This window comes from Pradoshia sp. (assembly GCF_051873915.1).
GTDB lineage: Bacteria > Bacillota > Bacilli > Bacillales > Pradoshiaceae > Pradoshia.
The window spans coordinates 1-44,256 of the sequence record NZ_JBJEFJ010000112.1; the positions used below are offsets into that span (position 1 = coordinate 1).

Here is a 44,256-nt window from a genome sequence, read left to right on the forward strand (position 1 = left end):
TCTTCTTATTATGGAAAGTTGTGTTGGAAATGTCAACAGGTTTGAAGGAATTTTTATGGGAGATTTACCATGTATAAAAATCATTATGTACAGGTAATTTTTTCATACTCTCGCACACTATATGGACATTAAAGCTATTTTCGGCAGAACGGACTCAGCGAACCGTGGGGGAGCTGCTTTCGCCAGCTCGCCTTCGGCAAGAGCTGTCATCAGCCTGCCTCCTTCTCCGTACCGAGAGTCTCGCCCATTCTGCCGAAAATAGGAGAGAGAAAACTGAAATATCCTCATTTGGTATAATAGGGTTGCCGATTCTTATCCAAGGTGATGATGACATGTTAACCATATATCCCTAAAAACCGAACAATTAGAAATGATTACATTAGATAAACTCGTACCTGAGAACCATTTGGTTCGGAAAGTCGAAGCCGCCATTGATTTCTCCTTCATTTACTCATTATTCGAGGATGCTTATTCGGCTGAACGAGATCGCCCCAGTATTGATCCTGTTGTCCTCAATAAAATGACCTTCATCCAATACATGTTCGGTATTCATTCTATGCGTAAAACGAAACCAATCTGGTCTATCGCTAGTTTCTTAGATTTAGTTTTCATGATAAGGTGCAAAATTTCTCTACCCTCGATAAAAATTATGAACCCGTTTCAAAAAGATGAATCTTATTAAACAGATTATCTTTCAGAACCTGAAACAATACCTTTTCAGGGGTATTAATCAATCATGCAAGTGAATATTAATTTCCTGAGTAGTTCATAAAGATTAGTGTATTACCAAATTTTATCAAGTATGGTAATATTAAATCAGGACAAAAGATTCACAAAAAGAGGAGGGGTGTGATATTCCAACCATTGTCGTCGTCTTCTAGCATTCTAGATTGGTTAAGCTTTTGGCTCTATTAAACTACATCACAGATAGATTGATATGCATTTAAGTAAATAACCTTTTCATTTTATTATAGAAAGGAATATGAATGATGAAAAAATTCTCTGCAATCTTATTATCCTCTACCATTATTTTAGGTTTTTCATTTAGTACAGTAGAAGTCGCTGAAGCAAAGGCTAAAACATATAAAAACTGTACAGAATTAAATAAAGTTTATAAGGGCGGCGTGGCCAAGTCTTCAAAAGTAAAAAATAAGGGTGGAAAAACAAAATATAAGCCGAAAGTTTCAGCAGAATTATATAAAGCAAATAAAAGTAAGGACCGTGATAAAGACGGCATAGCCTGTGAACGTTAAAAAGAAGGTAGCTGCTTTTCCCTAAGTTAAGGGTGGCAGCCACCTTCTTTTTTCGTAAATGTATTTTTATCATTTAAACATGCAGCTTACTATTTCGCAGGTTAATCTAACCCTTTCACTTCAGGCAAATCTCCCTTTAACAGCTCCTCTTCCAAATTAACTCTAGGGGCTGCTACCGCATTCTTGCCAGCAAAGCTTTCCAGTAATTCCTTTACATCAATACCAGAGGAGGCTTTCAAAGATTCTTGGAGGGTAGCCATTAAATTCGTGGCATAGCCAGTGACCTTATTAGCACCGCTTGTTGCTCCGCTGCCGCTGCCTGTGTCAACAATGGTAATCTTGTCAATACTGCTGAGCGGTTTTGCCACTTCCTTCGCATATTCAGGAAGCATTTTCAAAATCATGTCCATGACGGCTGCCTGACCGAATTGTTCAAAGGCCTCGGCAATTTTCTGTTTCGCTTCCGCCTCGGCAACCCCTTTAAGTCGGATAATTTCAGCTTCACTGACACCTTGTGCTCTTTGGGCTTCGGCCTTCGCCAATCCATCCAAACGAATGCGTTCAGCGTCTGCTTTCGCCATCGCCTCAATCCGGTATTGATTTGCGTCCGCTTCAGTCAGCTGCTTCGTTTTTTCTGCGGAGGCTGCCTGCTCAACAGCATAACGGTCCGCATCCGCTTTCTTCTTCACTTCGGAATCATATTGCTTTTCACGACGCAGGATTTCCTTTTCCTCAAGCTCAATCTGCTTTTGACGTTCAACGATTTTGATTTGCATTTGCTGCTCTGTGACCTCTTGCTTGGAGCGAGCTGTTTCTAGATCATACGCCTGATCGGCTTTTGCCTTCGCGCTGTCCTGCTCGCGGCGGAACTCCGCAATCTTCAATTGATTGACCTTTTCTGCTTCCGCAATTTCTGTTGCTCTTTCTAGTTCGGCCTTTGTTGCTTCCTTCGCCGCTTCTGCTCGTTTAATCCGTGTTTCTTTGTCCGCTTCAGCTGTGGCAATATCTGCATCTCTCTTTACTTGCGCGATACGCGGTTTACCAAGTGATTCTAAGTAGCCATTCTTATCCCGTACATCCTTAATCGTAAAGGAAACAATCACAAGTCCCATTTTCGCCAAGTCTTGTGAGGCGACACGCTGAACCTCCTGAGAAAATTTCTCTCGGTTCTTGTAAATCTCCTCTACTGTCATTGAACCAAGGATAGAGCGCAGATGCCCTTCAAGTACTTCCCTTGCCTCGAGCTCCCTGTCCTCTTTCGTCTTGCCGAGGAATTGCTCAGCCGCTGTGGCAATCTCTGAGATGGTATTGCCGATTTTGATAATCGAGACACCATCAGCCATAACCGGCACGCCTTGTTCGGTATATACTTCCGGAGTGGAAACCTCAAGCTTGCTTGATAATAGGCTGAGCGGCTCAGATTGCTGGAATACAGGCAGCACGAATGTTCCGCCGCCGCGTACAATCTTGATTCGGTTCCCTGACTCATCAATATGTACATTTTTACTGCCGAGGAAGCTGCCTGTTACAATCAGCGCTTCATCGGGCCCTGCCGTCTTATATTTTGTAACGAAAACGCCAAGAAAACTTAAAAGTAATACAGCAATAATTCCTATACCGATATAGATTAATGTCATATTCAATCCCCTATCCTAAATTAGAATTTTCATAAGGGCTCACATATAAAACCCCATTTTGTATATCAATGATCAGCACCTCAGCATCAGCTGGAATGGGTTCCTTCTCAAAGCTTACAGCCGGCTTCGAAAAGGATCCGCTATTACTCGTGATGAGCACTTCTCCGAATCCATCCTCTGGAACGGAGATGATAACTTTCCCAAGCCGTCCCTTCAAAGCCTCCTCCGTGATTACCAAGGATTCTTGTGCAGTCGAGACTGGAACTAGAATAAACACATGAATAAACGCAACAATCATAAATGAGATAATGGCAGAAAAAATTGTGGCAAGAAGAGGTGACATAGAAGTAAAGGCAATAAACAAGTAACCGATGCCACAAAATATGGAAAAGAATGCGAGAACCAGAACAGGATTCAAAAATGGAGGTAATAAAAGTCCATCAAATAAATCATTAAAAAGGACTAATATGAAGGTCAAAGCCGTACTGATGATAACGCCATATAAGAAAAAATCCTGCAAAGTGTTAACCATGGACTACACCTCTCTATTTCCCGTAAAATCCTTTTAATGAAAAATCTTAATTCAGCGTATCGCGCAAAGCCTTCAATTCTGCTTCTATCAACCTGTCAGATTCCATTTTTTTAAATTCACGGTCAATATCAGCTTGGGTATTTCTCAGTTCCTCACTTACCTCTGCAAGAGCCTCGTATTCTAGAACCTTTTCTTCCATTCGCAAGAAGCCTTCCTTTGAAGAGGACTTTGTGTCAGTCTGTAGTGAACGATTGATCGCGGTTTGCGCTTTTGCAGCTAGTGCCCTTGTTTTCAAGGAATCTCGCTTAATCAGCAGTTCACGGTAATCAGCCGACATTTCCCGAAGCTTTTCTTGAAGCAATTGGACATTTTGGGTTGCTTGGTTTTGGAGATTCTGCATGGAAGCAAGCTCTGCCCCAAGATCAAGCTTATGCTGAATAGCCTGCTTAGCAAGCTCTTCTTTCCCCTCCTTCAGTGCTTCTAATGCTTGGGTATTTCGTTTCTCAATCAATGTCTTAAGATCCTCGACCTTTCTCTTAGCCAATTTCTCTTCAGCCATGACTTTAGCGGTTGTCCGTTCCGCCTCATCAATCTCTGCCTTCATTTCCCTTAAATATTGGTCGGCCATTTTGATTGGATCTTCAGCCTTCTCAATCAAGGCATACAGCTCTGAATTAACAATCGTCTTCATTCGCTTAAAAAATTCAAACATCTCATCATCCTCCCTCTTTATAATCTTACCTTATTTTACGGATGAATTTTTAAAAAGTTTCAAATTTTAGAAATTAATCCTACATCAAAAGGCCCACTCTTAAGAAAGAGAAATAGATAAACTCGTTTCCTGTGAAAATAGGCATATAAAAACGCTCATTTACTTCTTCATGCCTATCCTTTTCTGCTTTACCAATTCAAGAATTAGAAAGTTTACCCACGTAATAATAGGGATAGAAAAAATAAGTTCCAACAGATTTGTTTGACCGATACCAAACAATCTCGCTTCATCATTATAAATAAATAAAATCCACGTTATAGCTGTTAATAATACTGTATTTACTCCTAATGCAATCAATAATGCCCGCCATTTTTTATGGTTTCTCTTCAGCATTAAAACAGACACATATACAGAAACGACAAGAGAAAAGAAGATGATGAATATATTCATATCTCACTGCCTTTACAATATTTTTCAAAATAAAGAGCTAAATCTCATAGAGATTTAGCCCCTTATTACTCACTGCAATGTCCCCTACTTTGTTTTCTTCACCTTTAAGGTGTATGGAGTGATGGAGGCAGCTCCATAGGCATCTGTGACTTTAATATAATAGGTGCCTTTTTTCAGTTTGATTGGCAGGGTTTCCGTATCATTTTGGCCATAGCGATCAGAGCCCGCCACCTTTTTGCCCTTTTGATAGACTTCAATCTTACCATCAAGCTCCTTACCGCCCTCTAAAAGAATCTGTCCTTCGAAATTCTTGTTGAAATTAATCTTATACCAATCCTCATCTGCCTTTTTCTGGTTGTAAATATTGATTCGTCCTGATTTTTCCCATCTGCCGGAGGATGTGTTTTTCATGCTTATTGGCTTGGATGGAACATTCTTTTTGATCACAGAACCAGCATCCTCATCCTTATGATTTAACAGCTTCATCTCAAATGTATATTGGATTAAGCTAAACGGCACGTAGTAGTAGTCAGCTGCAATATGGATGAAATACGTCTTGTTCTTATCAAGGTATTGAGACCCCATTCCAAATGGAATGATATTCGGGGATTCCTGTTCTTTATAGTCCAGTTTTTTGTTCTTATTTTTATCTTCGTAAATCAAAATATAGGCATCGACAGGACTTTTAATTTGTTTTGGGAGTCCCTTTGTTTTCGGACTTGATTGGTCAAGTGTCATCGTATAAGCACCTGATGTTTTCGGCTGGTAATAGAAGAATTCTTCATCAAAATTTTTGCCGAAATCGCCTTGGAATTTCAGAGCCGGCAGCTTCTTGATTTTAGAAATGTCATTATTATTCTCATATTTATCGGAAGGAGCCGCTAGGAACTTGGATGTAAAGGAGTACGGCTTTTCGCTGTATCGTCCGTTCCAATCATCCATTGTGAGATTTAAATAATACGTCTCACCTTTCTCTAGTGATAAATACATCTTGTTGGAGAGATTACTAGATAGGAAATCAATGTTAAATCCAATCATATCAAGATATCTCAGTTTCTTACCTGTATCTTGATCCTGATATTTACCGATTTGATAAGCCTGTGCCAAATGATTAGCCTTGCCAAAATCAAAGGCATAGACCCCTGTCTTTGTTGCAGTGAAACGATACCAATCAGTATCACCCCTCGATTGGAGATAGCCTGATTGCTTGTTTGTCAGTTTATATGGCTTTGCCATCTCATCAAGCACATCAATTATGAGACCATCATCAGGAGAAGTCTCATATTCTTCCTCCGAAATGAACTCAAAGATATTCGTGATTCCATCTTCATCAGCCGGCATAGAAATCTTTGTCACCTTAAACTCATATGGATCGGCATTTTGCGGAACAGTGCCTTGAATTAAAGAAGAGGATCCTTCATACTCCCCAGAATCTGAGAACATAATGAAAAAGAAATCAAAACTCATTGATTCATAACGATTGGATACCTGAATTGTGTAGGTTGTATTCGGGTCTGCTTCCAGTACATCTGATTCGCTTTCGCCAATGCCTCCGTTATTGATTTCAAGAATGAGCTCGCTCCCATCCTCCCCATCAAACTCGCCTTCCTCTTCATCCATTTCCGTTCCGTTTTCTGTCTCTGCTCCGTCCTCGTATTCCTCTTCTTCATCTTTATAATCTGCAAACACTTGAATACTGACATCGCTTCCTGGCTGAGCAGCCAGCTCGAGCTTAATCATCTCAGGCTTATTCCCCGTTGTGAATTGGTAGAAATCATCATCTCCGTTTTTACCGAGGAGATACATACCTTTATTTTTGGTGCTGTATGGTAAGCTGCCAATTGCGATAGGTGTGTCTATTGTTGATTCATCCGCTTTAGGGCTTGTTTTCTTAACGGATAATTCATACTCAGACAGCTTGCTGCCTTTTACATCATAGTTGCCCGAGATATCCTTGACCCCAATAGCCAGTGTCCCGTCATACGGAGCAGTGAAATAATAGCCTTCTGTCTTTCCTTCCTTTACATCGTTAATTAGCTTTACCTTTTGTTTTTTGCCATCCTTTGAATAAACATTGACATACAGCTGGGAATCAAAAACCTTTGATTCCTTTAGATTAATTTGATAGGTTTCCCCTTTTTTAACGGTTTTCTTGACCCAATGCTGATCTAATGGCTTTGTAAAGACCCGTTTGGACGTGTATTTTGCTCCGCTGAAGGTTTTGGCCTTCTTCAGGATAGTGTCTTTATTCCATGCCTCAACAGAAAGGGAAGGAATATCTTTTTTCTTAAACTTCAATGCGGCTACTGGGTTGACCATGCCATACCCATACTTGGCATCGAATCCTTTTGCGCCAAGATCTGTGGCAGTCTTCTTCAGAATATATTCGACTTGTGCAGCGTTTAGGCTTGGATATTTTGATAACAAAAGTGAGACTGTTCCTGTCACCATTGGAGTTGCCATAGATGTTCCGCTCAATGCTTCAAAGGTTGATTTCTTCTCGAGTGAGTAAGTCGGAGCATAAATATTATCCCCAGGTGCAACTAAATCAGTCGAAACTCCATAAGAGGAGTATTCGGTCAACGTTTTATTCTTATCGACAGCACCAACACTAATAACTCCTGCATAGGATGCCGGATATTGAGGATAATCCCCACCTTCATTCCCTGCTGCCGCTACCATGACTATTCCAGCCTTCCGAGCCTTTTCTACAGCGGCCTCCATGATTGGCGAGCTATAATAAGAACCAAGACTCATATTGATAACCTTGACTTTCTTTTTGATCGCTTGGAGGATTCCTTCAGCTACCGTATAATCCGTCGTAAAGAAATCACGGTTAAAGACATCAATGGAAATAAGATCGGACTGTGGATTAATGCCGTATCCCCCAACCCCGTTATTCTTCTCCCCTGCAATAATCCCTGCAACATGTGTCCCATGGTTATCAGCCATAGGCGCATTAATTGGATTGATGGCATTATAGCTTGATTTAATCTTGTTCTTTAATTCAGGATGGTTTTTATCTATCCCAGTATCAATAACTGCAACAGATACTTTATTCTTACCGGCTAATTTCTGAGCAGCCGGCAGGTTTAATAATTTGTTGAAGTACTGCTTGCTCACTTTTGGGTCTGTCTTGACCGATGATAATTTGAATTTCACTCCTGGACTGACAGACTGCACATTCCCAGCCTTGCTTAGTTTGGCAAGAGCTTCACGTGCTGCACTTGTTTTTTTGAATTTAATGACACTGTAGCCAAGCGCGCTATAATCCTTTTTAAAAGAGACATCCTTTGCCCGGTATAAGTGACTGATCTTTCCCGAGTATTTAACAATGAGTGTGTCCTCCTGCAAATACTCCTCATGTTTTTGCCCCGTTTTCTTCTGCGGCAATTCTAAATTTGCTTGGACTGACCGGTCAAGTGATGATTTCCCAAAACCTGCCGCATAAGTCCCCCCTGCAGCTGACATCGTTAACATGCCAGCTGCCATAACGGCGATTAGCTTCTTCATTGTTTCTCCCTTCCTCTTTCTGTATTTCTTACATATTACAAATTCGTGACAACATTACCAAATCCTTTCATTTATTTCATTTTTATTTCGACAAATATCTACATCCCAATACATAAAAAACCCCTTGCCATTCTATGGCAAGGGGTTAATTCTCTTTATTAAGCTTTCATGATTTTGATTGTATCATCCTCAAGTACCGCCTTGAAGGCTTTAACCTCAGGGTGGTCAAAGATAGAATCTGCAATGGCATCTTCCAATCTTTCTTGGATTACTCTGCGCAATGGACGGGCACCGAATGCTGGATTATATCCCAATTCAGCCAATTTCGCTTTCACTTCATCTGTCACTTCAAGTGTTAATCCTTCCTCTTTGAGCATTCCGTCAAGCTCATCAAGCATAAGATCGACGATTTGAAGTAAGTCTTCTTTACTTAAGGACTCGAACTGAATGATATTGTCGAGCCTGTTTAAGAACTCAGGCTTAAAGTATTGGCTAAGCTGCTGCAGAATATTGACTTCCTCCTGTACGGAATCTGCCTCAAATCCTACTTTATTCACTTTATCCATCACGCCGGCATTGCTGGTCATGATGATTACAGTATCTTTAAAGTTAACGGTATGTCCTTGACTGTCTGTTAAACGGCCGTCCTCAAGGATTTGCAGGAACATATGCATCACATCTGGATGAGCTTTTTCAATTTCATCTAAGAGGATGATGCTATATGGTTTACGACGTACCTTCTCAGTTAATTGACCGGCTTCTTCGTGGCCGACATAGCCTGGAGGAGAACCAATCAATTTAGACACGCTGTGTTTTTCCATATATTCACTCATATCGAGGCGTATCATTGAATCTTTTGTACCAAAGAGTTCCTCTGCCAATGCTTTAGAAAGCTCGGTTTTACCTACGCCAGTTGGTCCTACGAATAAGAAGGAGCCGATTGGTCTGTTCTTTGCTTTCAAGCCTGCACGGCTGCGGCGGACGGCTTTTGCCACTTTCTCGACGGCTTCTTTTTGACCAATGACCTTCTTTTTAAGCTCGGCTTCAAGATTGTTCATGCGCTTGGCTTCATCCTCTTGAAGCTTGCCGACTGGGATACCGGTCTTCTCTTCGATAATACTTTGGATATGATCGACGGTAACGACCGGTTTTTCTCCAGTCCCATCTTGGAGCATTTTTTCTAATTTTTCTTCTTCATCACGAAGTTTAGCTGCTTGTTCATAGGCTTCATTTCGAAGTGCCTCTTCTTTCTCTTTGTGAATTTCAGCCAAACGTTTTTGAGCGGTTTCTTCCTCGACACCCTCGATAGTCAAGTTCAATCTTGAACCGGCTTCATCCATCAAGTCAATGGCCTTATCTGGAAGGAAACGATCCTGGATATAGCGATGGGAAAGCTCTACCGCTGCCACTAGGGCATCGTCCTTGTATTCCACATGATGATAGGATTCATACCGTTCCTTTAATCCTTTGAGAATGCGAAGCGCTTCCTCGGTAGTAGGCTCATCAACCTGCACAGGCTGGAAACGACGCTCTAATGCTCCGTCTTTCTCGATTTGACGATACTCATTCAATGTTGTCGCACCGACAAGCTGCATTTCACCGCGGGCCAATGCCGGTTTCAGAATATTTCCTGCATCCATGGATCCTTCGGCTGACCCAGCCCCGACAAGCTGGTGAATTTCATCAATGAATAAGATGATGTTCTTTCGTGATTGAAGCTCGGAAATCAGCTGTTTCATTCTCTCTTCAAATTGTCCGCGGATTCCTGTATTGGAGACGAGTGAGGCAACATCCAACAAATAAACTTCCTTCGTTTTCAATTTTGCCGGCACATTGCCCTCTGCAATCTTCAGTGCCAATCCCTCGGCAATGGCTGTTTTACCTACACCAGGCTCACCAATTAGTACGGGGTTATTTTTCGTACGTCTATTTAAGATCTCAATGACACGCTTTACTTCTTTATCACGGCCAATGACTGGGTCAATGAGACCTGCTTTAGCATTCTGTGTCAGATTACGGCCATATTGGTCAAGCAATCCCCCTCCTCTGCCGCCTTGAACGGTTTGAGGCGGTTCTTGTGCTCGCTGTTCCTGACCAGGCATTTGAAAGCCGCCTTGATTGAAATCATTTGAAAATGGGTTGAAGGAAAATGGATTCATCGCATTCATATTTAATCCATTCATCTTTGTTCCCAGCTTTTGTCGTTCTTCTTTATAGCAAGAAGAGCACAAATGGTGATTTTCCTGATGACCATTAATACGGAGCTGCATTTGAACAGTTGCTTGATTTTTTTGGCATTTTTCACATAACATATGTGACTCCTCCTCCATTACGTTTCATTTTATTCATTTCATCTTTTGTTTTAGTGAAAGGTCTTAGTTTGTCTGATTAATACCGAGTTTGACTTTGACTATATTTGACCTTTGACTTCATTATACTCTGACCTTCTTTGACTTTCAAGTATTTTGTCTCGTTTTTCTTCTTCCATCATTCATCTGCAAAAAAGCCCTGCAAGGAATGTACCTTGCAGGGCTTTTCATGTTCAAGCCATTAATTCGTTACAGCTTCTTTTGATTGTTGATTTCGGATAGTCGCCTGTGCCGCTGCCAGTCTCGCAAGCGGTACACGGTATGGTGAGCAGCTCACATAATCAAGCCCTGTCCTGTAGCAGAAATCAATGGAAAGCTTCTCTCCTCCGTGTTCACCACAAATACCAGTTTTCAGCTCCGGTTTTGCCTTTCTTCCTAATTGGACACCTAGTTCTACCAATTTGCCAACCCCGTTTTGATCAAGGACCGCAAATGGGTTATCAGGCAATACCTTTTCTTCTATATAAGTCTGCAGGAATTTCCCCTCCGCATCGTCACGGCTGTAACCAAAGGTCGTCTGTGTTAAATCATTTGTACCGAATGAGAAGAAATCTGCTTCCTCCGCAATTTCATCCGCTGTTAAAGCCGCACGCGGAATCTCAATCATGGTTCCAACCGTATAAGTGAATGTAAGACCTGTTTCCTTTTCAACCTCCTGTGCCGTATCAATGACGAGCTGTCTCATTTGTCTAAGCTCATTCACATGTCCGACAAGCGGAATCATGATTTCTGGTTGTACAGGGAGTCCCTTCTTCATGATGGATGCAACGGCATAGAATATGGCTTTTGCTTGCATACCATAGATTTCAGGATGAATCATTCCTAAACGGCAGCCCCTATGACCTAGCATTGGATTAAACTCATCCAATTGGCGGACTTTCTTTAATAATGCTTCTTTCTCTGCTAGTTCTGAGCTATCAGGTTCTATGATTTGCAGCTTTGTCACATCGACCAGCAATTCTTCCTTGTCCGGCAAGAACTCATGCAGAGGAGGGTCAAGCAGACGAATCGTCACCGGATTTCCCTCCATTGCCTCAAATATCCCTTCAAAATCCTCCTGCTGCATCGGAAGGAGATGGCTCAGAGCTTCCTCCCGCTCAGGCAAGGTTTCTGCCAAGATCATGCTTTGGACAAAAGGAACCCTTTTTGCATCCATAAACATATGCTCCGTCCGGCAAAGACCGATACCGCCCGCTCCGAACTCAAGTGCCTTTCTTGCATCTTCTGGATTATCAGCATTGGCTCTGACACCAAGGTCTCTCAATTCATCAGCCCATTTTAATAAGGTCTTAAATTCCTCGGAGAGTTCAGGCTCAATCATCGGTATTTCACCAAGCATGATTTCCCCAGTTGAACCGTCAATCGTAATGGTCTCTCTATGTTTAACGACTACCTCGCCAACCTTGAACTGCTTCTCTTTCAAATCAATCTTCAATGCATCACAGCCGCAAATGCAGGCTTTTCCCATCCCACGGGCAACAACGGCTGCATGACTTGTCATCCCGCCCCTGCTAGTAACGATCGCCTGAGATGCGACTATTCCGTGAATATCATCTGGTGTTGTTTCCGGACGGACGAGAATGACCTTCACTCCCTCTGAAGCCAACAGTTCTGCTTCATCTGCATCAAAGACAACCTGACCAGTAGCCGCGCCTGGAGATGCTGGAAGACCTTTAGCCAGCTGCTTTCGCACGTGGGTATCATCTATGCGGCGGTGAAGCAGCTGATCAAGCTGTTCTGGATCGACACGCAAAAGAGCGGTCTCTTTATCGATGATTCCTTCTTGTTCCATTTCAACTGCGATGCGGATGGCTGCTTGCGCAGTTCGCTTCCCATTTCTTGTCTGCAAAATGAATAAGTTCCCGCGTTCAACCGTAAATTCAATATCCTGCATGTCCAAATAATGACTCTCCAGCTTTTTACATGTATCAGTAAATTGCTTGAACACTGCCGGCATATCCTTTTCCAATGCCTGAATGGGTTCAGGTGTCCGTATTCCTGCCACGACATCCTCCCCTTGGGCATTGATTAAATATTCTCCATATAAGATATGCTCACCTGTAGAAGGGTTCCGTGTGAAGGCGACACCTGTGCCGGAATCTTCGCCCATGTTTCCAAAGACCATACTTTGAATATTAACAGCAGTCCCCAAATGATCAGGAATCTTGTTTAAACGTCTATACACTTTCGCCCGCTGATTATTCCAAGAATCGAATACAGCATTAACAGCCAGGAATAATTGCTGTTCGGGATCTTCCGGGAAGGCCTGCTTCGTATGCTTTTGCACGATTTTTTTGTAGCCTTCAATGATTCCCATCCAATCCTCTGCTGTCATTTCAGGATCATGCTTATAGCCTTTCTCTTCTCGTGTTTCCTCCAAATATTGTTCAAAATAAAAAGTATCAACGCCTAAAACAACATCAGAGAACATTTGAATGAAGCGGCGGTAAGAATCATAAGCAAAGCGAGGATTATTCGTCAGCTTGGCCATCCCGACGACCGTTTCCGCATTCATGCCCAAATTCAAAATGGTATCCATCATTCCCGGCATGGAAAAAACAGCCCCAGAACGAACGGATACAAGGAGCGGGTTCGCTGGATCGCCTAATTTCTTGCCTGTTATGCTCTCTAATTCAGAGAGAGCCTTTAAGATTTGTGTCTTAACCTCAGAAGAAATCGTTTTATCATTTTCATAATAGGAGTTACAAGCCTCCGTGCTGATGGTGAACCCGAACGGTACGGGTAATCCAATGTTCGTCATTTCTGCCAGGTTGGCACCCTTGCCTCCAAGCAATTCCTTCATAGTGCTGTTTCCTTCATTGAATAGATAGACGAATTTGGTCATTATTTGTAACTCCTTTCACTTTTTAAAATATCAAGTATGACGCTGGCTGTTTCTTCAACAGCTTTATTAGACACATTAATAACAGGGCAGCCGACCCTTTTCATTATTTTCTCGGCATAATCCAGCTCCTCAAGAATTCTCTCATAACTTGCATAACTGGCCTGAGAGGTAAGCCCTAAAGATTTAAGCCGCTCTTTCCGAATGGCATTGAGCTTGTCCGGCGTAATAATAAGCCCGAAGCATTTACTTTTTTTGATCTTAAATAGTTCCTCCGGCGGAGTTACCTCAGGTACAAGGGGAACATTGGCTACTTTGTATCTCTTATGGGCTAGATACATGGAAAGAGGTGTCTTGGAGGTTCTTGATACACCAATTAATACAATATCGGCATTCAATACACCTCTAGGGTCTCTTCCATCATCATATTTAACGGCAAATTCAACCGCTTCAACCTTGCGGAAGTAATCATCATCAAGCTGTCTCATCAAGCCTGAGCGATGGGTTGCCTCCTTATGAAATTTCTCTTCAAAGGCATTCATTAATGGGTATAGCAAATCAACGGCCCGGATATTCTCCAAGGCTGCCCGGCGGTCCAGGTATTCCTTTAAGGATGGGATAACAATCGTATAAGCAATTATTGATTTCTGCTGTCTTGCCATGTTAATAATCTCATCAATATCCTCTTCGCTTTGAACGAATGAGTTTCTCCTGATATCCACATGACCCCCATTGAATTGCGTTGAAACGGCTTTTACCACAAATTCTGCTGTTTCTCCAACGGAATCAGAGACAACATAAACGACTTCTCTTTTCTCCAAATTTATGTTCATCTCCTTTCTGGCTTAATAACATATTCTATGTATGAACCTTGTCAATTTAAAGGGATAAACGCACAAATAAACGTCTCTCCTTCTTAATTGTGCCATACTATTTGAATTTAGTATATAACATTTATGCTTTAGTTGCCTAATATTTTGCGCAAGATTAATTATTTGTAAAAATCAAACTTTTGTCAGACAACTCTTTCCAGTCATAGTAAAATAGAAATACAGAACGTTTACGACAATGGAGAGATTATAATGAACCGAAAAACGAACCGATTGCTTGTTCTATCCTTTGATTGCTTGTCAGCTCTGGATTATCCCTATTTATGCCATCTTCCTCATTTCAAGGACATACTGGACAGGGGGTCTATCGCTCCAAAGGTACAAACCATCTATCCTTCTTTAACTTATCCCTGCCATACAACCATTGTGACAGGCAGATATCCAAAGAATCATGGAATTATCAATAATACGCTCATTCAGCCCGGTCGCCATTCTCCTGATTGGAACTGGTACCGTAGGAAAGTGAGGGGTACGACCCTTTACGATGAAGCGCAAAAGGCAAACATGAAAACAGCTGCGCTGCTTTGGCCAGTAACAGGCCGCGCCGGTATCGATTATAATTTACCTGAGATATTTCCAAATCGTTGGTGGCAAAACCAGCTGCTTGTCTCTTTGTTCAGCGGAACTCCCGCCTATCAATGGGAGCTGAATAAACGGTTTGGTCAGTTACGAAATGGACTGAATCAGCCTGAGCTGGATGATTTCGTACTCGCATCAGCCGTCCATACAATTGAAACATACGAGCCTGCCTTGATGATGGTTCACTTCACTGATTTAGACTCTATGCGGCATTATCATGGCTTTTCCTCAGCGGAAGCAATAGATGCGATTAAACGACTCGATATCAAGCTAGGCAAGATAATGGATGCCTTAAAGCGGAAGAGTCTTTTTGAGGAAACAACCATTATTGTCCTTGGAGACCATAGCGCACTAGATGAAAACAAAGCGATTCATATGAATGTACTTCTGAGGGAAAATGGCTGGCTTAACGTGAATAAACGCGGCCAGATTACAAAGTGGAAGGTATACGGCAAATCATGTGACGGCTCAGCATATATTTATATGAATGACAAGAATGACAAAGCCTTATATGACCACGTTAAAGCCTTTCTTTATTCATTGCAGCAAAATCCAGCAAATGGGATTGAAGAAGTGCTAACCGGACAGGAGGCGGAGGCAATGGGTGCTGACCCTAATTGTGCCTTTATGCTGGAGGCAAGACGCGGCTTCTATTTTCTCGATGATGCCATCGGAGATTTCCTCAATCCGATTCATCAGCATGATCAGCAAAAGAAGCATACATTGGCTACCCATGGCTATTCGCCAAAAAAGGATCACTACCATACTATTTTTATGGCAGCAGGAAAAGGAATCAAGCAAGGTGTAACAGTTTCTTCCATGAATTTAGTTGACATCGGTCCTACGCTTGCCGCCTTACTTGGCTTAAATCTTGGCAAAACCGACGGACATGTCATACAAGCGCTTTTAACCAATGATTAAGGGAGTGAATCTGATGAAGAAATTAACGAAGCGGGAGAAAAGCTGGGCGATGTATGACTGGGCCAATTCCGCCTATTCGATTGTTGTCGTGACAGCTATCTTTCCGCTCTATTTTAAAGCCTCCGCATCGGAGGCTGGTCTGGCCGCCTCCACTTCAACGGCTTATTGGGGATATGCCAATTCCATTGCCACTCTCCTTGTCTCTATTCTCGCTCCATTGCTTGGAACCATCGCTGATTTCAAAGGCTTCAAGAAACGCTTTTTTACATTCTTCTTTCTATTAGGTATTCTCTTTACGATGCTTCTGGCATTCGTACCATTTGACCAGTGGATTTTCTTATTGATTTGCTTTGTCTTAACGGCCATTGGCTTTGCTGGAGCCAACATCTTTTATGATGCCTTTTTAGTGGATGTTACGTCAGAGGAGCGGATGAGCCGAACATCTGCATATGGGTATGCAACCGGCTATATCGGGAGTACGATTCCTTTTATTATTGGTATTGGACTCATTATGTCTGCGCAAATGGAGTTGATTCCTCTTTCATTGACCGTTGCCATGCAGGCAGCTTTCTTCATAACTGCCTTATGGTGGGGATTGTTCACGATACCTTTTCTTAAGAACATCGAGCAGGTCTATTATATTGACCCAGTGCCAAGCCCTGTCCGAACGAGTTTCAAACGCCTGTACTTGACGTTTAAAAATATTCAATCATATAAAAGCTTGTTTTTATTTCTGCTTGCCTATTTCTTCTACATAGACGGAGTCCATACCATCTTAACGATGTCCACAGCCTATGGATCAGATATGGGGTTAAGCTCAACCACCCTTCTGATTGTCCTGTTTGTCACCCAGGTTGTGGCCGCGCCTTTTTCAATTCTTTATGGCTGGCTGGCAGGAAAATACAATGAGAAAATAATGATTTTATTCGGCATTATCATCTATACATTCATCTGCATCTATGCCTTCTTTATGGATTCAGCCTTGGATTTCTGGATCTTAGCCTTACTTGTCGGCACATCACAGGGTGGCATACAGGCGCTTAGCCGCTCCTATTTTGCCAAACTAGTACCGAAGGAATCCTCCAATGAGTTTTTTGGCTTCTATAATATTTTCGGGAAGTTTGCCGCTATTACTGGTCCATTCCTAATGGGTGTGACGACACAATTGACCGGTCAAACGAATATGGGTGTATTCAGTCTCATCATCCTCTTTGTCATTGGGGCTGTCATTCTTATTAAAGTGCCTGCCCATCAGCCGAAAGCACCGGCGGTACCTGAGGCGGACGTTCCTCCCGGGCATTAGATAACTTGAAACAACAGCAGCCACTTTCCTCTGAAAGCGGCTTTAGACTGTGGACAAAATCAGATTAGGATTGGGTCTACAGAACAAGCATGGAATAATGTTGATGACTGTTGGAGACTAAAAAAATGTTATGCAAGCGATGCAAAAATTGCTGTCATGAACTGAGTGTTCTCCTGCAAATGAAAACCCAGCCAATTATTAAAAAAAGCCATTTCAGTAAAATGAAATGGCTCAAGCTTTTATGATAAATCTATCTCTAAAGAAATAGGGCAATGGTCGCTTCCCATGATATCAGAATGAATTCTTGCTTCTGTAATCTTGTCAGCAATGGAGCTTTGGACGATGAAGTAGTCGATTCTCCACCCGATATTGCGTTCACGAACACGGCTCATGTATGACCACCATGTATAATGGTCCGTCAACTGTGGATACAGATGGCGGAAAGAATCCACAAAGCCTGCTTCAAGCAGCTCCGTCATCTTTTGTCTTTCTTCATCCGTAAATCCTGAATTTCCACGATTGGATTTCGCATTCTTCAAATCAATTTCCGAATGTGCGACGTTTAAATCACCCGTTAGGATAACCGGCTTCTTCTCGCCAAGACCTACTAAATACTCCTTCAAGAGCTTCTCCCAGGCAAGTCGGTAGCCTAGTCTTGCTAGATCACGCTGTGAATTCGGCGTATAGACATTCACTAGGTAATAGTCTTTGAATTCGACTGTAATGGCTCTGCCCTCTACATCATATTCATCCCTGCCAATGCCGTACGAGACAGATATTGGCTCTTCCTTTGTGAAGACAGCCGTACCGGAATACCCTTTCTTCACGGCATAATTCCAATATTGATGATACCCTTCAAGCTCAAGGGTGATTTGCCCCTCCTGCAGCTTCGTTTCCTGAACACAGAATACGTCTGCATCAAGGGTTTCGAAAACATCTAAAAACCCTTTCCCCACACACGCTCTTAAACCATTCACGTTCCATGATACTAATTTCATCTATCTCTTAATCCCCCTATAATTTCTCTCTTCTGTTCATAACACGACATGATTCATTATACCAGACAAGACTAATTTAGCGCTTTCTGGATACCTTAGTCATTAAAAGGAGGGATGAATAAATGGGAAGAAAAACGAAAATCATGGTCCCTGAATCAAGAGAGGCACTTGACCGGCTAAAAGCAAAAATTGCCCATACAGATGATCCTAATCAAGCAAAATATGAAGTGGCAAAAGAAAAAAACATCCCGCTGTCACATGGCTACAACGGGAAGATTACGGCTGAAAATGCCGGCAGGATTGGAGGCGCCTTAGGAGGCGGAATGGTGAAGGAATTAACGAGATTGGCAATGGAGCAGTTGAAATCTAATTCGGCGCATCCTAAATCATAGGCTTCTCACATATTCCCGTACCATATTATTCATGTTCATAGCAAGCAGCAAATAATTTTCAGCAAGAACCTTTTCACGGTATCCCTTTCCATCTGTATCCTTGATGATGGATAATTGGATGGCTCGTCCACAATTATACGAGTCATCCGCCTCCTTCAATTTCTTATGGGCAAGCTCTATTTCACCTGCATTGGCTGCGGCAAATGCTTCTATGGCTGTACTGCTGCAGTCTTCCCCGCATAAGTACAAGGCTTTGATCAATTTTTCTTCTCCTTGCATAGCGAATCCCCCTCATCATTCATTACTAACATGTATGATGAAAGAGCCCATATTAGAAGCAAACCTGTCTATTTTAGTTGATTTTTCCGTTCAAAATACCGTTCTTCGGCACGTTTATACAATTTGATTTCCTGATCTGTTTCTGGAATGACAGCTGGTACAGGTGATGGTCTCCCATCTTCATCGACTGCAATCATCGTTAAATAGGCTTCTGAAGTGAGTCTGCGCTCTCCTGTCATCAAATTCTCTCCTTCCACCCTCACATAAACGACCATTGATGTTTTATGAGCCCATGTGACAAAAGCCTCAAGATTAATGGCTTCTCCTGACTTAATGGGAGCATGAAAATCAAGCGAATCTCCTGATGCCGTTACAACGGGCTTCCGGCAATGTCTCATCGCCGCAATACCGGCTATTTTATCGACATAAGCCATTACCTTACCACCAAACACGGTCCCATAATGATTCGTGTCAGCAGGCAGGATCAAATCAGTTAAATACGTTAAAGAATCTTTCACTTTCTTAGCTTCATTATGCATAAAGTTCTAGTCTCCTGTTTGATAATATCTTCCTCTTTAATTTACTATATTTTCATGGAGACTTCCATTTAGTTCAATCCGATCAATACGTATATTTGTAAACGAAGGGGATATTTCATGTACAAACAAGTAGTATGTTTCTTGAGAAGGAAGGACGAAATCTTGATGCTGAACAGGGATTATGCACCTGTGCAAGGTCTTTGGAACGGGGTTGGAGGGAAAAAGAGGGAAAACGAACTACCGCTTGATTGTGCGATTAGAGAAGTTGAAGAGGAAACAGGAATTGTTTTATCAGCAAATGAAATTGCATTTAAGGGTATCGTCACATGGAATTCAGACAAGGAGGTTCATGGAGGGCTATATGTTTATTTAGCAGAAATGCCGAATGACTTTACCTATGAAACGCCGAGAAAGACATCAGAAGGGATTCTCGATTGGAAAAAGATCTCTTGGCTGTTAAACTCTGATAACTTAGGGACAGGAGAAATGATTCCTCACTATTTACCTAATCTGCTAGATCAGTCAAAGCCGCTAAAGCATATCTGTACGATTCGTCAAAGAAGATTAACAGACTATGAATATACATGCCTTGATGAGCACGAATAGGCCGGGAGTACAGAGTACTCTCCCGGCTTTGTCGTGCAAATCTATTATTATTTACACATGGACACGAAATATTTCAGTAATCTCTCCATACTGAAATCATGCTCACTCAGTTCCTCTGGATGAAATTGAGTGCCGATAATCGGCTCAGCTTTTCCTTCAAATGCCTCAATTAAGCCATCCTCCGCTTTAGCTGCGCATCGCAACCCACCGCCAAGTTCTTTCACTCCTTGGTGATGGAAGCTGTTTACCTCTGCTTTATCTTTTTTCAAAATATCATAGAAACGGGTATCCTTTTCGACGGTTACTTCATGGACGGTCACAGGCCGTTCAACATCTGTTAAGTGATCGAGATTACGAATTGGATCCTCTTCATCAAGATGCTGGTGTAAGGTGCCGCCCAAAGCCACATTGATTAAATGGGATCCTCGGCAAATGCCAAAGAGAGGCTTTTTATGCTTCCTTGCCTCCTTAATGATGGCAAAGTCCGATTCATCGAGCCGCTCATCTGTCACGCCAAGATCTTCACTCGGCTCCTCCCCGTAAAACTTCGGATGAATATCGATACCGCCCGTCAATAAGACACCATCGACCATGGAAATCCAGGTCTTGGCCAGTTCCTCATTCCCTAGTGGAAAGATAATAGGGATTCCTCCGGCCTTTTTCACAGCCTCTGAATACTGTAAATAAATGATGGTGCTTTCAATTCCTTCTATTTCATATAAATTACTGGTTAATCCGATTATAGGTTTATCTTTCATCAATATTACCTCCTAATAATCGGATATTCCCCCTTTTTTGGTGAAATAATCTTCCTATGAAAAAAGATTCATAAAAAGGCATCTGCCTTCCTATGAATCTTTTTCAGACTATATAGTCATATACATTAATGAATATTCTTCTTCTCGAAATTGCCGCCCATCACATCCGTTACATTTTCAATAGCAATAAAGGCATTTTCATCAATATCATTAACAATATCCTTCAGTTTCGTTAACTCTAATCTTGTCAGTACACAGTAAATCATTTGAGTATCCTCATGCAAATATCCGCCTTTTGCATAAATAAAGGTCGTGGACCTGCCAAGACGATCCTGAATGGCCTGAGATATCTCTTCAAATTCCTTCGAGATAATGGTAACGGAACGAGATTCGTTCAAGCCCTCCACAACAATATCCATTAACTTTGCGGCTATATAATAGGTAAACATAGAATACATGGCAGAATCCCAGCCATACACAAATCCCGCAATTAGGAAGATAAAGAAGTTAATAAACATAATGATCTGTCCGACTGGCAGACGCAATTTCTTTGAGACAAGAATGGCAACAATCTCAGTTCCATCCAGTGATCCCCCGGCACGGATAACAATCCCGACGCCAAGACCTAATATTAAGCCCCCAAATAGAACAGCGAGGATTTTCTCATCTGTAAAAGGTTCCGCATGGTGGAAAAGAGCCGTACTCACAGAAAGCACGAGGATTCCATATGCGGTAGAAAAGGCAAATGTTTTTCCGATTTGCTTATACCCTAAAAATAAGAACGGCAGGTTAATCACGAAGATGAAAATACCAAGCTGAACCTTCGTCAATTCAGAGAGGATAATGGATATACCGGTTATCCCGCCATCAACGACGCTATTTGGAACGAGGAAATATTCAAGCGATACCGCCATAAGAACGGCACCGAATGTTATGAACAGGAATCTTAATAACAGCCTCCACAGTGGAGCCCTTTTGTGTTTTTTGGACAAGGTTCTCCCTCTTTTCTAAATAATATAAATAGATTTCTTTCTACTTCTTTTCAGCGGTTTGATAAACCGCTAACTTTCTCAGCACTCTGTAAATAACCCTTAGTTCATCATCATCAAGCAAGCTGGCATATTTCAGCAGGACCTCTTTCGAATGAATTTTGCCCTTTTTCAAGACTTCCTCACCTTCATCAGTTAATCTCACCAATACTGAACGGCGATCCTTCTCATCTTGAACTCTCGAAACAAGATCATTCTGTACAAGCCTCTCAAGCATCACTGTAATGGCACTTGATTTCACATCCAATTCTTCGGCTAAATTCTTCACATTAGTCACTTTTTCCTTTTGAATCTTACTTAGGAGGTGAAATTGCGAGCCTGTAATCCCCAGCTCCCTTAATTCATTCAGCTCAGATATCAAACCTTTTATAACCGGTATAAGCCATTCTTCCATTTGATTCAGGATAACCTCTTGATTATTCAAGCCATTGACCCTCGCATTCATGAAATTTTTCCCAAAGGATAAATATATTTTATCATATAATAATCAATAATGTTAATAATTAAACTATTTAATGAATTGGCGAAAAGATAGGGAAGAAAAGCTAAGCTTTCTTCCCTAGTGTACTTATTAGATTGCGTGTGACTTAGAAGCCGCCCCAATTTCAATCACCCAGTTGAATGGGTCTTCAACTTTACCAGTTTGAATGCCAGTCAAAGTATCATACAGCTTTTGAGAAACTTCTCCTATCCGGCCTCCGTTAATCTCAAGCAGCTCGCCTTCCCATAACAGTTCGCCAATCGGAGAAACGACCGCAGCTGTGCCTGTTCCAAAGGCTTCCTCCAGCAAGCCGTCATGATGGGCCTGAATCAGCTCTTCCATGGAAACTTTTTTCTCTATGACAGGCATGCCCCAATGCTTCAAAAGCTGGATAATAGAATTACGCGTCACCCCGTCAAGAATGCTGCCATTTAATTCAGGAGTCACTATCTCGCCATTGATCTTGAAGAATACATTCATACTGCCGACTTCCTCAATGTATTTCTTCTCAATCCCATCAAGCCAAAGAACTTGAGAGCAGCCAAGCTCTTCAGCGACTTCCTGCGCCTTCAACGAGGCAGAATAGTTGCCGCCTGTCTTCGCCATACCTGTTCCGCCTTTAACGGAGCGGACATATTCCTTTTCAACGCCGATTCGCACTGGATTTATGCCGTCCTTATAATAAGCACCAACCGGAGAAAGAATAATCATGAAGCGGTAATGCTTTGATGGGGATACCCCTAAATAAGTCTCTGTTGATATAATAAAAGGACGTATGTACAGGGACGTGCCTTCAGCATCTGGAACCCAATCCCTGTCAACCTCAATCAATGTCTGAAGCGCTTCAAGCATAAAGGACTCATCAATAGATGGGATACACAGACGATCATTTGATTTATTCATCCGCTCAAAATTCTTCTCCGGTCTGAACAAAAGAATTCGTCCATTCTTTGTCCGATATGCCTTCAACCCTTCAAAGACAGTTTGGCCATAATGAAAGGTCATGCAGGAAGGATCAAGCGTGATGGGTTGATATGGGATGATGCGCGGATCATGCCAGCCACCTAGTTCTTCATCATAATCCATAATAAACATGTGATCCGTGAAGATTCTTCCGAACCCTAGTGCCTCTGGATTAGGTTTTTGTTTTTTTGTTCTTGCATGAATGATTGAGATTTGCGTATCCATATGATGTCTCCTTCAAATTGTCAGAATAGTTAATAAAAATAATTGTACTCCTGAATTCCCTGCTCCGCAAGCCCTAAAGACATGAAAAAGGTCTTTTTTATAAAAAAGGATGAATTTCTCTTTTGGAAATTCATCCTTCTTTCAAAATTAGTATGCTTAATCATCTTTTTGCATAACGATATATGGGTGCAAATGATGGGTAGAATCACGTCCGAGTTTTTCTATTTCCCAATTTTTGCATTGAACATAAGTAGCGTCAATCAGCTTGAAGGCTTCTTCCTGGCTTGGAGAGGATAATACATATTCCACATTCTCCATGTGCTTGTTCTTGAAATGATACAAATATAATGGCTGCTTGATTAGGGTCTTTAATCCAGCAATTCTCTCAAGATCCCGCTCAAAGCGTTCAAGCTTTTTTAAGGTATGCTTTTTATTTTCTATCATACCATCCACATCACCCAAATCATGAACAACCGTTTTTGTCTCCCCGTGCTTAAAGACAACACGTGTAACACATGTAGGACTATCAGGGATAATTTCCCTCGATGAGTGATAAGTAAAATTCTTATAATCAAATGATAGTAATAAATCCTCTAATTTCTTCAAGCGCGGGCTGCTGATCGTAAATTTATGTTCTCCTAAAAAAGATACATTCTTCTCACCGTTCCAAAATACTCTGCCGTCTGATTGAATGGTTGATTGATATATCGGGGAGTTTCCTATACATGAAGTACGGGAAATGGAAATCTCTTTAAACAACTTAATTGCAGCCTCCTTGAAAGAATCATGCCAATAATTCGTTATAAATAAAATTTCTGTTCAAAATAATATCTTTGTAACAACAATAAAATAATTGTAACATTTTTCCTTCGTTTTATCATAAGGCAATCTCTCTATTAATTAAAGCACTTTATTCCCTATTCTCACCATAAAAATCCCTCTTTTTCCCAAAACAGTACCTTTGTATGATTCCCATGCATGAACAATGACATATAGAGACATACTAAAAAAGGCTGCTCCCTCATACGGGGTGTGAGCCAAGAACGTATCCAACTGACGAGGTGATTAGACTTGAGTTACAGAAACGAATTAGATTCGCACTCTTCCCTTTTTCACCATAACTGGACAAGAAGGAAGCGCTCAAAGTCACAGGTCAACGGACATACGATGATGTCTCAGACCAATATCATTTTGAGAAGTAACGCAAAGGCTCACCGCTGGTAAAGGATGCTTTCAAAACGAAAAAGACACCCAAAACGGGTGTCTTTTTCGCTTCATCAGACAGACTGCAAATGAATGATTCGCTGATTAGAGCTTCCTCTAAACAGCAGCTTCGGATCCCTTTTCTCCAGTTCAAACCTGCCGTCAACCAATACGTCACAATATTTAAGAACATTCTGGCAGGCAGGATTGGGATGGGTGAGGAGTTCGTCATGTGTATAGCCGCTGTATATCCAAATGTTCTTGCCCGACTCCTTCAGCCTCATGACCAGATATTGAAGTTCATCGGCCTGCATAAAAGGCTCTCCCCCTGAGAATGTAACATCTGTCAGAGGATTGGACATAACCTCCTCATAGATATCATCAATGGTCATGTCTCGACCATTCTCCCGATTCCAGCTTGAGGGATTATGACATCCCTTACAGAAATGAAGGCAGCCCGCAAAAAACACAACTGTTCTCAAGCCTTCCCCATCCACAATGCTGTCATGGATGATATTCATCACCTTCATCATCCGTGCTTCACTCTGTTTCTTTCTTCTGCACGTTTAGCCGGGTTCCATTTACTCATATCCCCTACCAAGTAACCGGTGATTCTTCTAATCCGTTCAATATCCTCTTCGTTCTCATTGCCGCAATGAGGGCAAGTATCCTGAATATACCCTTTATAATTGCATTTTAAGCAACGGTCAACTGGATGGTTAATAGAACCATAACCGATTTTGTAATGAGCCATCGCACGAATAATTTGGTCGAGTGCCTTCAAATTATTCTTAGGGTCCCCGTCAATTTCCACATAGGTGATATGTCCGCCATTACAGTAAGCATGGAATGGCGCTTCCTTACGGATCTTATCGAGTGACTTGATTGGAAAATGGACTGGAATATGGAATGAATTTGTGTAATATTCACGGTCTGTAATATCTTTTATACTGCCGAATTCAAGACGGTCTTTCTTCACGAATTTTCCGCTAAGTCCCTCTGCTGGCGTTGCAATTAAGGAATAATTCAAATCATAGGTCTCTGCTGCCTTATCCGCCTTCTCCCTCATGAAGCGGATAATATCAAGGGCAAGCTCGTAGGATTCTTCACTTTCACCATGATGGAAACCAGTCAAGGCTTTCACACATTCTGCAAGCCCGATGAATCCGAACGCGAGTGAACCTTGTTTCAGGATTTCCTTAAGCTGATCATCCTCGTTTAATTCTTCTGCTCCTTTCCAAACTCCTTGTGTATACAGGAATGGGAAGTGACGCACTTGTTTCGCAGCTTGGTATAGATAACGCTCATAAAGCTGAACTATGGCAAGATCGCACATGTCATCTAGTCGACGATAGAAATCCTCTAGCGTATTGGACAGGAGCGCCAGCTTAACTAAGTTAATGGATGTGAAGGAAAGATTGCCACGCCCAATACTGTTCTCAACACCATGTCTATTGCCCATCACCCTTGTACGGCATCCCATATAGGCTACCTCTGATTCATGTGTGCCATCATAATATTGCTTATTAAACGGGCTGTCAATGAAGCTGAAATTCGGGAATAAACGTTCAGCAGTCGTTTCCAGGGCCAATAAGTAAAGGTCATAGTTAGGGTCATTCTCATTGAAGTTAACCCCTTCCTTCACTTTAAAGATTTGAATTGGGAAGATTGGTGTTTCCCCATTGCCAAGCCCGGCTTTTGTTGCCAGCAAAAGATTTTTAATAAGCATCCGCCCTTCTTTCGTTGTATCTGTTCCATAGTTCACAGACACAAACGGCACCTGTCCGCCCCCGCGTGAATGCATGGAATTGCAATTATGTACGAAGGCTTCACAAGCTTGATATACGGTATTCTCCGTTTCCTCCCAAGCGATTTGCTCTATCGTTTCTTTGCTCCAATCACTTGGATAGGCTTCTAAGCGCTTTACATGCTTCTCATAGGTTTTACGGACAAATGGAGCAAGATCAGCATCAAACATCGGGAATGACTGACCGCCATGCTGCATATTTTGGTTTGCTTGCAATATGATAGAGGCCAGCGCCATTGCACTTGATATATCCTTAGGCGGACGCATGCTTCCATGACCGGTGTCAAATCCCTTCGTAAGCATTTGTCCAAGCGGAATTTGACAGCAGGTTGTTGTCCCGGTCGGCATAAAATCCAAATCATGCGGATAAAGCAAATTAGCTTCAATTGCCTTTTTTACTTCCTCAGATAATAGGTTTTCTCTCGCAAAAAAGCGTGCAGACTCACTGGCGAATTTCCCCATCTGCCCCATTGGAGTAGACGCATTCATATTTGCATTCTCATTGACTAATTCAGGATTCGTCAAATGAACAATTTCATTAAATGAGCTCAATAATTCCTCAACAGACTGAGTTTCCGCCAACGTTTTTTCTATACACACCTTACTCATATCAATACGCCTCCCAAATAAAAAATCCCATCACCTCTATCTTCAGGCAATGGGATTGGATTTGCATAAAAATGAATATACTCTTCATTTGCTGCTACTATCCACCTTCATTGCTCCCGATAAAGGCAAAACGATTGCTCGATAAGGCAGGTCTCCTGACTCATGCTTCCCTTTACTCTAAGCCCTTCCCATGAAGTCTCTTCACAGTGGATTACTTATTTCATCAGCATTCACAGTTGCGGGTACAGTTCCGGATTTTAACCGAATTCCCTATTAAGCCATAAATGGCGCCTTAACTGCACTTTAATCAATATCTTGTATTTGTGTTTTTATTCACAAACTATATCTTGTATATAAGATTATATAACTATCTAAAGAAAATAGCAAAGGACATATTTTTCCTAACCACGTGGTAATTGTTGCAGGATATAGTTGATGGTTTCCTCCGAGTCGAGTCTGACCGCTACATAAGGCGGATCAACATTTCTATTCGCTTCAATCGGGATGCCCAGCCATAAGAAACGGCGATCAATACAGATCATGCTGAATGGAGGTCCCTCCTGTATATGAAGATCCGGGTCTAAATAAGGATGCTCCTCTTTTGAATAGAGAGCTAATTTCGCACGAGCTGGTCTTGTGGTCAGTGCTTGTGCAAGCTCCTTCGATAAAATACAGCGATTAGGAAGCGATAGAATAATTTGACTCTGAGCCTCTTTTACATCATTCAGCACATCATCTAGTTTGCGGGCATACATCCATTTAAGCTTTGGATGAGGATGCTTGATCCATTTTCCAATTTGGTCCATCCCGACCGTCTTATTGTGCTGAAGCTGGAAATCAATGAATTGATGCAAGGTTTTATATCTCGGAATCGTATTCTTCAAGAAATTCACATCACTGACATGAATAAGCTTGCCTTTTGTCCTTGTGATTGCCACATTCAATAGACGCTCACTCTCTTTACCCGTTAAGAGCATACCAGCTCTTCTCTCTGGATACGAGTCGACCGTATCAAAGATCATCAGTTCCCTCTCGCTCCCCTGGAAACGATGCACAGTTGCGGCCATAAACGCACCTGCCCCATACTGCTCCGGATAAAAGTCTTGAAGAAGCTTCTCCATCAAGATGGCTTGAGCCCTGTATGGTGTCACATACCCGATTGATTTGCTTCCGCCCTGGTAGGCTTCATGAAGCAGCTGCAGAGAAAGCAGGGCATGCATGATATTCATCCTTGACCCTGAGGTGCCCCCGCTAAAACAATGCTCACCAGTAAAGCTCGCATCTAACAGAATGGAAGCCGCTTGTTCGAACGGCGCCCGGGCCACAATCTCTTCCCGGCTCTTCTGCACGCTTGGATGATCTCCGACAAGGGAATTATATAAATATTGATTCGTAAAAGCAGATATATCCGGATGCATCCTTCTTTGTTCCTTCAAGAGGAATAGATGTGGATGCAATACGCCGCCGCTCGCAATATCAGCGACACCAGCACGGTGGAATATATCCTCCCGCAGCCATGTATCAACAAGCTGCCCCCTTGATGCTGCAATCGGCGGCAGCTGTTTGAAATCTCCGCAAACAATCGCTCTTTTTGCCATACTTACGGCAAAGGCAATCTGCGGGATAAACGCCATGCTCGCCTCATCTACAATGACAAGGTCATATTCCTGCTCAAATATGACAGGATCATTGGCCGCCTTTGCAAGCGTTGTTCCGATAATGGAAGCCTCCTTGACGAGCTTCATCTCCTGCTTACGAATTCTGTCAAGAATACGCCCAAGCTTCTGTTCAAGCTCTAGAAGCTGTTGTGAGTCCCTGACACTGAACGATTGGGAGAGATCCTTCTTCAAGAGACGCTTCTCCTCGGTAATCCGATCTTTATCAGACAGCAAACCTGCATCCTGGTCAGCAAGCAATTGTGACGGCAGAATGTCTCCATGCATCAATAACCCGTCACCTGCCTGGTTTCCGTAGCGCAATAGATCGCCAGTACGAAACTTATCCGCCTTCTTAATGAAGGCAGCCATCTCCCCAAGCAGTACATCTACTGCTTGGTTACTGTGCGAAAGCACCAATACTCTCTTATCCTTAAAATATTTATTTGCAGCTGTTCTTGCCAGCGTATATGTCTTCCCTGTTCCCGGCGGTCCCCAGACAAAGGTTACCGGATTGTATTTCGAACGCTGAAACAGCTCCTGCACAGCCGTTTTGCTATCAGTGCGCGTCCTCTTATCCGGAAAATCGGGATTCATCAGCCTCTTGACTCGGCTGCGCTTCCGTTTACTCTTCTTAATATCATCTAACCGTTCAATCAATTGCTCTAAAAGCTCCCATGGATCATGGGAAATAAAGGCCTCATCAATTAGATCCCCAATGGATTGATCCAAAGAAACTAATAGAGTATTTCCCTCAGCCGACAGCACACGAGCATCGTATTTGCTCCCATCCCGCTCGAGCCGGGCAACTGTGCCAATGGGAATCTTCAGTGGTGACATCGTCTCAAAATAATACGTATATGTGTCGCCTGATTGAATCTGATTCCCATTCATAAGTACATATTTATGGCTGCCATATTTTTTTAAATGGCCTATCTCCTGTGACAGGGCTTCCTGCCATTGGGTAATATATTCTTTCGTTGAAATAGAAGTTGAAGTAATCACTAGTCCTATCCTCTTATCCGCATCAATTTTGTTCTCAATTCGATTACTATACCATACAAATATATGTTCTGGGAACAAGGCAAAATTGGGCAGTTCAATCGTTAAAAATAAGTAAAAAAATACCTTGCTTTACAAGATATACAATCCTATACTTATCTTATACCTTGTAATACAAGATAAATAATCCTGCTACCTGTTTAAAAGGATTAGAATCGGAGTGATAACAAATGTCCCAGACCCAAATGATGAAAGGGATATTGGATGGCTGCCTCCTTGCCATGATAAAGGAGAAGGAATGCTATGGTTATGAGATTGCCGAGCAATTAAGCCGCTACGGCTTTGACAGCATTAGTGAAGGAACCATTTACCCCCTCTTGCTGAGAATGCAAAGGGAAGGATTGATCACTTCGGTACGCAAGGAGTCAATTGCTGGACCGAAGCGGAAATATTATTCCTTAACGAGCGTGGGTGAAATAGCGTTAGAGGAGTTTCTATCAAGATGGGCACAGCTGGAAAAAAGCGTGAATGCTATTATCAGAAAGGATAGGTAATCAATATGGAAGAAAAGCTCTCCATGAAAAGAAAGCACTAAATTTCTCGAGGATTTAAAAATCTATCTGTTTTCAAGCGGAAAAAAGAATGAAGAGATTGATGACATCATCCGTGACCTAGCCGATCATTTATATGAAGCTGAATCAAACGGCAAATCCACTGAACAAATCATCGGTTCATCACCAAGAGAGTATATGCAAAGCATTTCGGCGGAAATGAAAACGGATTATAAGGATTGGATGAAATTCATACCATTGGTTATTATCGGAGGAATGTCCTACCTCGTATTTAAAGACCTGATAAATGGCCCATTAAGCTATGGTCTTCTGACAATCATCGGCACCATGATTTGCATTCTGCTTTTCTTTGCAGGTGTGATGGCAGCCTTCCGCTATACGGCCAGCCGCCAGCTATCAAAGTGGAAGGAATTTTTGGTGATTTTATTGCCATGTACGTTAAATTTCTTATTCATCGGCGGGGTTTTACTCATTGATTTACTTTATCCATCTCCTGTCATTCACTTCGGAACTATTGGGAGTATCCTGATTGGCCTGCTATTCCTCGGGTTTATTATCTTCTTCTCAGTCTGGGCAAAGACCTTTATTCTTCCAGTCACCCTTCTTGCCTTATATCTGCCGGAGCTTGCCCTGTCCCAAACATCATTAGATGAAATAACTCAAATCGTCATCAGTATGACCGCAACCTACAGCATCATTGGGGTCTATTTGCTTATAATATTGAAACGGGAGAAAGGAAAAGCAAGTGTTTGATCGATGACATCTTGTGATGAATGTAGTGATGATACCTGTTATCTCCTATCGGGACCAATACCGTCAGAGCTTATTTAGTAAATGGCGGGGCCACATCCTCCTATGCGATACGGGGTGGGTTAATCACCCACAAGAAGGATGATCAAACCGCAACAATTGAACTAAAAGCGCTGAGAATGAATGGGTAGATAATGAGACGATCATCATTAATGGACACATGCTGAAGGTGCCAAACGCTACCTTTGAATATCGGCATCAAAAAAATGCTGACCAGTAAGGCTTATTATTTAGGAGCTGACTGGTTAGCTTTTTTACATAGGGGCTAACAAACAAGTGCAAGTTTGCATATAAGAGATTGTTTCTCATAGAGCGGCTGCTATTTGCTTTTTCGCCCTTAAACATTGCCGTTCGCCCTTAAATGCGGCGTTTTCGCTCTTAAACCTGAGCACTTCGCCCTTAAAGCATTGAGTTTCGCCCATAAACTCTCTTTAATCGCCCTTAAAGTCAATATCAAGGATTATATACGTAAAAAAGAATAAAGGGATTAACTACAGAAAGAGTTAATTTCGAAAAAACCAACGTTTTTCAGGCTGAATATTTGCAAAAACAATAAAGAATTCAAGGAAACGATACTCTCAGGTCTTTGATAAAAAATGAAAAAAGACCTCCAGCAAAAACTGGGGGTCCCGCTCACATCTAGTCCTTCTTAAACAAATTCTTAAAGAATGAAAAACCTCCAACAGATTCTTCTTTCTCTTTCTGAGTATCTGGCTTTTTCTCCTCAGGGAGACTGATGTCTTCCTTGTTGATGGCATGACCATAAGCGAGCACAGCGCCATGTGGTGAGTTATAATCCTTGTTCATGACAATTTTGAATTGTACCTTAGCTGATTCAGCCAGTTTGACGTATTTCGATAAGTATGTGTAACTAATATGACCATTCAAATAAAGCACAGCCTCTGTATGACTTCTCAGTATTTCCTCAAATGCCGGCGGAATCTTGTTTTCGAAGACTATTTTCTGCCCTAAGGCGACGACAACCCGCTCACGTAGGGATCCTAGAAATTCCTTACGCTCCTCAGGCTTTATTTCCTTTGCCCCATGGATTCCTTCTTGAAGGTAATCATCCACTGTTTTTTTCGACATCCGGTTCGCCTCCTTCATTCTTGCTTATCATATGTATCATCGGTTCTTTTGGGTTCCATATTATGTAGGGTGGGATGAAAGTCATTTTTTATTCATTATATAAGAAAAGACACCTGCCTATAGCAAGTGTCTTCTTTCGAAAATTGAGGCGAGGTCACAGCACTCCACATTGTGCTTGCCATTTAAGGCATGTGCTCGTCTTACACAATTCAGCTCATCGCGAAGATAACTATAACATAATTATTTTTGTAAAGCAATAGTTATTAGGATAAAGCTTCAGTTAGTGCAGGTACAACTTGTTTCTTACGGGAAACGACACCTTTTAATATAGCTGTTTTATTCGTTAATGTAACACCAAAGGCTTGTTCAACAGCTGCAGATTTGCTGCCTACAGCAAGGGCTGCAGAATCATTCGTTAAGATGTTTGTAACGACAAGCAAGAATAAATCCAAGCCTTTTTCATCGATAACGGCTTGCATGGCAGCTTCAAGTTCAGCCTGCTTTGTCATTACTTCATCTGTGTCAACTGCGTTTACTTGCGCGATTTCAACTTTAGAAGTGCCCATGCTGAATTCTTTTGCGTCTAGGGAGATCAATTCTTCAATTGTTTTCTTGCTTAAGTCTGCACCAGCTTTAAGCATGTCGAGTCCATACGCTTCTGCATCCACGCCAGCAATCTCAGCCAATTCCTTGGCTGCTTGAACATCTTGCTCTGTGCATGTTGGAGATTTGAACAATAAGGAATCAGAGATAATGGCAGATAACATAAGACCCGCGATTTCTTTCTTGATTTCTACCCCGTTCTCTTTGTAAAGCTTATTCAGGATTGTCGCTGTACAGCCAACCGGCTCAGCACGATAGTAAAGTGGGTCAGCCGTTTCAAAGTTAGCGATACGGTGGTGGTCGATAACTTCAAGCACACGTACCTGTTCGATATCATCCGCACTTTGCTGGCGTTCGTTATGGTCAACAAGGATTACCTCGCTAGCTTCAGCAGCAACCTTCTCGACTAAACGAGGAGCTTCAATCTTAAATGTGTCAAGGGCAAATTGAGTTTCCCCGTTCACAGCGCCAAGTCTTACCGGCTCAGCGTTCATTCCTAAAGCTTTCTTTAATTCCGCATAAGCGATAGCGGAACAGATTGTATCTGTATCAGGATTTTTATGTCCAAAGATTAATACTTTTTCCATCAACATTCATACTCCTTTATTCATTGTTATATGTAATCCTTTGCCTTAAGCAAAGAATTGAAACGTAAACCACTTATCATTATAACTGAATTAGACAATTTTTTTAAGATTTCCCGACATTTTCAGTCGAAAATAAGAAATTAATTTTGCCATCCTTCCATTCAAGCGTGGCATCAAATGTATTTTCTCCCTTGCTAAAGCCTTTAATAAGGTTTGTCCTTCCTTCTTTCAGAAGCTTCTGCATATTGGCTTGACTGATTTTCTTACCGAGAATCGTCTTCGAAAAGGTGAATTTGCATTCCTTCTCCCGATAATTGGAGCAGCCATAGAATTGCCCTTTATCAACGACATCCCCTTGGCATAATGGGCATTGTCCCATTTTCTTCGGTTTCGGAAATTTTGAGCCTTTCCGCTGGATGCTCTCAACATTGTAATCAGAGAAATCCCATGTTTCAAAGCCCTTAATGGCATCTTCAATGATTTTCGCAGTCAATTTCTTCGTCTGTTCCATAAATTGGGCAGCCGAGGCCTTTCCTTCTCCGATTTCCGCCAAACGCTGCTCCCATTTAGCTGTCATTTCAGGGCTTGCAAGAATTTCCTCGCCTATTGCCTTGATCAGCACCTTACCCTTATCGGTTGCAAAAACCTGATTCTTCTTGACGTCAATATATTTACGGTCCTTCAAGCTTGTGATGATTCCGGCTCTTGTTGCTTCTGTCCCAAGTCCCTCTGATTTCATAAGAACCTTCTCGAGCTCCTCGTTGTCCAAATGTTTACCGGCTGTTTTCATTAGGGTGATCAGCTGTCCTTCTGTATAGCGTTTCGGCGGCTGCGTTTTTCCTTCCTTCACCTTAACTTTCTTGACGATTCCCGTATCATCCTTCTTCACATTCGGAAGGATGGTATCTTCATCCTTATCATCTAAGAAAACGACTTGGCGCCAGCCTTCACGTATTTGCTGTTTCCCTTTCGAAATGAATTCAGCGCGGCCATCCACTAGTGTGGTGATGGTCGTATAATCAAATACAGCTGATTCATAATGTGCGGCAATTAAACGGCGAACGATCAGATCATAAATATTCCTCTCCTCACCAGATAGGCGGCTTGGGTTCGTGACCTGCTCTGTCGGAATGATGGCATAGTGGTCTGAAACCTTCTTCTCATTCACGAACCGTTTATTATGAATGATGGACGGATTTGGCACAGGCATAAGACTCTTATAGTCTTCAAATTGCCCAAGCTTCTCCAAAATATCCGGAAACAGCTCTGCCTCACCTTCTGTCACATAGTTCGAATCACTACGCGGGTAGGAGACGATTCCTTTTTGATAGAGCTTTTGCAGAATATCAAGCGTCTTCTTTGGCGAATACTTAAAGGCTTTATTGGCTGTTGCCTGCAAAGAGGAAAGATTGAATAATAAAGGCGGTTGAAATTCCTTCCGTTCCGTTTTCATATCCTTAATAACGGCTTCTTTCGATTGGCAAAAGGCAGCAATCTTCTCGGCCATTTCCTTCTGGTCGAGCCTTGATTCTCCGTCCTTTTCCCATTTCCCTTCATATTTATGGCCATCCATCTCAAAGGTAGCCATTACCTCCCAGAAGGGCTTTGATACAAAGGATTCAATCTCCTGCTCCCTTTTAACAATCAGTGCAAGTGTCGGTGTCTGTACACGACCGGCTGAGAAAACATCATTCATCCCTTTTTGCTTCAGCAACAGGGAATACGCACGAGACGCATTCATGCCGACAAGCCAGTCTGCACAAGCCCTCGTATAGGCCTCATGAAATAAATAGATGGTCTCTTGTCCGTCCTTCAGCGACTTAAAGCCGTCTACGATAGACTTTTTCGTCAAGGATGAAATCCATAGCCGCTTCATCGGTTTCTTTACACCGCTTAAGGAAATGATGTTACGAACGATCAGTTCCCCCTCGCGCCCGGCATCACCCGCATGGATGATGGTTGAAACCTCAGGACGTTTTAATAATTGTTTCACAATATTAAATTGCTTATATTTTGATTTTGTCACTTGGTAGGTAAATCGTTCGGGTATGATTGGCAATGAGCCCATGGACCATTTCTTCCATTCCGGCTTATATGTCTCCGGTGCCGATAATTCAGTCAAATGGCCAATCGCCCATGTACAAAACGCCCCGTTTGGAAAGACTTCATTAGGCGAGATCTCCACATACCCATCATGCCGCTTAAAGGTAAATGGCGATGCTAATGTCAATCCTTGATCCGGTTTCTCCGCGATGATTAATTCCATAACCAGACTCCTTCTTGAAGCGTAATCTCTTAAGTCTCTATTATAAAACAAGAAAAGACTTTTGAGACAATGAATAGACAAAATCATTGGATTTGCAAGCTTTCATACCCCATATTAGCTCCAATAATGTCAAAAACTCCCCTAATCGAAGGAGAGTTTTTCTTCAGTTGACATAATAATATTATAGTTTTCATTCAACCATAGACTAATCGTAGCACTCATCTTCTCCGCTGCCGGAGACATGGCTGAAAACAATAAACTGACAAGATGCACCGGCAGCTGGATCAGCTCGTGGGGAATCAGCATGATGTTTACTTCCTCCGGCAGATTATGCAAGCACATCCTTGGAAGGATACTGATTCCAAGTCCGTTTCGAACAAGCTCAATAATCGCTCTTTCATCTGACAGCTCAAGGAGGACGGTTGGTTTAAAGGCTTTTTGCTTCAGGATCATTTCCCGATAGCTTGTCGGCATGATAAACGGACTTTCCTTCATTAAACGGAACAAGTCGTCCCCCTGCTTTTCTTCATGCATAAGCAGATAGAACGGCTCATGAGTGAGCAGCAGCCGGTCAATCCTCCCTCTTTCCTTTAAAGAATAAGTAAACCCAATATCCACTTCTCCATTTTCCACCCAGTCGACAATTTCCTGACTTGTCCCTTCACGGATATTCACCTGGATGGACGGAAATTGCTCATGAAATCTTTTCATAATGCCAGGAAGCCATTCAGAAGTAAGAGGCGTGACAGTCCCAATTGTCAAAGTCCCCAATTCCAGTCCCCTTATTTCAGCTAATTCCTGATTCATCTTTTCTTCTAGATATAGAATTTTCTCGATATATTGTAAAATCCGCTGCCCGCTATCAGTCAACTGTATCCCTGAGCGGCTTCTAGCCAACAGCTTCACCTTATATTCCTTTTCCAGGCTCGTGACCGAATGGCTCACGGCTGATTGGGAGATTCCTAGACGCTCTCCTGCCAGCGAAAAGCTCCCTGTATCTACTACTTCTCGAAAAATGGCATACTTTTGAATCGACATATTAATCTCTCGTTTCTATCAAGGTATTCATTCTCTCAATCCTCATTATACCATATCTATCCAATCAGTCATTTCTACCCAAACGCTTTTAAAAGCCTGATTTCTACTATATAAACATTAAGAAATCAAATCATTCTTTACAGAAAAGTTAAAATAAGGAAATGTAGTTTCCTCTTTGGAAATAGAGGTATATCTAGTACTGTAACATCAAAACTTCAAAATGATTGAAAGGAGAAATGGACAATGGCAGATAACAAAATGTCCCGAGAAGAAGCCGGACGCAAAGGCGGAGAAACAACCGCCAAAAAACATGATAAGGAATTCTACCAAGAGATTGGGAAAAAGGGCGGAGAAGCCACTTCTGACAATCATGATAAGGAATTCTACCGCGAAATAGGCAAAAAAGGCGGAGAAGCACGCAATAACGACTAATCTTTAAACAAGCTAACTACTATTAAACGATAAAATCAATTGAAAAGGAGCGATTAACATGGCAGACGATAAAATGAGCAGAGAAGAAGCTGGACGTAAAGGTGGAGAAGCCACTTCAAAAAAACATGACAAGGAATTCTATCAAGAAATCGGTCAAAAAGGCGGAGAAGCTACTTCTGACAACCATGACAAAGAATTCTACCAAGAAATCGGCCAAAAAGGCGGAGAAGCTACTTCCGACAACCATGACAAAGAATTCTACCAAGAAATCGGTCAAAAAGGCGGAGAAGCTACTTCCGACAATCATGATAAAGAATTCTATCAAGAGATTGGAAAAAAAGGCGGAGAAGCTACTTCTGACAATCATGATAAGGAATTCTACCGTGAAATCGGAAAAAAAGGCGGAGAAGCACGCGATAACGATTAATACGGATATCCCTTCAACTCCTATCCTCTATGGATAGGAGTTTTTTATTTCTATATACACTTTTCTTGCGAATACTCTGTAAATAATAACTATTACTTATACAATTACACTTGTATTTTTTTATAATAGAATCTAATATATAATAGTAAATTTACACATATAAGGAGTTATGGTAATGCGTTCAAAAATATTAAAGTCTTTCTTGGCCCTTATCCTTTTGATCAGCTTCATTCCATTTTCAGCACCGGTTGAAGCGGCATCAAACCTAAAGGTTCACTACATTAATGTTGGTCAAGGTGATTCCACTTTGATTCAAACGCCTAACGGCAAGAATTATCTAATTGACGGCGGGAAAAAAGGACAAGGAAAAGTGGTCACAGCCTATTTGAAGAAGCAAGGTGTCAAAAAGCTTGATGCAGTCATTGCAACCCATCCTGATGCCGACCATATCGGCGGCTTGATTACCGTCATCAAATCATTTAAGGTCAGTGCAGTCTACGCACCTAAAGTTTCACACACCTCTCAAACCTACAAAGAATTCTTAACTGCTGTGAAGGGCAAAAAACTGTCCATCAAAACAGCAAAACAAGGTGTCAAAATCGCAACGGGAACAAGTGCTGTCACATTGACTTTCCTTGCCCCAGTGAAAACTTACAGTAAAACAGACTTAAACAATTGGAGTGCTGTCCTCCTGTTAAAACATAACCAGAAGAAATTCTTGTTCATGGGGGATGCCGAAACAAAAGCAGAGAATGACATGATCAGCAAAAAACTCCTCTCAAAAGTCGATGTATTGAAGGTCGGCCACCATGGAGCGAAAAATACAACAAGCACGAACTTCCTTAAGAAGGTTAGTCCAAAATATGCTGTGATCAGTGTCGGCAAAAACGGTTATGGCCATCCAACAAGCGATGTCTTAAACCGATTGAAAGCACGTAAAATCACCGTTTATCGTACAGATAAAAGCAAAAATATCATCTTCACCTCAACAGGTAAAAAACTTACGGTCAAAACAGTGAAATAATAAAACAAGAGTCCCTCATCTGCAGGGACTCTTTTATTATAAAAACCTGTTACTTATCTATCATGATTCTTCTATTCGGCTGGGAATATTCGTGGCACCTTGGTGGTTTTCATAAAATGTATCCCACTCTCGGCCTTCGAGCCGATAATACCAATCCATTCGATCAAAATAGACTAACAAGCTTTGGTCGATAATGGTTTGGAGATTTTCATATTGAGAAGGGAGTTCAACATCTAGCCGTTTGCACAACAAATCTTGCATTTTTTTAATTGAAGCAATTAATTCCTCATCAATCTCAAGTTCCACCATTTTCTTCTTGCTGTCCATATAATCACACCCTTCTACTTGGTATTATACTAAATCCCTTTTTCTCCATTAAAGAAGCTTCAGAGAAACACCACCATTTTCCAAGCTGATAGAATACAATAAAAAACGCCGATACTCCCATATCCATCGCTATGGATATCGTTCGATCAGCGTTTCTGCATTTACGTCCCAGAGAGGATTCGAACCTCCGACCTACAGTTTAGGAAACTGTTGCTCTATCCTGCTGAGCTACTGGGACAGTTATGTATGACACTTAATTATTATAAAAGGATTGGCGAAATTGGTCAAGTCAAGATTTTTCCATGTGTGCTGCATTTGATAGAGCCCTCTAATAAACCCCTGTTATGCGACTGTTCGCCAACTTACTTAAATCAGAAGGACTCTCTTGCTATAATAGCCTTCAGTATATAAAGAAGCTGCCACAATCATGACAGCCTCCTCCCTTTACCTCTATTGCTTATCTCATCTGCAGCTGCTCCTGCACGATATCCCTCAGCTTCAGCTTTAAGAACTTTCCGACTGAGGTCTTCGGAATCTCATCTAAGAACAAGATTTCATCTGGAAGCCACCATTTTGCAAATTGAGGAGCGATGAATTCTTTGATTTCTTCGGCTGTGACTTTGCCTTTATATTCAGGCTTTAATACGACACATCCGATGGGCCGTTCCTGCCATTGGACATGCGGCACAGCTACAACACTTGCTTCAAAGACTGCTTCATGCGCCATGAGCGCATTCTCCAAGTCAACGGAGGATATCCATTCTCCACCGCTTTTAATGAGATCCTTCGTGCGGTCAACCAATTTGACATTCCCTTCTTCATCAATGGTCGCGATATCCCCTGTCAGCAGCCATCCATCCTTGAAAGCATCATTTGTCCGTTCGTCTTTATAATAAGAATCTGTAATCCAATTTCCCCTTAGCATTAATTCGCCCATATCACGGCCATTCCATTCCACTTCTCCCTCTGAGCCGACGATTTTCATTTCCAGCCCAGGTACAATTAATCCTTGCTTAGCGCGAATGTCGAGAATTTCGTCTTCAGAGAGATCGGTTTGATAGCTTTTTAGATTGGATAACAGAACGAGCGGCGTCGTTTCCGTCATTCCATATAGATGCCTGAACGGAATCTTGTACGTATATTCATAGGTTTGGATTAAGGATCTTGGAGCGGCCGACCCTCCACATAGGATGGTGACTAATGAGCTTGTATCATATTTGCCTGTTTCAAGCTCTTGTAATAGTCCAAGCCAGATTGTCGGCACACCAGCTGTTTTGGTTACTCGGTATTCGTCGATGAATTCAGCAATTAGTGTTGAGTTAAATTGCGGCCCTGGAAGTACTTGTGTCGCGCCAAACCAAGTAGCTGCAAAAGGAAGACCCCAGGCATTGACATGAAACATAGGAACAACAGGCATAATGACATCCCTCTCGGAGACACCCACTGTATCAGCAAGCCCAAGGGCAAAGCTATGGAGGACAAGACCTCTATGGCTGTATTCCACTCCTTTTGGATTTCCTGTCGTGGCAGATGTATAGCACATCCCTGCCGTTTCGTTTTCATCGATGTCTTTGGCGAAAGGCGTTTTTGGATTGCCCTTTTTCAATAACTCTTCATATGAATATAGCGGTGAAAAGCTGACCTCTGGCAAGGATTGCTCATCTGTCATCATGATAAAGGCTTTGACAGACGTCAGTTCATGCGCAATCTCTGATACAACTGGCAATAGATCCTCATCAAAGAGCAGCACATCATCCTCGGCATGATTGATAATATAGGAAATATGCTCCTTTGAGAGACGGATATTAATTGTATGGTTGATGGCGCCTATCCCTGGAGCCGCAAAATACGCTTCCAAATGCCGATGATGATTCCATGCAAGCGTTCCAACTCTCCCGCCCCTTTGGACGCCCAAATCAATCAATGCTCCGGCCAGTCTTCTTGTTCTCTCGCCAATTTCCTTATAGGTTAATCGTTGAACCCTCGAATGCGTTCGTGAGATGACTTCTTTCTTAGGGAAAAATTGTTCAGCCCTCTCCAGTAAAGATTGGACAGTCAATGGTACGTTCATCATAATCAGTTACCCCTTTATCAAAGTTTTTTTGCGGTGCAAAAGTTTCTAAAGGTGACTGTTCATCTGTGCAAAAGAGTCTTCTTTATAGCCCTAAATTTTTCGCAATAATGGTTTTCATAATTTCATTGGTACCGGCATAGATGCTTGCGACAGGTGTATCACGGAATCGTCTGGCAATCTTGTATTCCTCCATATAGCCGTAGCCTCCGAATAACTGCATGCACTCAGCCGATATGCGCTTGGCCATGTCTGTCAATTTCCATTTGGCCATTGATACCTTTGTAACGACATCCTTACCTGCCATATGACTGGAAATCAGCTGGTCAAGGAAGGTGCGTCCCATTTCAATCTCGGTAGCCATTTCAGCCAGCTTGAATTTCGTGTTCTGAAAGTCACCGATTGCTTTTCCGAACGCTCGTCTGGATTTGACATAATCCATGGTCATGGCAAACATATCTTCTGCTGCCACTTGGGCTGCGATTGCCACGACAAGGCGCTCCTGCTGAAGCTTATCCATCATGTACAGGAAGCCGCTCCCCTCTTGGCCAAGCAGATTTTCCTTTGGCACGATACAATCTTCAAAAATCAATTCAGCCGTGTCCTGACAGTGAAGCCCCACCTTGTTCAGCTTTCGGCCTCTTGAGAAGCCAGGCATGCCGCGTTCAATGACGAGCAGGCTGATTCCTTTATGCTTTGGCGTCGCATGCACATCCGTTTTACAAGCAATGATAATTAAATCTGCTTGGATGCCATTTGTGATGAAGGTTTTTTGTCCATTGACCAAATAATGGTCCCCGCGGTCCTCGGCCGTCGTGGCAATGGAGGCGAGATCGGAGCCGGCGCCTGGCTCTGTCATCGCAATCGCGCTAATCGATTCCCCGCTGGCACATTTAGGCAGCCAACGCTTCTTCTGTTCGTGTGTTCCATAGGCCGTTATGTATGGTACGACAATATCGTTATGCAGTGAGATTCCAACTGTACCTGAACCAACCCTTTCCAGCTCTTCATTGATAATGACCGAAATCCCCCAGTCCACGCCAAGTCCGCCATATTCCTCCGGCAGGTCTGGGCATAGATAACCAGATTGGCCAAGCTTATCCCAGAAAGTACGCGGGATGATTCGGTCCTCCTCCCACTTCTCATAGAAAGGATACGCTTCTTTTTCAAGGAATTTTCGGAAAGCCTTGCGAAAGATCACATGCTCCTCCTGTATGTACGGATGTTTCATCTGTCACACTCCCCTAAGTATGTAAACGCTTTATTTTTATAGTATACGTATATATTAATCTTTTAGGGTGATAAAGTTCAAGAATATTCTGTAAAAAATTAGCATAAACTTCTATTTAATGTAAGTGTTTATTTCCTTCGATTGTGATCCTTGAACGTCTTAAGAAGCGCACCTATAGCAACGAGGATGATTACTCCAATAACAGTCAGGACATTCATGACAAATTCCACTTCTTCCGCAACCTTTCATTCATTTTTCCAAAGAAAAAAGAGGCAGATTCCCATGCCTCTTTATCCTCATTTATCGCACGTTGGCGATGATTCCTTCATCGTCATCCAACTCAAGCTCAATGGCTGCCGCAAAGGGATCCATATTTAACTGATGTTCAATGTAAAAGCGCAGTGCTTCAATGATATTAGCCGTAATCAAGATTTGTGAGCGCCCATTGACATGTGATTCAGCGGAAAACCCATAATCATCATCATACATTAATTCGATTTCCACATTCTCGGGACTGACCTGCCTCTTTGCAGCCATATATAAGCAAAGGGAATTAATGATCTCTTGTTCCGATAGCTTTAGCGGTCCCATGGCCCATTAACCTCTTTTCGCGGACGGTTATGATTATTATTGTTATTGCGAGAGAAGAAAATTCTCTTGATCAAGCCGATAATTAAGATAATCACCAATACATTGACCAATAAGCCTAACACGGAGCCCATCATGCCCATATTCGCCAGCAAGCTTCCGAAGAGCAAACCTGCAACTCCGCCTAGCAGCATGCTTTTTGCAAAGCTTCCTTTGTTGAAGGAGTTTGTTTTTGTTGTTTTTGCATTGCTTGTTGTAGATTTCTTCTGGTTAAAAATGCTAGAATTATTTGTATTTGAACCTGAATTTGAGTTGAAGGATTTTTTACCTGAGCGGTAAGATTTTGCACTGACCTCGTGTGAAGTGTTAACGAATGTGCTCTCCGCAATCGGAGCAAACACAAATGTCAGCAGCATAAAGGATGCTAATATTTTTGTTGCTAAACTCTTTTTACGCAAAATAATTCCCCCTGTAATGGTTTGAAATAGGTGATTCTTTTCCTGTTACTATACTATGTACGATTGATTCCTGCAAAGGTTTCAATAAAATAGCAAATTTGTTTTCTATTTTTTCATCCAATAATTCCTAAGAGGAGGCTGCTCCTATGTATACATCCATGGAGACCATTGCCCTTACAATCACTCTCTTGACGATTATGATCGTCTATTTTGTTAACCAGAAAAATCCTTTTCGTGTTTTCTCCATTCTTCTCCATCGAAAGCAGGTGGTTTGGCATCTTGGCCTCCTTGCTTTGATTCTGTTCATCAATAAGCTTGAACTGCGGTATGAAAGTACATTCACCAATCAGCAGGATTACGCCGCCCTGTTTTATACCTATGAAGCTTCCATTCTAGCAAATATTCAGGATGCCCTGCGCCATCCTCTTTTAACAGAGATAACGACCTTTTTCTACATCATTATGTTCGTCACCTTGATTGCCGTCTCTCTTGTTTCCTACCTCCTCAAGGAGGATTTGAAATTGTTTTATACATTTATTTATGCGATTGGGCTGAATTATATCATTGCCATCCCCTTTTATTTATTTTTCCCTGTAAATGAAGCGTGGTATATTCATCCGCAAATTGACTTTTTAATTCCTTCCGTCTATACGGAATTCGAATCGCAATATCGTAATATTTCCGGACTGAATAATTGTTTTCCAAGCCTGCATAACTCTATTTCGCTGACATTATTGCTCCTCAGTTCGCGCTCATCAAGCAGAGTCTTTAAGTCGCTGTTTTATGTCAGCGTGCCAATCATCATGTTTTCGACGATCTATCTCGGTATTCACTGGCTGAGTGATATGGCAGCAGGCATCGCGCTTGCCGTGACTGCGGTGTGGGCTGCTTCCCTTATAACAGAAAGGTATACTCTGCTAGAGGCTAGGAAGATAGCCCTTTTGAATAGTGTCCAGTCCCCTCTTGAATAAGTATGCTATCTTTTATGAAGCAGGCGGGTTTGGGCAGCAATCTGATGAGAACCATACTCCTGCCCTTCAGCCAGCCACCATCGGATGATGCCCATCATAGAGGCAGCATAAATATGGCTTGATACTTGGTTAGGGCGTAGGCTTTTCTGTTTCCGCGCCCTCCTTGGATGTGTGCGGACATGATTTTACTGCCCA

General features: G+C 42.1%; 40 protein-coding genes, 1 tRNA gene, 3 pseudogenes and 1 riboswitch. Of the genes and pseudogenes, 15 read left to right on the forward strand and 29 right to left on the reverse strand.

Annotation, left to right across the window (positions count from 1 at the left end; translation table 11 throughout):
* Positions 1-370: 370 nt before the first annotated feature.
* Positions 371-728 (forward strand): annotated as a pseudogene (locus ACI35L_RS10520) (transposase); the annotation flags it as partial.
* Between the two features lie 261 nt (positions 729-989).
* Entirely contained in the window at positions 990-1,253 is a 264-nt protein-coding gene (locus ACI35L_RS10525) for an excalibur calcium-binding domain-containing protein (RefSeq protein WP_439802866.1), read from the forward strand.
* A gap of 101 nt (positions 1,254-1,354) precedes the next feature.
* Here the strand turns inward: ACI35L_RS10525 and ACI35L_RS10530 are convergent, their stop codons facing one another.
* From ACI35L_RS10530 to ACI35L_RS10565, 8 genes are all read right to left on the reverse strand, one after another.
* Positions 1,355-2,890, reverse strand: coding sequence for a flotillin family protein (locus ACI35L_RS10530; protein WP_049670818.1), 1,536 nt, complete (start codon positions 2,888-2,890; stop codon positions 1,355-1,357).
* Positions 2,891-2,900: 10 nt separating this feature from the next.
* Positions 2,901-3,422, reverse strand: coding sequence for an NfeD family protein (locus ACI35L_RS10535; RefSeq protein WP_049670817.1), 522 nt, complete (start codon positions 3,420-3,422; stop codon positions 2,901-2,903).
* Positions 3,423-3,468: 46 nt separating this feature from the next.
* Positions 3,469-4,134, reverse strand: a complete 666-nt coding sequence (locus ACI35L_RS10540; protein WP_049670816.1) for a PspA/IM30 family protein — start codon at positions 4,132-4,134, stop codon at positions 3,469-3,471.
* A 159-nt stretch (positions 4,135-4,293) separates the two neighbouring features.
* Complete coding sequence (locus ACI35L_RS10545; protein WP_439802856.1) at positions 4,294-4,584, reverse strand: hypothetical protein; 291 nt, start codon at positions 4,582-4,584, stop codon at positions 4,294-4,296.
* Positions 4,585-4,668: 84 nt separating this feature from the next.
* On the reverse strand, positions 4,669-8,097 hold the full coding sequence (locus ACI35L_RS10550) for a S8 family serine peptidase (RefSeq protein ID WP_439802857.1): 3,429 nt from the start codon (positions 8,095-8,097) through the stop codon (positions 4,669-4,671).
* A gap of 158 nt (positions 8,098-8,255) precedes the next feature.
* Positions 8,256-10,409, reverse strand: a complete 2,154-nt coding sequence (locus ACI35L_RS10555; protein WP_049670813.1) for an ATP-dependent Clp protease ATP-binding subunit — start codon at positions 10,407-10,409, stop codon at positions 8,256-8,258.
* A gap of 238 nt (positions 10,410-10,647) precedes the next feature.
* Entirely contained in the window at positions 10,648-13,311 is a 2,664-nt protein-coding gene (gene ppdK / locus ACI35L_RS10560; protein ID WP_049670812.1) for a pyruvate, phosphate dikinase, read from the reverse strand.
* The gene (locus ACI35L_RS10565) at positions 13,311-14,129 is read right to left on the reverse strand and encodes a pyruvate, water dikinase regulatory protein (protein ID WP_049670811.1); all 819 of its coding nucleotides are present in this window, start codon (positions 14,127-14,129) and stop codon (positions 13,311-13,313) included. Before ACI35L_RS10565 ends, ppdK begins: the two co-directional genes overlap by 1 nt.
* A 261-nt stretch (positions 14,130-14,390) precedes the next feature.
* Here ACI35L_RS10565 and ACI35L_RS10570 point away from each other — a divergent pair, with 261 nt between their 5' ends.
* Together ACI35L_RS10570 and ACI35L_RS10575 are read left to right on the forward strand one after the other, a co-directional pair.
* Positions 14,391-15,698, forward strand: a complete 1,308-nt coding sequence (locus ACI35L_RS10570) for an alkaline phosphatase family protein (RefSeq protein WP_049670810.1) — start codon at positions 14,391-14,393, stop codon at positions 15,696-15,698.
* Between the two features lie 13 nt (positions 15,699-15,711).
* A complete protein-coding gene (locus tag ACI35L_RS10575) occupies positions 15,712-17,001 on the forward strand; it encodes an MFS transporter (RefSeq protein ID WP_049670809.1) in 1,290 nt (429 codons plus the stop codon).
* A gap of 239 nt (positions 17,002-17,240) precedes the next feature.
* On the opposite strand, the gene ACI35L_RS10580 is transcribed toward ACI35L_RS10575, so the two are convergent.
* The gene (locus ACI35L_RS10580) at positions 17,241-17,999 is read right to left on the reverse strand and encodes an exodeoxyribonuclease III (protein ID WP_439802858.1); all 759 of its coding nucleotides are present in this window, start codon (positions 17,997-17,999) and stop codon (positions 17,241-17,243) included.
* A 122-nt stretch (positions 18,000-18,121) separates the two neighbouring features.
* Between ACI35L_RS10580 and ACI35L_RS10585 the strand changes: the two genes are divergently transcribed.
* Positions 18,122-18,391, forward strand: a complete 270-nt coding sequence (locus ACI35L_RS10585; protein WP_049670807.1) for a small, acid-soluble spore protein, alpha/beta type — start codon at positions 18,122-18,124, stop codon at positions 18,389-18,391.
* Here ACI35L_RS10585 and ACI35L_RS10590 read toward each other — a convergent pair.
* Positions 18,386-18,670 carry a PTS lactose/cellobiose transporter subunit IIA gene (locus tag ACI35L_RS10590; protein WP_049670806.1) on the reverse strand — a complete coding sequence of 95 codons (285 nt, stop codon included), beginning with the start codon at positions 18,668-18,670 and terminating at the stop codon, positions 18,386-18,388. The two genes, ACI35L_RS10585 and ACI35L_RS10590, sit on opposite strands and share 6 nt — an antisense overlap.
* Positions 18,671-18,738: 68 nt before the next feature.
* A complete protein-coding gene (locus ACI35L_RS10595; protein WP_049670805.1) occupies positions 18,739-19,209 on the reverse strand; it encodes an acyl-CoA thioesterase in 471 nt (156 codons plus the stop codon).
* Between the two features lie 117 nt (positions 19,210-19,326).
* Here ACI35L_RS10595 and ACI35L_RS10600 point away from each other — a divergent pair, with 117 nt between their 5' ends.
* Entirely contained in the window at positions 19,327-19,815 is a 489-nt protein-coding gene (locus tag ACI35L_RS10600; RefSeq protein WP_049670804.1) for an NUDIX hydrolase, read from the forward strand.
* Positions 19,816-19,862: 47 nt separating this feature from the next.
* Here the strand turns inward: ACI35L_RS10600 and ACI35L_RS10605 are convergent, their stop codons facing one another.
* The 5 genes from ACI35L_RS10605 to ACI35L_RS10625 all read right to left on the reverse strand — a co-directional run bounded on the left by ACI35L_RS10605 (position 19,863) and on the right by ACI35L_RS10625 (position 24,050).
* Positions 19,863-20,573: a gamma-glutamyl-gamma-aminobutyrate hydrolase family protein gene (locus ACI35L_RS10605; protein ID WP_049670803.1), complete on the reverse strand. Its 711-nt coding sequence runs from the start codon at positions 20,571-20,573 to the stop codon at positions 19,863-19,865.
* Between the two features lie 125 nt (positions 20,574-20,698).
* Positions 20,699-21,565: a YitT family protein gene (locus ACI35L_RS10610; RefSeq protein ID WP_049670802.1), complete on the reverse strand. Its 867-nt coding sequence runs from the start codon at positions 21,563-21,565 to the stop codon at positions 20,699-20,701.
* 40 nt (positions 21,566-21,605) lie between these two features.
* On the reverse strand, positions 21,606-22,067 hold the full coding sequence (locus ACI35L_RS10615) for a MarR family winged helix-turn-helix transcriptional regulator (RefSeq protein WP_049670801.1): 462 nt from the start codon (positions 22,065-22,067) through the stop codon (positions 21,606-21,608).
* A gap of 126 nt (positions 22,068-22,193) precedes the next feature.
* The gene (locus ACI35L_RS10620; RefSeq protein WP_049670800.1) at positions 22,194-23,291 is read right to left on the reverse strand and encodes a branched-chain amino acid aminotransferase; all 1,098 of its coding nucleotides are present in this window, start codon (positions 23,289-23,291) and stop codon (positions 22,194-22,196) included.
* A 156-nt stretch (positions 23,292-23,447) separates the two neighbouring features.
* Positions 23,448-24,050, reverse strand: a complete 603-nt coding sequence (locus ACI35L_RS10625) for a DUF6438 domain-containing protein (protein WP_049670799.1) — start codon at positions 24,048-24,050, stop codon at positions 23,448-23,450.
* 312 nt (positions 24,051-24,362) lie between these two features.
* Here ACI35L_RS10625 and ACI35L_RS10630 point away from each other — a divergent pair, with 312 nt between their 5' ends.
* Positions 24,363-24,515 carry a YpzG family protein gene (locus ACI35L_RS10630; RefSeq protein ID WP_082197098.1) on the forward strand — a complete coding sequence of 51 codons (153 nt, stop codon included), beginning with the start codon at positions 24,363-24,365 and terminating at the stop codon, positions 24,513-24,515.
* A gap of 53 nt (positions 24,516-24,568) precedes the next feature.
* Here the strand turns inward: ACI35L_RS10630 and nrdG are convergent, their stop codons facing one another.
* From nrdG to ACI35L_RS10645, 3 genes are all read right to left on the reverse strand, one after another.
* A complete protein-coding gene (gene nrdG, locus ACI35L_RS10635; protein ID WP_049672873.1) occupies positions 24,569-25,024 on the reverse strand; it encodes an anaerobic ribonucleoside-triphosphate reductase activating protein in 456 nt (151 codons plus the stop codon).
* Positions 25,024-26,910 (reverse strand): anaerobic ribonucleoside triphosphate reductase, encoded by a 1,887-nt coding sequence (locus ACI35L_RS10640; protein WP_439802859.1) that lies wholly within the window; start codon positions 26,908-26,910, stop codon positions 25,024-25,026. Before ACI35L_RS10640 ends, nrdG begins: the two co-directional genes overlap by 1 nt.
* 128 nt (positions 26,911-27,038) lie before the next feature.
* A riboswitch (cobalamin riboswitch) is annotated at positions 27,039-27,219 on the reverse strand.
* 92 nt (positions 27,220-27,311) lie between these two features.
* The gene (locus tag ACI35L_RS10645; protein WP_439802860.1) at positions 27,312-29,570 is read right to left on the reverse strand and encodes a DEAD/DEAH box helicase; all 2,259 of its coding nucleotides are present in this window, start codon (positions 29,568-29,570) and stop codon (positions 27,312-27,314) included.
* A 227-nt stretch (positions 29,571-29,797) separates the two neighbouring features.
* Between ACI35L_RS10645 and ACI35L_RS10650 the strand changes: the two genes are divergently transcribed.
* The 4 genes and pseudogenes from ACI35L_RS10650 to ACI35L_RS10665 form a co-directional block, all read left to right on the forward strand.
* A complete protein-coding gene (locus ACI35L_RS10650) occupies positions 29,798-30,121 on the forward strand; it encodes a PadR family transcriptional regulator (protein WP_049670797.1) in 324 nt (107 codons plus the stop codon).
* Positions 30,122-30,316: 195 nt separating this feature from the next.
* On the forward strand, positions 30,317-30,892 hold the full coding sequence (locus ACI35L_RS10655; RefSeq protein WP_439802861.1) for an HAAS domain-containing protein: 576 nt from the start codon (positions 30,317-30,319) through the stop codon (positions 30,890-30,892).
* 47 nt (positions 30,893-30,939) lie between these two features.
* Positions 30,940-31,080, forward strand: a complete 141-nt coding sequence (locus tag ACI35L_RS10660; RefSeq protein WP_439802867.1) for a DUF5412 family protein — start codon at positions 30,940-30,942, stop codon at positions 31,078-31,080.
* Positions 31,068-31,169 (forward strand): annotated as a pseudogene (locus ACI35L_RS10665) (DUF5412 family protein); the annotation flags it as partial. The gene ACI35L_RS10660 and the pseudogene ACI35L_RS10665, both read left to right, overlap by 13 nt.
* 419 nt (positions 31,170-31,588) lie before the next feature.
* On the opposite strand, the gene ACI35L_RS10670 reads toward ACI35L_RS10665, so the two are convergent.
* From ACI35L_RS10670 to ACI35L_RS10685, 4 genes are all read right to left on the reverse strand, one after another.
* On the reverse strand, positions 31,589-32,038 hold the full coding sequence (locus tag ACI35L_RS10670; protein ID WP_049670795.1) for a YueI family protein: 450 nt from the start codon (positions 32,036-32,038) through the stop codon (positions 31,589-31,591).
* Between the two features lie 263 nt (positions 32,039-32,301).
* Complete coding sequence (locus ACI35L_RS10675) at positions 32,302-33,228, reverse strand: manganese-dependent inorganic pyrophosphatase (RefSeq protein ID WP_049670794.1); 927 nt, start codon at positions 33,226-33,228, stop codon at positions 32,302-32,304.
* A gap of 103 nt (positions 33,229-33,331) precedes the next feature.
* Positions 33,332-35,494: a DNA topoisomerase III gene (locus tag ACI35L_RS10680; protein WP_439802862.1), complete on the reverse strand. Its 2,163-nt coding sequence runs from the start codon at positions 35,492-35,494 to the stop codon at positions 33,332-33,334.
* A gap of 141 nt (positions 35,495-35,635) precedes the next feature.
* A complete protein-coding gene (locus ACI35L_RS10685) occupies positions 35,636-36,532 on the reverse strand; it encodes a LysR family transcriptional regulator (RefSeq protein ID WP_049670792.1) in 897 nt (298 codons plus the stop codon).
* A 243-nt stretch (positions 36,533-36,775) separates the two neighbouring features.
* Here ACI35L_RS10685 and ACI35L_RS10690 point away from each other — a divergent pair.
* The 3 genes and pseudogenes from ACI35L_RS10690 to ACI35L_RS10700 form a co-directional block, all read left to right on the forward strand.
* Positions 36,776-36,961: pseudogene (locus ACI35L_RS10690) on the forward strand (KGG domain-containing protein); the annotation flags it as partial.
* A 61-nt stretch (positions 36,962-37,022) separates the two neighbouring features.
* Entirely contained in the window at positions 37,023-37,391 is a 369-nt protein-coding gene (gsiB, locus tag ACI35L_RS10695; protein WP_049670790.1) for a glucose starvation-inducible protein GsiB, read from the forward strand.
* Between the two features lie 175 nt (positions 37,392-37,566).
* Complete coding sequence (locus ACI35L_RS10700; protein WP_049670789.1) at positions 37,567-38,415, forward strand: ComEC/Rec2 family competence protein; 849 nt, start codon at positions 37,567-37,569, stop codon at positions 38,413-38,415.
* 60 nt (positions 38,416-38,475) lie between these two features.
* On the opposite strand, the gene ACI35L_RS10705 is transcribed toward ACI35L_RS10700, so the two are convergent.
* The 6 genes from ACI35L_RS10705 to ACI35L_RS10730 all read right to left on the reverse strand — a co-directional run bounded on the left by ACI35L_RS10705 (position 38,476) and on the right by ACI35L_RS10730 (position 43,090).
* Positions 38,476-38,742 carry a hypothetical protein gene (locus tag ACI35L_RS10705; RefSeq protein WP_049670787.1) on the reverse strand — a complete coding sequence of 89 codons (267 nt, stop codon included), beginning with the start codon at positions 38,740-38,742 and terminating at the stop codon, positions 38,476-38,478.
* A 164-nt stretch (positions 38,743-38,906) separates the two neighbouring features.
* A tRNA-Arg gene (locus ACI35L_RS10710) sits at positions 38,907-38,980 on the reverse strand.
* Positions 38,981-39,199: 219 nt separating this feature from the next.
* A complete protein-coding gene (locus tag ACI35L_RS10715) occupies positions 39,200-40,816 on the reverse strand; it encodes a long-chain fatty acid--CoA ligase (RefSeq protein ID WP_439802863.1) in 1,617 nt (538 codons plus the stop codon).
* Between the two features lie 82 nt (positions 40,817-40,898).
* Positions 40,899-42,044: an acyl-CoA dehydrogenase family protein gene (locus ACI35L_RS10720; protein WP_439802864.1), complete on the reverse strand. Its 1,146-nt coding sequence runs from the start codon at positions 42,042-42,044 to the stop codon at positions 40,899-40,901.
* A 300-nt stretch (positions 42,045-42,344) separates the two neighbouring features.
* Positions 42,345-42,635 (reverse strand): YxcD family protein, encoded by a 291-nt coding sequence (locus ACI35L_RS10725; protein WP_049670784.1) that lies wholly within the window; start codon positions 42,633-42,635, stop codon positions 42,345-42,347.
* On the reverse strand, positions 42,623-43,090 hold the full coding sequence (locus ACI35L_RS10730; protein ID WP_197089921.1) for a hypothetical protein: 468 nt from the start codon (positions 43,088-43,090) through the stop codon (positions 42,623-42,625). Before ACI35L_RS10730 ends, ACI35L_RS10725 begins: the two co-directional genes overlap by 13 nt.
* Positions 43,091-43,236: 146 nt before the next feature.
* On the opposite strand from ACI35L_RS10730, the gene ACI35L_RS10735 reads away from it, so the two are divergent.
* Complete coding sequence (locus ACI35L_RS10735) at positions 43,237-44,061, forward strand: phosphatase PAP2 family protein (RefSeq protein ID WP_439802865.1); 825 nt, start codon at positions 43,237-43,239, stop codon at positions 44,059-44,061.
* The last annotated feature ends 195 nt before the right edge of the window (positions 44,062-44,256 follow it).

Excerpts from the sequence above, each read along its gene's own strand:
- ACI35L_RS10525 (WP_439802866.1), top strand. The coding sequence starts at position 990 with ATGAAAAAATTCTCTGCAATCTTATTATCCTCTACCATTATTTTAGGT.
- ACI35L_RS10530 (WP_049670818.1), bottom strand. The coding sequence starts at position 2,890 with ATGACATTAATCTATATCGGTATAGGAATTATTGCTGTATTACTTTTA.
- ACI35L_RS10535 (WP_049670817.1), bottom strand. The coding sequence starts at position 3,422 with ATGGTTAACACTTTGCAGGATTTTTTCTTATATGGCGTTATCATCAGT.
- ACI35L_RS10540 (WP_049670816.1), bottom strand. The coding sequence starts at position 4,134 with ATGTTTGAATTTTTTAAGCGAATGAAGACGATTGTTAATTCAGAGCTG.
- ACI35L_RS10545 (WP_439802856.1), bottom strand. The coding sequence starts at position 4,584 with ATGAATATATTCATCATCTTCTTTTCTCTTGTCGTTTCTGTATATGTG.
- ACI35L_RS10550 (WP_439802857.1), bottom strand. The coding sequence starts at position 8,097 with ATGAAGAAGCTAATCGCCGTTATGGCAGCTGGCATGTTAACGATGTCA.
- ACI35L_RS10555 (WP_049670813.1), bottom strand. The coding sequence starts at position 10,409 with ATGTTATGTGAAAAATGCCAAAAAAATCAAGCAACTGTTCAAATGCAG.
- ppdK (WP_049670812.1), bottom strand. The coding sequence starts at position 13,311 with ATGACCAAATTCGTCTATCTATTCAATGAAGGAAACAGCACTATGAAG.
- ACI35L_RS10570 (WP_049670810.1), top strand. The coding sequence starts at position 14,391 with ATGAACCGAAAAACGAACCGATTGCTTGTTCTATCCTTTGATTGCTTG.
- ACI35L_RS10575 (WP_049670809.1), top strand. The coding sequence starts at position 15,712 with ATGAAGAAATTAACGAAGCGGGAGAAAAGCTGGGCGATGTATGACTGG.
- ACI35L_RS10580 (WP_439802858.1), bottom strand. The coding sequence starts at position 17,999 with ATGAAATTAGTATCATGGAACGTGAATGGTTTAAGAGCGTGTGTGGGG.
- ACI35L_RS10585 (WP_049670807.1), top strand. The coding sequence starts at position 18,122 with ATGGGAAGAAAAACGAAAATCATGGTCCCTGAATCAAGAGAGGCACTT.
- ACI35L_RS10590 (WP_049670806.1), bottom strand. The coding sequence starts at position 18,670 with ATGCAAGGAGAAGAAAAATTGATCAAAGCCTTGTACTTATGCGGGGAA.
- ACI35L_RS10595 (WP_049670805.1), bottom strand. The coding sequence starts at position 19,209 with ATGCATAATGAAGCTAAGAAAGTGAAAGATTCTTTAACGTATTTAACT.
- ACI35L_RS10600 (WP_049670804.1), top strand. The coding sequence starts at position 19,327 with ATGTACAAACAAGTAGTATGTTTCTTGAGAAGGAAGGACGAAATCTTG.
- ACI35L_RS10605 (WP_049670803.1), bottom strand. The coding sequence starts at position 20,573 with ATGAAAGATAAACCTATAATCGGATTAACCAGTAATTTATATGAAATA.
- ACI35L_RS10615 (WP_049670801.1), bottom strand. The coding sequence starts at position 22,067 with ATGAATGCGAGGGTCAATGGCTTGAATAATCAAGAGGTTATCCTGAAT.
- ACI35L_RS10620 (WP_049670800.1), bottom strand. The coding sequence starts at position 23,291 with ATGGATACGCAAATCTCAATCATTCATGCAAGAACAAAAAAACAAAAA.
- nrdG (WP_049672873.1), bottom strand. The coding sequence starts at position 25,024 with ATGAAGGTGATGAATATCATCCATGACAGCATTGTGGATGGGGAAGGC.
- ACI35L_RS10640 (WP_439802859.1), bottom strand. The coding sequence starts at position 26,910 with ATGAGTAAGGTGTGTATAGAAAAAACGTTGGCGGAAACTCAGTCTGTT.
- ACI35L_RS10650 (WP_049670797.1), top strand. The coding sequence starts at position 29,798 with ATGTCCCAGACCCAAATGATGAAAGGGATATTGGATGGCTGCCTCCTT.
- ACI35L_RS10655 (WP_439802861.1), top strand. The coding sequence starts at position 30,317 with ATGCAAAGCATTTCGGCGGAAATGAAAACGGATTATAAGGATTGGATG.
- ACI35L_RS10670 (WP_049670795.1), bottom strand. The coding sequence starts at position 32,038 with ATGTCGAAAAAAACAGTGGATGATTACCTTCAAGAAGGAATCCATGGG.
- ACI35L_RS10675 (WP_049670794.1), bottom strand. The coding sequence starts at position 33,228 with ATGGAAAAAGTATTAATCTTTGGACATAAAAATCCTGATACAGATACA.
- ACI35L_RS10680 (WP_439802862.1), bottom strand. The coding sequence starts at position 35,494 with ATGGAATTAATCATCGCGGAGAAACCGGATCAAGGATTGACATTAGCA.
- ACI35L_RS10685 (WP_049670792.1), bottom strand. The coding sequence starts at position 36,532 with ATGTCGATTCAAAAGTATGCCATTTTTCGAGAAGTAGTAGATACAGGG.
- gsiB (WP_049670790.1), top strand. The coding sequence starts at position 37,023 with ATGGCAGACGATAAAATGAGCAGAGAAGAAGCTGGACGTAAAGGTGGA.
- ACI35L_RS10700 (WP_049670789.1), top strand. The coding sequence starts at position 37,567 with ATGCGTTCAAAAATATTAAAGTCTTTCTTGGCCCTTATCCTTTTGATC.
- ACI35L_RS10705 (WP_049670787.1), bottom strand. The coding sequence starts at position 38,742 with ATGGACAGCAAGAAGAAAATGGTGGAACTTGAGATTGATGAGGAATTA.
- ACI35L_RS10715 (WP_439802863.1), bottom strand. The coding sequence starts at position 40,816 with ATGATGAACGTACCATTGACTGTCCAATCTTTACTGGAGAGGGCTGAA.
- ACI35L_RS10720 (WP_439802864.1), bottom strand. The coding sequence starts at position 42,044 with ATGAAACATCCGTACATACAGGAGGAGCATGTGATCTTTCGCAAGGCT.
- ACI35L_RS10725 (WP_049670784.1), bottom strand. The coding sequence starts at position 42,635 with ATGGGACCGCTAAAGCTATCGGAACAAGAGATCATTAATTCCCTTTGC.
- ACI35L_RS10735 (WP_439802865.1), top strand. The coding sequence starts at position 43,237 with ATGTATACATCCATGGAGACCATTGCCCTTACAATCACTCTCTTGACG.